Origin of the sequence: Bradyrhizobium sp. SZCCHNR1098, assembly GCF_032489375.1 — a bacterium.
Lineage (GTDB): Bacteria > Pseudomonadota > Alphaproteobacteria > Rhizobiales > Xanthobacteraceae > Bradyrhizobium.
Window position 1 is genome coordinate 1 of record NZ_JAUEXY010000022.1, and the last position, 57200, is coordinate 57200.

General features: G+C 65.2%; 49 protein-coding genes, 2 tRNA genes and 3 pseudogenes (1 of these 54 running past the window's edge). 29 read left to right on the forward strand and 25 right to left on the reverse strand.

Going from position 1 to position 57200, the window contains the following annotated elements:
* The 3 genes and pseudogenes from QX135_RS31730 to QX135_RS31740 all read right to left on the reverse strand — a co-directional run.
* A pseudogene (locus tag QX135_RS31730) lies at positions 1-713 on the reverse strand (hypothetical protein); the annotation flags it as partial.
* A gap of 488 nt (positions 714-1201) precedes the next feature.
* Positions 1202-2560, reverse strand: coding sequence for a cytochrome c3 family protein (locus QX135_RS31735; RefSeq protein WP_316182617.1), 1359 nt, complete (start codon positions 2558-2560; stop codon positions 1202-1204).
* 12 nt (positions 2561-2572) lie between these two features.
* Entirely contained in the window at positions 2573-3478 is a 906-nt protein-coding gene (locus tag QX135_RS31740; protein ID WP_316182615.1) for a pyridine nucleotide-disulfide oxidoreductase, read from the reverse strand.
* 368 nt (positions 3479-3846) lie between these two features.
* On the opposite strand from QX135_RS31740, the gene QX135_RS31745 reads away from it, so the two are divergent.
* The 8 genes from QX135_RS31745 (at position 3847) to QX135_RS31780 (ending at position 13378) form a co-directional block, all read left to right on the forward strand.
* Positions 3847-5112, forward strand: coding sequence for an NAD(P)-binding domain-containing protein (locus QX135_RS31745; protein WP_316234472.1), 1266 nt, complete (start codon positions 3847-3849; stop codon positions 5110-5112).
* On the forward strand, positions 5099-6622 hold the full coding sequence (locus QX135_RS31750) for an ankyrin repeat domain-containing protein (RefSeq protein WP_316163178.1): 1524 nt from the start codon (positions 5099-5101) through the stop codon (positions 6620-6622). Before QX135_RS31745 ends, QX135_RS31750 begins: the two co-directional genes overlap by 14 nt.
* 298 nt (positions 6623-6920) lie before the next feature.
* Positions 6921-8909, forward strand: a complete 1989-nt coding sequence (locus tag QX135_RS31755; RefSeq protein WP_316163179.1) for a heme lyase CcmF/NrfE family subunit — start codon at positions 6921-6923, stop codon at positions 8907-8909.
* 8 nt (positions 8910-8917) lie between these two features.
* Positions 8918-9454 carry a DsbE family thiol:disulfide interchange protein gene (locus QX135_RS31760; RefSeq protein ID WP_315737696.1) on the forward strand — a complete coding sequence of 179 codons (537 nt, stop codon included), beginning with the start codon at positions 8918-8920 and terminating at the stop codon, positions 9452-9454.
* On the forward strand, positions 9451-9963 hold the full coding sequence (locus QX135_RS31765; protein WP_316163180.1) for a cytochrome c-type biogenesis protein: 513 nt from the start codon (positions 9451-9453) through the stop codon (positions 9961-9963). Before QX135_RS31760 ends, QX135_RS31765 begins: the two co-directional genes overlap by 4 nt.
* Positions 9960-11279 carry a c-type cytochrome biogenesis protein CcmI gene (gene ccmI / locus QX135_RS31770; protein ID WP_315780969.1) on the forward strand — a complete coding sequence of 440 codons (1320 nt, stop codon included), beginning with the start codon at positions 9960-9962 and terminating at the stop codon, positions 11277-11279. The genes QX135_RS31765 and ccmI overlap by 4 nt, the downstream gene beginning before the upstream one ends.
* A gap of 64 nt (positions 11280-11343) precedes the next feature.
* Positions 11344-11997, forward strand: a complete 654-nt coding sequence (locus tag QX135_RS31775; protein ID WP_315737693.1) for a response regulator transcription factor — start codon at positions 11344-11346, stop codon at positions 11995-11997.
* 4 nt (positions 11998-12001) lie between these two features.
* Positions 12002-13378 carry a HAMP domain-containing sensor histidine kinase gene (locus tag QX135_RS31780; RefSeq protein WP_315737692.1) on the forward strand — a complete coding sequence of 459 codons (1377 nt, stop codon included), beginning with the start codon at positions 12002-12004 and terminating at the stop codon, positions 13376-13378.
* Here the strand turns inward: QX135_RS31780 and QX135_RS32495 are convergent.
* A pseudogene (locus QX135_RS32495) lies at positions 13285-13518 on the reverse strand (hypothetical protein); the annotation flags it as partial. The gene QX135_RS31780 and the pseudogene QX135_RS32495 overlap by 94 nt on opposite strands.
* Positions 13519-13562: 44 nt before the next feature.
* Here QX135_RS32495 and QX135_RS31785 point away from each other — a divergent pair.
* Positions 13563-13766, forward strand: a complete 204-nt coding sequence (locus tag QX135_RS31785) for a hypothetical protein (protein ID WP_315776561.1) — start codon at positions 13563-13565, stop codon at positions 13764-13766.
* An 11-nt stretch (positions 13767-13777) separates the two neighbouring features.
* On the opposite strand, the gene QX135_RS31790 is transcribed toward QX135_RS31785, so the two are convergent.
* Both QX135_RS31790 and QX135_RS31795 read right to left on the reverse strand, forming a co-directional pair.
* Positions 13778-13862, reverse strand: a tRNA-Leu gene (locus QX135_RS31790).
* A gap of 135 nt (positions 13863-13997) precedes the next feature.
* Positions 13998-14246 (reverse strand): FliM/FliN family flagellar motor switch protein, encoded by a 249-nt coding sequence (locus QX135_RS31795; RefSeq protein ID WP_315717718.1) that lies wholly within the window; start codon positions 14244-14246, stop codon positions 13998-14000.
* Between the two features lie 65 nt (positions 14247-14311).
* Here QX135_RS31795 and lipB point away from each other — a divergent pair, with 65 nt between their 5' ends.
* Positions 14312-15034 (forward strand): lipoyl(octanoyl) transferase LipB, encoded by a 723-nt coding sequence (lipB, locus tag QX135_RS31800; RefSeq protein ID WP_316182610.1) that lies wholly within the window; start codon positions 14312-14314, stop codon positions 15032-15034.
* Positions 15035-15036: 2 nt separating this feature from the next.
* Here lipB and QX135_RS31805 read toward each other — a convergent pair whose 3' ends face one another.
* Positions 15037-15465, reverse strand: a complete 429-nt coding sequence (locus tag QX135_RS31805; protein ID WP_315776563.1) for a 4-oxalocrotonate tautomerase family protein — start codon at positions 15463-15465, stop codon at positions 15037-15039.
* 108 nt (positions 15466-15573) lie between these two features.
* On the opposite strand from QX135_RS31805, the gene QX135_RS31810 reads away from it, so the two are divergent.
* Together QX135_RS31810 and QX135_RS31815 are read left to right on the forward strand one after the other, a co-directional pair.
* Positions 15574-16431, forward strand: coding sequence for a LysR family transcriptional regulator (locus QX135_RS31810; protein WP_316163183.1), 858 nt, complete (start codon positions 15574-15576; stop codon positions 16429-16431).
* Between the two features lie 59 nt (positions 16432-16490).
* Positions 16491-17528, forward strand: coding sequence for an AraC family transcriptional regulator (locus tag QX135_RS31815; RefSeq protein WP_315774007.1), 1038 nt, complete (start codon positions 16491-16493; stop codon positions 17526-17528).
* Positions 17529-17542: 14 nt separating this feature from the next.
* Here the strand turns inward: QX135_RS31815 and QX135_RS31820 are convergent, their stop codons facing one another.
* The 3 genes from QX135_RS31820 to QX135_RS31830 are packed head-to-tail and all read right to left on the reverse strand — an operon-like array spanning position 17543 to position 20222.
* A complete protein-coding gene (locus tag QX135_RS31820; protein WP_315774005.1) occupies positions 17543-18979 on the reverse strand; it encodes a TIGR01777 family oxidoreductase in 1437 nt (478 codons plus the stop codon).
* Positions 18976-19635, reverse strand: coding sequence for a DUF4166 domain-containing protein (locus QX135_RS31825; RefSeq protein ID WP_315811433.1), 660 nt, complete (start codon positions 19633-19635; stop codon positions 18976-18978). The genes QX135_RS31820 and QX135_RS31825 overlap by 4 nt, the downstream gene beginning before the upstream one ends.
* 17 nt (positions 19636-19652) lie before the next feature.
* On the reverse strand, positions 19653-20222 hold the full coding sequence (locus tag QX135_RS31830; protein WP_316182606.1) for a GbsR/MarR family transcriptional regulator: 570 nt from the start codon (positions 20220-20222) through the stop codon (positions 19653-19655).
* Between the two features lie 149 nt (positions 20223-20371).
* Here QX135_RS31830 and QX135_RS31835 point away from each other — a divergent pair, with 149 nt between their 5' ends.
* A complete protein-coding gene (locus QX135_RS31835) occupies positions 20372-21181 on the forward strand; it encodes a class I SAM-dependent methyltransferase (RefSeq protein WP_316182604.1) in 810 nt (269 codons plus the stop codon).
* A gap of 117 nt (positions 21182-21298) precedes the next feature.
* Here the strand turns inward: QX135_RS31835 and QX135_RS31840 are convergent, their stop codons facing one another.
* The 5 genes from QX135_RS31840 to QX135_RS31860 form a co-directional block, all read right to left on the reverse strand.
* The gene (locus tag QX135_RS31840) at positions 21299-21601 is read right to left on the reverse strand and encodes an acylphosphatase (protein ID WP_315737684.1); all 303 of its coding nucleotides are present in this window, start codon (positions 21599-21601) and stop codon (positions 21299-21301) included.
* Entirely contained in the window at positions 21598-22464 is an 867-nt protein-coding gene (locus QX135_RS31845) for an isocitrate lyase/PEP mutase family protein (protein WP_315811434.1), read from the reverse strand. The genes QX135_RS31840 and QX135_RS31845 overlap by 4 nt, the downstream gene beginning before the upstream one ends.
* Positions 22465-22574: 110 nt before the next feature.
* The gene (locus tag QX135_RS31850; protein WP_316182602.1) at positions 22575-24590 is read right to left on the reverse strand and encodes an acetyl/propionyl/methylcrotonyl-CoA carboxylase subunit alpha; all 2016 of its coding nucleotides are present in this window, start codon (positions 24588-24590) and stop codon (positions 22575-22577) included.
* Between the two features lie 156 nt (positions 24591-24746).
* A complete protein-coding gene (locus tag QX135_RS31855) occupies positions 24747-24965 on the reverse strand; it encodes a hypothetical protein (protein ID WP_315737681.1) in 219 nt (72 codons plus the stop codon).
* A gap of 68 nt (positions 24966-25033) precedes the next feature.
* Complete coding sequence (locus QX135_RS31860) at positions 25034-26161, reverse strand: putative zinc-binding peptidase (RefSeq protein ID WP_316182601.1); 1128 nt, start codon at positions 26159-26161, stop codon at positions 25034-25036.
* 226 nt (positions 26162-26387) lie between these two features.
* On the opposite strand from QX135_RS31860, the gene QX135_RS31865 reads away from it, so the two are divergent.
* The 3 genes and pseudogenes from QX135_RS31865 to QX135_RS31875 all read left to right on the forward strand — a co-directional run bounded on the left by QX135_RS31865 (position 26388) and on the right by QX135_RS31875 (position 30450).
* Positions 26388-28853 (forward strand): PAS domain-containing protein, encoded by a 2466-nt coding sequence (locus QX135_RS31865; RefSeq protein ID WP_316182600.1) that lies wholly within the window; start codon positions 26388-26390, stop codon positions 28851-28853.
* Positions 28854-28880: 27 nt separating this feature from the next.
* Positions 28881-29177 (forward strand): annotated as a pseudogene (locus QX135_RS31870) (MFS transporter); the annotation flags it as partial.
* 22 nt (positions 29178-29199) lie between these two features.
* Positions 29200-30450 (forward strand): arsenic transporter, encoded by a 1251-nt coding sequence (locus QX135_RS31875; protein ID WP_316182599.1) that lies wholly within the window; start codon positions 29200-29202, stop codon positions 30448-30450.
* A 47-nt stretch (positions 30451-30497) separates the two neighbouring features.
* Here the strand turns inward: QX135_RS31875 and QX135_RS31880 are convergent, their stop codons facing one another.
* Positions 30498-31622 (reverse strand): NAD(P)/FAD-dependent oxidoreductase, encoded by a 1125-nt coding sequence (locus QX135_RS31880; protein WP_316182620.1) that lies wholly within the window; start codon positions 31620-31622, stop codon positions 30498-30500.
* Positions 31623-31667: 45 nt separating this feature from the next.
* Between QX135_RS31880 and QX135_RS31885 the strand changes: the two genes are divergently transcribed.
* A complete protein-coding gene (locus tag QX135_RS31885) occupies positions 31668-32372 on the forward strand; it encodes a TetR/AcrR family transcriptional regulator (protein ID WP_316182598.1) in 705 nt (234 codons plus the stop codon).
* 179 nt (positions 32373-32551) lie between these two features.
* On the opposite strand, the gene QX135_RS31890 is transcribed toward QX135_RS31885, so the two are convergent.
* Positions 32552-33046 (reverse strand): ferritin-like domain-containing protein, encoded by a 495-nt coding sequence (locus tag QX135_RS31890; protein WP_315737676.1) that lies wholly within the window; start codon positions 33044-33046, stop codon positions 32552-32554.
* 203 nt (positions 33047-33249) lie between these two features.
* On the opposite strand from QX135_RS31890, the gene QX135_RS31895 reads away from it, so the two are divergent.
* Entirely contained in the window at positions 33250-35106 is a 1857-nt protein-coding gene (locus QX135_RS31895; RefSeq protein ID WP_316182596.1) for an alkaline phosphatase family protein, read from the forward strand.
* A 259-nt stretch (positions 35107-35365) separates the two neighbouring features.
* On the opposite strand, the gene QX135_RS31900 is transcribed toward QX135_RS31895, so the two are convergent.
* Positions 35366-35935 (reverse strand): hypothetical protein, encoded by a 570-nt coding sequence (locus QX135_RS31900; protein WP_316182594.1) that lies wholly within the window; start codon positions 35933-35935, stop codon positions 35366-35368.
* Between the two features lie 363 nt (positions 35936-36298).
* On the opposite strand from QX135_RS31900, the gene QX135_RS31905 reads away from it, so the two are divergent.
* Positions 36299-36958, forward strand: coding sequence for a peroxiredoxin (locus QX135_RS31905; protein WP_316182592.1), 660 nt, complete (start codon positions 36299-36301; stop codon positions 36956-36958).
* A 108-nt stretch (positions 36959-37066) separates the two neighbouring features.
* On the opposite strand, the gene QX135_RS31910 is transcribed toward QX135_RS31905, so the two are convergent.
* The 3 genes from QX135_RS31910 to QX135_RS31920 form a co-directional block, all read right to left on the reverse strand.
* Complete coding sequence (locus QX135_RS31910) at positions 37067-37468, reverse strand: DUF2177 family protein (protein WP_315717693.1); 402 nt, start codon at positions 37466-37468, stop codon at positions 37067-37069.
* A gap of 72 nt (positions 37469-37540) precedes the next feature.
* Complete coding sequence (locus tag QX135_RS31915; RefSeq protein WP_316182589.1) at positions 37541-39508, reverse strand: DEAD/DEAH box helicase; 1968 nt, start codon at positions 39506-39508, stop codon at positions 37541-37543.
* Positions 39509-39690: 182 nt separating this feature from the next.
* Positions 39691-40197: a Spy/CpxP family protein refolding chaperone gene (locus tag QX135_RS31920; RefSeq protein ID WP_315737670.1), complete on the reverse strand. Its 507-nt coding sequence runs from the start codon at positions 40195-40197 to the stop codon at positions 39691-39693.
* 112 nt (positions 40198-40309) lie between these two features.
* Between QX135_RS31920 and QX135_RS31925 the strand changes: the two genes are divergently transcribed.
* The 6 genes from QX135_RS31925 to QX135_RS31950 all read left to right on the forward strand — a co-directional run bounded on the left by QX135_RS31925 (position 40310) and on the right by QX135_RS31950 (position 48732).
* A complete protein-coding gene (locus tag QX135_RS31925) occupies positions 40310-40822 on the forward strand; it encodes a DUF6789 family protein (RefSeq protein WP_315776578.1) in 513 nt (170 codons plus the stop codon).
* 897 nt (positions 40823-41719) lie between these two features.
* Positions 41720-43804 (forward strand): hydantoinase/oxoprolinase family protein, encoded by a 2085-nt coding sequence (locus tag QX135_RS31930; RefSeq protein ID WP_316182586.1) that lies wholly within the window; start codon positions 41720-41722, stop codon positions 43802-43804.
* Between the two features lies 1 nt (position 43805).
* Complete coding sequence (locus QX135_RS31935; protein WP_316234473.1) at positions 43806-45464, forward strand: hydantoinase B/oxoprolinase family protein; 1659 nt, start codon at positions 43806-43808, stop codon at positions 45462-45464.
* Between the two features lie 275 nt (positions 45465-45739).
* A complete protein-coding gene (locus QX135_RS31940; RefSeq protein ID WP_316182582.1) occupies positions 45740-46741 on the forward strand; it encodes a TRAP transporter substrate-binding protein in 1002 nt (333 codons plus the stop codon).
* A complete protein-coding gene (locus tag QX135_RS31945) occupies positions 46734-47339 on the forward strand; it encodes a TRAP transporter small permease (RefSeq protein ID WP_315776582.1) in 606 nt (201 codons plus the stop codon). Before QX135_RS31940 ends, QX135_RS31945 begins: the two co-directional genes overlap by 8 nt.
* Positions 47340-47427: 88 nt before the next feature.
* A complete protein-coding gene (locus QX135_RS31950; protein WP_316182580.1) occupies positions 47428-48732 on the forward strand; it encodes a TRAP transporter large permease subunit in 1305 nt (434 codons plus the stop codon).
* A gap of 6 nt (positions 48733-48738) precedes the next feature.
* Here QX135_RS31950 and QX135_RS31955 read toward each other — a convergent pair whose 3' ends face one another.
* Positions 48739-50442, reverse strand: coding sequence for a methyl-accepting chemotaxis protein (locus QX135_RS31955; protein ID WP_315798634.1), 1704 nt, complete (start codon positions 50440-50442; stop codon positions 48739-48741).
* A 126-nt stretch (positions 50443-50568) separates the two neighbouring features.
* On the opposite strand from QX135_RS31955, the gene QX135_RS31960 reads away from it, so the two are divergent.
* A complete protein-coding gene (locus QX135_RS31960) occupies positions 50569-52014 on the forward strand; it encodes a deoxyribodipyrimidine photo-lyase (protein WP_316182578.1) in 1446 nt (481 codons plus the stop codon).
* A 72-nt stretch (positions 52015-52086) separates the two neighbouring features.
* On the forward strand, positions 52087-52392 hold the full coding sequence (locus QX135_RS31965; protein WP_316182576.1) for a histone: 306 nt from the start codon (positions 52087-52089) through the stop codon (positions 52390-52392).
* A 236-nt stretch (positions 52393-52628) separates the two neighbouring features.
* Here QX135_RS31965 and QX135_RS31970 read toward each other — a convergent pair whose 3' ends face one another.
* Positions 52629-53072 carry a hypothetical protein gene (locus tag QX135_RS31970; protein ID WP_315776587.1) on the reverse strand — a complete coding sequence of 148 codons (444 nt, stop codon included), beginning with the start codon at positions 53070-53072 and terminating at the stop codon, positions 52629-52631.
* Between the two features lie 221 nt (positions 53073-53293).
* On the opposite strand from QX135_RS31970, the gene QX135_RS31975 reads away from it, so the two are divergent.
* On the forward strand, positions 53294-53554 hold the full coding sequence (locus QX135_RS31975; RefSeq protein WP_315737659.1) for a hypothetical protein: 261 nt from the start codon (positions 53294-53296) through the stop codon (positions 53552-53554).
* Between the two features lie 116 nt (positions 53555-53670).
* Positions 53671-53747: transfer RNA gene (locus QX135_RS31980), tRNA-Arg, on the forward strand.
* A 641-nt stretch (positions 53748-54388) separates the two neighbouring features.
* On the opposite strand, the gene QX135_RS31985 is transcribed toward QX135_RS31980, so the two are convergent.
* Both QX135_RS31985 and QX135_RS31990 read right to left on the reverse strand, forming a co-directional pair.
* Positions 54389-56317: an HAD-IIIC family phosphatase gene (locus tag QX135_RS31985; RefSeq protein ID WP_316234474.1), complete on the reverse strand. Its 1929-nt coding sequence runs from the start codon at positions 56315-56317 to the stop codon at positions 54389-54391.
* 192 nt (positions 56318-56509) lie between these two features.
* Positions 56510-57200 carry the end of a radical SAM protein gene (locus tag QX135_RS31990; RefSeq protein ID WP_315780920.1) on the reverse strand. The gene runs 980 nt beyond the window's last position, so 691 of the gene's 1671 nt are visible here — the last part of the coding sequence; its start codon lies off the right edge, out of view; the stop codon is at positions 56510-56512.

Below are 57200 nucleotides of genomic sequence, written 5' to 3' on the forward strand. Positions count from 1 at the left end.
GTCGGGATGTGCGGCGGCGTCGTCATGCCCATCGCGGTCTTGCCGTTGTGGCAGGTCGCGCAGTTGGTGTCGGTCGCCGCATGCTTGAACGCCGCGCCACCGAAGCTGGCCGTGCTGGTGTGACAGGACTCGCACGGCAGATTGGTCTGGAGATGATTGCTGGACTTGCCGCGCGCCGTCGTCCCGTTGTGGCAGTTGGCGCAACCGGCGACGATGCCGGCGTGGTCCATCTTCATTCTGATGCGGAAACTCGCCGTCGACCTGTGGCACACATCGCATGGCGCCGCCGTCGTGATGTGGTTCTTCGACTTGCCCCGTGCCATCACGCCGTTGTGGCAGGTCGTACACGACGCTTTCGCCTGGGTATGATCGATCGCCCGAACGTCCTTCCATGTCGAAGTCTGATGGCAGCTCTCACAGCGCCTCGTGGTCATCGGATGGTTGACCGACATGCCGGCCGTCTGAGCGCCGTTGTGGCAACTGGCGCACTGCGTCTGCGTGCCCTTGAACCGCCCACCGACGTGGCAGGACGAGCACTCCACTCCAACATGGCTTCCGGTCAGCGGAAACCCGGTCGAGACATGATCGAATGAACTCTGCGCAGCAGCGTGCCCTGCCAGCGCCAGAGCGAGCAGCATACCGGCAAGCAACCACCGCGCCACATAGTGCGATGCTTGCGCCAACAGCCCCCGCTTGCTGTAGCAGCTGCTCAACTCAAACTCCCGATCTTTACTCTCGACTCGATCGCCATCCGAATATTCAACGGAGACCGGTCACCCCGAATCCAGCCGAAACCCTTGAGCGGCCCGCTGCTCGCCGGTCGCCCCAACAAACCCAAGACACTCCTGCGGATTTCCTCCCCAAACGGCCCAGCAGCATGCCTTCCCAGCTACCGAACACTCGGAACGCCCCCGGTCCCTTCAATCGAGCGCTACGTTGATCGGCGGCGACCAAGTCATCAGCCGGATCACGCAGCGTCACGCCCAACACAGGGCTTCATAGACCGGCAAAGCTGGCCCAAAACTGGGCCAAGCTGAACTCAAGCTGAATGGGTGGTAATGTTTCTGGTGTCCTTCGCTCACGAGGTTCTCGCAAGCGCATCGCGCAAACCGTTGATCTGCAGGCGAACTGATAACTGTTGCGAGCTGATGTCAGCTCGACACGATGTCGGACGACCGATGCGCCAGCGCAGCCGTCCGAATCAGTTCCTGATCTGAACGTTGCGCCATCCCGTTGCGACATGGCAGCGCTCGCACGTCTGACCGAAAGTGCCATTGTGCACGTCCGAGCTGCGATGACAGCTGAAGCAATCCATCGGCAACTTCAGATCCGGCGGCGACTTGGCCTTGTGGCAGGCCTCGCATGTGATCTTCTGGTGGACACCAACCAGCGGGAATCGTGTCTGCCGCGCGTGATCAAAGCGCCACAGCCGCCACCCATTCGGATTGTGACAACTGGCGCACCGTCCTCCGAGCTTCCCCTGGTGGAAATCCTTGTGGCAGCTCTCACAGGCCATCGGCGTATTCTTGTAGGTCGGCGTCCGGTGGCACTCCTCGCAAGGCACCGACTTGTGCAGACCTATCAACGGAAAACGCGTAATCTCGTGATCGAAGGAGAGCCTCTTCCGCCAGCCCGCATCGCTATGGCAGGTCTCGCAACGTTCGCCGAGCTTACCCTGATGCGGGTCCTGCTTGCGGTGACAGGACACGCATGACGTCGCGAGCTTGTCCCGATAGAGATCACCCGTATGGCAGCTCTCACACTTCACCTTGGCATGCGCATTTCGCAACGGGAAGCGGGTCTTGTCGTGATTGAAGCGGACCGTCTTCCACTTCTCCTGATCGTGACACGTCTCGCACTTGTCGCCGAAGCGGCCGGCATGGACGTCTTGAAGACGGTGGCATGAGCCGCACGACGTCTGCAGATCCTTGTACTGCTGGCCGGAGTGGCACGTTGCACAAGCGACCGACTTGTGGGCGCCCACGAGGGGAAACCTGGTCTTCGTGTGATCGAATTCCTTGGTCGCGCGCCATTTCACCGCCGTGTGGCAGTTCTCGCAGCGCTCACCGAGCCGGCCGCGATGAGGATCGAGCGCCTTGTGACACTCGAAGCAGGTCGAGGGCGTGTTGCGGAACTTCACCTTCGCGACATGACATCCAGCACAAGGAACGTTCTTGTGCGCATCGACCAGCCTGTAGTTCGTCATGTCGTGGTTGAATGTTTCCTTGTCGAGCTGGACGATGTCGGTTCCACGCCCCTTGTGGTCGGTGTGACACTGCCTGCACTCCTGGGTCAGCGCCGCCTGCTCGCGTCCATGCAGGCGCTCATGCTGCCTGCGATCGACTGCAATCTCCTTGTGGCAATCGAGGCAGAGGCCCGACTGCGCCTTCCGCGTGAAGGCTTCGTGGCACTTTCCGCATTCGCTTTCGAGCTTGGCATGCTTCTCGGCCAGCGGGCCCGGCATGACCATTTTTTCAAGCAACGTCTGCGCTCGAAGCCCGGCCGACAGCAGCGCAACACCGACCATGACAGCGACAACCGCCGCTAGGCGCCACCTCATCACGAAACTCCGTCAATAGTGATGGACGGCCCAGACATGAACGAAACCCGCCAGCAGCATGAGAAAAAACAGCGGCAGATGCAGAACGTGCCACAGCGAAAATAGCCGTTCGAAAAATGTCAGTTCTGCGGCCTTCCGCACCGCAGCGGTGTACCTCCGCACGACTTCTTCGATTCGCTTCTCGCGCCGTCGCCGCTCGAACCACGACCATCGCGCACGCTTGGCTTCGGCGCGAATGAGCCGGCGCGCTTCCGCAACCACGTTGGCACGCAGCCGCCTCGTCCGCGCCGCGATGATCGCCCCCGTCCGCAGGCTCCCCAGCGCAGTTCGCGGCACCCTGTTGTCGAGCCCCTTGCTGAAGGCAGCCAACTCCCGCGACACGAATGACGCTGCCTGCATCTCCTGACCGAGCTCCATCCTCATCGCCTCGGCTTCCGCAAGCAGCTCCTTGATGCGCGCCCTTCCACCATGAAGACCGATGTGGATCTTGCCGTAGATATACCGGCCGATCACGCCGCTGATCGCAACGATCAACATGGCAAAGAATGCCACGTTGCTGTTGAGTGCTCCCAGCTTGAAGTTGGCATGAAACAGGATCAGCACGGGGCCAACGACGCCCAGCAGCATGTGCGTTTTGAACCAGAATGGCACCGAGCCGATCCCGCGGAGCGACTTGAAGCGCTTGCGCATCGAATAGGCCAGCAACGATAGCATCGCGACGCTGCCGTATATTCCGAGCCAGTAGCCGGTCCCCGATCCCGGCGTAATATACTCCTCCTCCTTCTGCAGCCATCCGATGCCGATCGCTGCGACAACGAGAAGTGTGACGATGACCGGGATGGTTCCTCGAAGAGGATCGCCGTTCGCGCGAACGACTGCTGTTCTGCTCATGTTCTCGACGCTTCCTGTGAAACCCAAATGCCGGATGGGCGAATGTCCGGCTTGCCTGCGGATCTCCGGATCTCAGTCGAGAGATTCCTTCCTGATAACCACTTGCAAATAACTGTTGCGTCCTCCGGCACTGACATCATTCGTGTGAGATCAGTGCGAGCCATATTTCCGCCGACGGCATCTGTTCAACGAATGAACTACTCCTTGTCCGCAAAACTACAAATCATTCTGGAATTTCTATGTCGGCATCTGTTGAGACGAATTTGCATCTAGCGATGCGGCCGACCTTTCCGGGCGGCCACCACGGCCGGCACCTGCTGCCGCCTACTGTCAGGACTTAAGAAGGGGAAAGAGAGGACATGGCGCTCGATCTCCTGATCGTCTACGCCGCGCCGATGCTCGGCGTCTGGGCCACCTACATGGCCGTGCGCAAGCGTAAAGAAATAAAGAGCGTCGCAAAGCTCTCCGCCGCCAAGGACGCCGGTCTCCTCGAACCGGCATCGCTCCACCCCATCATCGATCCTGCCTTGTGCATCGGCTGTGGCTCATGCGTCAGGGCGTGTCCGGAGGGCGACATTCTCGGCCTGATCGGCGGCAAGGCGGCGCTCGTCGAGCCTTCGCATTGCATTGGACACGGCGCCTGCAAGGCGGTGTGTCCCGTGAATGCCATCACGCTGGTGTTTGGCACCGAAACGCGCGGCATTGACATTCCAAACGTGGACGAGGCGTTTCAGACCAATGTGCCCGGCATCTTCATCGCGGGGGAGCTCGGCGGGATGGGGCTGGTGCGAAACGCCATCGAGCAGGGACGCCAGGCAATCGACTCCGTCCGCAAGATCAAGAACATCGGCAAGTCGGACATGCTCGACGTCGTGATCGTCGGCTGCGGTCCGGCCGGACTCTCCGCCAGTCTCGCCTGCCTGCAGCATCGGCTGCGCTTCGTCACCCTCGAACAGGACTCGCTCGGCGGCACCGTCGCGCACTTCCCCCGCGGCAAGCTGGTGATGACCGCTCCCTTCACGCTGCCGCTCGCAGGTAAATTCAACTTCAGAGAGCTCAGCAAGGAGCAGCTGATCGCCTTCTTCATGAGCATCGTGCACAAGTCCCGCCTCAAGGTGAACGTCGGCGAGCGCGTCGAAGCGGTCGCCCGCGTCGGCGATGGCTTCGACGTCAAGACGAACTGCAGCAGCTACAGAACGCATGCGGTGCTCTTGGCAATCGGACGACGCGGAACACCGCGCAAGCTGGACGTCCCGGGCGAAGAGCAGACCAAGGTCGTCTATCGACTGATCGACCCCGAACAGTATCGCGGCCAGCACGTGCTCGTCGTCGGTGGCGGCGACGCCGCGCTGGAAGCCGCCTGCTCCATCGCCGACGAGCCCGGAACGACGGTGACTCTCTCCCATCGCAGCGACTCGTTCAGTCGCGCCAAACTGAAGAACCGTCAACGGACGGAAGCAGCCGCCCAATCGGGACGGCTCCACGTCATGTACAATTCGTCAGTCAAACGAGTTGGCGGTGACGACGTCGAGATCGATGCCGATGGTAGGACGAGCACGATCCGAAACGATGCCGTCATCGTGTGCGTCGGCGGCATTCTGCCGACGGCGTTCCTGAAGAGCATGGGTATCGAGGTCGAGACGAAGTATGGCACGGCATAAATCCTCTCCTGTCATCCTCCCGCTGATCTGTCTCGTCAGCTTGACCGTACCATCGGTCGCCCTGGCCGGCGACACGGCGGTGCTGGGCGGCAATCCAGCGGGCGCGAGCTCCGAAGTCCCCGGCACGAGCCAGGCTGCGGACGCGGCAATCCGGGCCGGACGTCCCGAGGAAGCACTGAAGCTGCTCGAGCGCGCGGCCGTCGCCGGGGATCCAGAGGCGCAGTACCGCCTTGCATCACTCTACCGCGCCGGCCTCGGCACCAAATCAGACGACGCGCTCGCGTTCAAATGGATGGAGGCAAGTGCAAGGAAAGGACACGTCAAGGCACAGTACAATGTCGCAGCGATGTGGCTCGCAGGACGCGGAACGCCCGCCGATCCCGACCGGGCGCGGGATTGGCTGCGTAAATCGGCTGCGGCCGGTTATCAGCCCGCCGAGCAGTTGCTGGCCGATACGGCCAATCGAAACGCGCGCCCGCGCGCCAGGGAGCCGGAGCGGGAAACTGCGCGCAGGCCCGCGCCGACGCTCGATGCGCAGGCCGCAATGCGAAACGGCCATCCGGCCATCATCGACGCTGCCCTGCGCGGCCAGCTCGATCCGATGCGCCAGCTCATCGCTGCGAAGGCTGACGTCAACGCGGTCAACCAGGACGGCGATACGCCTCTGGCGATCGCCGCGGCCGCCGGGCATCTTCGGCTGGTGGAGCTCCTGCTCGCCTCGGGAGCCAACCCGAACACCGGCAACCGGCGCGGCGACACGCCGTTGATGCTGGCAGCGGACAAGGATCATGGAGACATCATCAAATTGCTGCTGACAAAGGCGGCCGACCCATCTGCAGCGCGTGCGGATGGCGCGACTGCACTACTGATGGCACTCAGCCGCTGCAATGGTGCCGCTATCGCCGCGCTCCTCGACGGCGCTTCCGGCAGCCTGCCTCCGTTGGCAGACGGCCGGACCCCACTCATGATCGCGGTCGCGTCGTGCACCAATGGCCCGCTCGATCGGCAACTCGTTCAGAGATCCGACCTCAACGCCGCCGATGGGCAGGGCCGCACCGCACTTTGGCACGCGGCCGGCAATGGCAATACGCAAGCGATCGGACAACTGATCCGCGCAGGTGCGGACGTCAACCGCGCTGACGCCGACGACAAGACGCCGTTGCTGAATGCAATCGAAGGCCGCAGCGCCGCGGCCTCGCTGCTTCTGTTGGACCACGGCGCCGATCCGAAACGCGCGACAAGAGGCGGAAATACCGCTCTCATCCTCGCTGCGCGCGCCGGCCTTGCCGATGTCGTCGGTGAACTTCTCAGGCGCAAGGCCGATCCGAACGCGCGCAACGGCCAGGGCATGAGCGCGTTGATGATGGCGGCCCATGAGGGAGACATCGGCATTGCGCAGAGCCTTCTCGCCGCCGGCGCCGAAAAGCAATTGAGGAACAAGCGGCGCGAACGTGCCACGGACATCGCCGCCGCCAGCGGTCACAGCGATATTGCCAAGCTTCTGGAATAGCAGCCGATCTCGTTTCACCTTCCTGCCCATCATGCGGTCGACGCAGCGTTCGCTGTTCCATGGCGCCGCAGACGATTCGACCGCTATTTACCAACGAACACAACGCTCCGTGCCGAGACGACCGGTGATACCGATCTCCGGCAGCGAGTGAGAATGAGTTGCAATTTCACGACGATGCGCGTCGATGGATCATCATCATTCCGTACGAATGATGCCTCATTCGGCGCATTGATTGTCGACGCATCACAGACACTTGATAGTTAGCTGCAGGAATATCCGCTGCAGTCGGAGATACTACATGACAGCGGAGGCCGGATCGTTTGCGCTCATTCTCGCGCTCATCGTGTCGCTGGTACAGTCGATCGTTCCGTTCGCAGCGCTGCGTCGCCAATCCGCGATGATCGCCGGCTTCGTTCGTCACGCTGCCCTGACTCAGTTTCTCTTCGTCGCGATCGCATTCGCGTGCCTGACGTCGCTGTTCGTCCACTCCGACTTTTCAGTCCAGGTCGTCGCAGCGAACTCGCACACGCTGAAGCCGCTGCTCTACAAGGTCTCCGGAGTCTGGGGAAACCATGAGGGATCCATGCTGCTGTGGGTCCTGATCCTCTCCTTGTTCGGCGCGGCAGTAGCATTGTTCGGAACGAACCTTCCCGAGCGGCTGCAGAGCAACGTTCTCGGCGTGCACGGCATGATCGGTCTCGGCTTTCTGGCGTTCATCGTCTCGACCTCGAATCCGTTCGCGCGGCTGGTCGATGCTCCCCTCGAAGGCAACGGACTGAATCCGATTCTGCAGGATCCCGGCCTCGCCTTTCATCCACCATTTCTGTACCTGGGTTACGTCGGCTTCTCGATGGCGTTCTCGTTCTCGGTCGCCGCGTTGATCGAGGGAAAGGTCGATGCCAGCTGGGCCCGCTGGGTTCGACCGTGGGTGCTCGCCGCCTGGTGCTTTCTCACGATTGGAATCACGCTGGGCAGCGCATGGGCGTACTACACGCTCGGCTGGGGCGGCTGGTGGTTCTGGGACCCCGTCGAGAACGCCTCCTTCATGCCGTGGCTTGCGGGGACTGCGCTGCTGCATTCCGCCCTTGTGGTCGAGCGTCGGAGCGCCCTCCAGAGCTGGACGATCCTGCTGGGGATCGTGACCTTCTCATTGAGCCTGATCGGGACTTTCCTGGTGAGGTCCGGCGTGCTCACCAGCGTTCATGCCTTCGCACAGGACCCGTCGCGTGGCGCATTCATCCTGGCGCTGATCCTGGTGGCGACCGGCGGGGCATTGACGCTGTATGCGATCCGGGCGCCAAGCCTGAAGCACGGCGCGCTGTTTGCAGCGGTCAGCCGCGAGAGCGGCCTCGTCCTCAACAATGTGCTGCTCACCGCAGCCGTGGCCACCGTGTTTCTCGGCACGTTCTACCCGCTCCTCGTCGACATGCTCGGGAACGACAAGATCTCGGTCGGCCCTCCCTACTACAACTTGACGTTCGTTCCGATCATGGTTCCGCTGCTGCTTGCCATGGTGATCGGCCCGGTTCTGAAATGGAAGCGCGATCTCCTCGTTGCGGCGCTGCAACGGCTCCGCCTGGCCGGGGGGCTTGCAGCATTCGTCACCGTCGCAATCCTCGTCGCGACGTTCGGACAGCGTTTCCTGGTCGCATTCTTCTTCGGCATCGCCGTCTGGCTCGTGATCGGCTCGTTGATGGTGCTGGCTCATCGCGTCCGCCTCGGCACGACGACTCCCTTGGCGACCTCGCTCAACCTCGCGCGCACCACCCCGCTCGCGGTCTACGGCCTGGTGCTGGCCCATGCGGGAATGGGCGTCACCGTCGCAGGCATTACCGGAATGACCGCGTGGGCCTCCGAGAAGGTGCAGATGCTGCGGCCGGGCCAGAGCCTGCAGCTCGCGGGCTATGACATCAAGTTGCGCTCGATCGGAAAATTTCCGGGCCCCAACTACGAAGCCGAGCGTGGCTCCTTCGACATCACGCGGAACGGAAAGCCGTTCACGCAGCTTTCCAGCGAGCGCCGCTTCTATCCCGTCAGACAGCAGCAGACGACCGCCGCCGGCATTCGAACCAACCTGATCTGGAACGTCTATGTGACGCTCGGCGACCCCGACGACAAAGGCGCGTGGGCGGTGCGCTGCTACTATCACCCTCTGGTGCCGCTGGTCTGGATCGGCGCACTGATGATGGCTTGCGGCGGCTTCATCTCGCTGGCCGACCGGAGATTTCGTGTCGGTGCTCCACGACGGGCGATGCTGGCCGTACCGACTGCCGTTCCTGCTGAATAGGACGAGATATGCCGCGCCTACCCTATCTCATACCTCTCGTGGCCTTCGCCGCACTGGCCGCTGGATTGGCTTTCAGCCTGACCAACGATCCGCGGCGAATGCCCTCGACCCTGATCGACAAGCCGACGCCGCGCTTCCAGCTCGCGTCGCTCGACGGCAAGGGCGGCGGTCTTGCCAGTACCGATCTGCAGGGCGATGTGGTCCTGCTCAACGTGTTCGCATCCTGGTGTCCCGGATGCCGCGTCGAGCACCCGATGCTGCTCAAGCTCGCGGAGAGCTCCGCCATCCCGATCTACGGACTGAACTGGAAGGACGATCGGAACGACGGCAAACGCTGGCTTGCCAAGCATGGCAGTCCCTATGCCCGTGTCGGCTCCGATGAGTCCGGCCGGGCCGGCATCGACCTCGGCGTGACCGGCGTTCCCGAAACCTTCGTGATCGATCGGGCCGGCCGCATCCGCTACCGCTATCCCGGCCCGCTGACCGAAGATGTATGGCGTGACGATTTCGAACCTCTGCTGAAGGCACTCAGGAGCGAGTCATGAGCTGCCGGCGGATGAAGGGATTAACCGGAGCGCTGCTCGTCAGCTCGCTCGTGCTGACGGCGACCTTGTCGCCGTCCCGTGCGGTGCTTCCGGACGAAATGCTACGGGATGAGGGGCTGGAGGCCCGTGCGCGCGCGCTGGGCCAGGAGTTGCGCTGCGTCGTTTGTCAGAATCAAAGCATCGACGATTCGAACGCTCCATTGGCGCATGATCTGAGGGTTCTGTTGCGCGACCGCCTGCAGGCCGGCGACAGCGACCGGCAGGCGGTGGACTTCCTGGTCGCACGCTACGGCAACTTCGTCCTGCTCAAGCCTCCCTTGCAGTGGAATACGATCCCGCTGTGGATCGGCCCGCTCCTGGCGCTGCTGGCGGCCATCGTCGGCTTCGGCCGCTACGTGCGCCGCGCGGCAGCCAATGCGACCGCGCTCGGAGCGGAGCACGTCGCTCCGCTCAGCGCCGACGAACTCAAAGCCATCGAGGCGATCCTCGATCGACGGAGCCCTTCATGATGCTATGGCTGATCCTGACGGCGATGATTTCCGTGGCCGCCGTGCTGATATCGACGCCCTTCATCCGCAACTACGAGCGGAGACGGTTGGCTTCGGCCCAGGGACTCGCCGTCCACCACGATCAGCTCCGCGAGATCGAGAACGAAACCGCACGGGGCTTGATCGACAAGTCGGATGGCGAGAACGCGGCCAGCGAGATCAAGCGGCGCATTCTCGCCGCAGCCGCCGCCGAACAGCCGCCGGCACCCTCCCTCACCAGCTCCGAACGAAAATTTGCGCTCGCCGTCGTCACGATGACGGTGGTGTTCGGCTCCGTCATCCTGTACGCGGTCATCGGAAATCCGGATGTCCCCGCAGCCGCGCCGGGCCAGACCGCCAGCAGCACGACGGCGAGGTCGGTTGGCGAGGCGCGATCCGACGCCGGCACCCGGGCCATTGCCTCGCTGGAGCAGATGACCAGCCAGGACGGTCGCGACCGACCGCAGCAGGGCAGCGGACTGCCGCCGGTCGAAGAGATGATCCAGCGTGTGCAGACCAGACTGGAGCGGAATCCCAAGGACGCCGACGGATGGCGGCTGCTGGGCTGGTCGCTGTTCAACATCGAGCGCTTTGCCGAGGCGGCACAGGCCTATGCGCGCGCAATGGAGCTGCGGCCGGGCTCGGCCGAATACCGCAGCGCACGCGGCGAAGCGCTGGTGCGGGCCGCGGACGGCACCGTCACGTCCGAAGCCCGCGCGGATTTCGACGAAGCACTCAAACTGGATCCCAAGGACGCGCGCGCCCGCTTCTTCATCGGCGTCGTGAAAGAGCAGGAGGGCGACAAACGGGGTGCGATGGCCGACTGGACGGCGATCGTATCGGAGGCCGATCCGAACGAGCCGTGGCTGCCCGATCTCAAGCAGCGGCTCGGCGCGCTTCGTCGCGAGCTCGGGGAGGATGACGGCTCGCCATCGCCTGCCCGACCGAACCTGTCCGCCGAGCGCATGCAGGAGCTCCTGCGCTCCGGCAAGACCGCCGCGACCGAGCCGGCGGAGCCGCGCGGCCCCCGCGCCGAGGACATCCGCAAGGCCGAAAGCATGTCCACACAGGACCGCAACCTCATGATCCGCGGCATGGTGGATGGCCTTGCAAGCCGCCTCGAACAATCACCGCGCGATGTAGAAGGCTGGATCAAGTTGATCCGCTCGCGGGTCGTGCTGGGCGAGGTCGAAGCGGCGAAACAGTCGCTGCAACGCGCACTGTCGGTCTTCGCGGAGGACGTCCCGGAGCGCACGCGCATAGCTGACGCAGCCAGAGAGCTCGGAATCAATCCATAACGTTCGAGGGCCCGATCCGCGTGTCATCATCGTCGGAACCCGTTCGGCAACCGGAGGAATGGCAATGCGCATTCTGCTCATAGAGGACGAGCCCGTCTACGCGGAGCGCATCAGGGAAAGCTTGGCCGATGCCGGTTTCGAGGCGGATCTCGCCACCGATGGCAAGCAGGGCTGGATGCTGGGCAACAGCCAGCCCTATGATGCCGCGGTCCTCGACCTCGGCCTGCCGTGCATTTCGGGCCTCGACGTGCTGCAACGCTGGCGTCATACCGGGCACACGCTGCCGGTGCTGATCCTGTCGGCCCGCAGCGGCTGGGCCGAGCGTGTCAACGGCCTGAACGCTGGCGCGGACGACTATCTCGAAAAGCCCTTCAAGGCGCAGGAGCTGGTCGCGCGGGTCAAATCGCTGCTCCGTCGGGTCTCCAGCAGACCGGAGGCCGTGCTCCGCCTCCGGCAGATCGAATTCAACGCGGCGGCTGGCCTGGTCAAGAAGGACGGGCAGATCGTCGACCTGACTGCACTCGAGTTGCGCGTCCTCGAGCTCCTCATGCGCCGCGCCGATCATATCGTGTCGCAGACCGAGCTACTGGAGCACATCTATCCGAGCAGCGACCATCGCGACTCCAATACGGTCGAAGTCTACATTGCCCGGCTCAGGAGAAAGCTGGGGCGTGATTGCATTCGCACCGTCAGAGGCATGGGATATCGCTTCGGATAGAGCAATGTTCAGCCGCAACTTCCGAGCCCGCATGATCGTGGTCGCCGCGATCTGGATTTCCATCGTCTTGTTCGCCAGCGGGCTCGGACTCTCGATCGTCATTCGCCGTGTCGTCGTGGCCCACTTCGATCATGACCTCCTGGATCACGCCCGCGAGCTCGCCGACCTCGTGGAAATCGACGCAACGCAGCGGCTATTCATCGCCCGCAATCTGAGCGATCCGCGTTTCTCCCCTGCCAGGTCCGGAATGTATTGGCAGGTCATCCTGCAGAACGGCGAAACCGCGCGTTCGCCGTCGCTACAGGATGACCTTTCTCTTTCATTCACGCCCGATCAGACTCGCGAGGGTTCCCTGCCTCCCTCCACGGCGCTTACGAATGTGGAGGGACCGACTGGGCCGATGCGCATGGTCCGAAACATCAGCGAGCCGTCTCGGCTCGGGCAACCCGTCGAAATCCGTGTCGGTGCCGACGAGCGACTGATCAGTGACGAGATGCAGCACCTCAATCTGACGCTGATCGCGACGCTGGGTATCATGGCCCTCGCCATGGTTGGCACCGCCTACGCTCAAGTCGTTTACGGCCTGCGGCCACTCCAGCGCATGAGTCGCGCCATCGTGGACGTGCGCAGCGGCAAGACCACGCGGCTGCCCGAGGACCTGCCGGAGGAAATCATGCCGCTCGTCACCGAGTTGAACGGAATGATTGCGGCAAATCTCATTATGGTCGATCGCGCTCGCGTGCTCGCAGGAAGTTTTGCACACGCGCTGAAGACGCCTCTGGCAATTCTCGACGAGGAGGCAGCACGGCTGAAAGCATCCGGCCAGGAGAGCCACGCTCAGATTCTGTCGGAGCAGTGCTCGCGAATGGCGCTGCTCATCAACTACCAGACGGCGCGCGCAAAGGCCTCCACGATCGCGAATGCAGGTGCGTTTGCGGTCGTCGCAGACGTCTTGAGGAGCGTCATCAATACCTACTCGCGATTCAGCCCGGGGCACGACCGGCGGTTCGAAGTCGAAGGAGCAGCCGACGTCGTCGTTGCCTGCGATACGAACGATCTGACCGAACTCATCGGCAACCTGCTCGACAATGCGGCAAAATGGGCACATGACCGCGTCGTGATTTCGATCGAGGATCTCGACAGCACCGTCTTGATCACGGTGGAGGACGACGGGCCCGGCATTCCAGTCGAAGAGCGAATGCGCGTATTCGACGTGGGCACGAGACTTGACGACGCGAAGCCGGGCACTGGGCTCGGTCTGGCGATTGCCCGCGACCTGACCAGTCTCTATGATGGCCGACTATGGATCGAGGATTCGAGAATTGGGGGCGTCGCCCTGAAGCTCGCACTTCGAAAGAAGGGTGATCCAAGCTCATCGTGACATGACTTGTGCCCGCAGCGCCACACGAAGCCGCCCTGGTCGATGCGTTTGGTGAACAGACGCCCCCCATTGCCGTCACAGAACCGGACCTTCAGCACCAACGCCTTCTTGCCGCGGAAAGCAAACGGGTAGCCGAAGAACGGCCCTTCGTCGGCGCGTCGTGTACCAGCATCGAGACCCCGAAATGCCGGCTCACGACATCGCCCAAGCCAACCGTGAGAAGCCTGGCATCAGCGGAATGGACGAGGTGGTCGCGTTCGACCAGAGCCTGTCATCGGAGGATTTTCTCAAGCCCGTCGCAGAAAACAGGACAGCAACGCCCCGCGGGAACGATCGGCAACATTCCCGAGCAACAGACAGAAAAAAGTTCAAGGATTTCAAGGATTAAACGAGGATTTATGGTGCGCTCGGAGGGACTCGAACCCCCACGGTGTTACCCACTGCCACCTCAAGGCAGCGCGTCTACCAATTCCGCCACGAGCGCGAAGAAGAAGCCGGGGCCAGAGGAAGGGCGGCACCGGATCAGTGGCGCCCGTGTATCAAATCGATGTCGGGGGGACAAGGCCCGCCCTGCCCTAAAATACCGGATTGTGGATGGTTTTCGCGCCGCCCGGGGCTGCTATCGCGACGTCGGCGTCGGCGAGCGCGGCAGCATCTGCTTGACCTCGACCGCGATGCGGTTGCGGTCGACCAGCACGACCCCGTTGGCGATCGGCAGGTTGTTGGCGAGCACCTTGACGTCGTCGGCCTCGGTGGCGTCCAGCTCGATGATGGCGCCGCGGGACAGGCGCAGAACCTGGTGGATGGGCATGGAGCAGGTGCCGAGAACGACCATCAGGTCGACTGTCACTTTATCGAGGGTTGACACTGCAGGACCACCGAAGTCACGACTGGATTTTCGTTGCCCAGACATCACCATGTTGTGGTTAGCCAATGGTTAACAGCCGCCAAACACTCGACCTGACCACCTTTGCGGGCCCCCCCGGCAACGCCGTGGCGTGGTGCATCTCCGATTCGCTGGTCGACTACGCCCAGGCCACCGAATTCATGGAGGCGCGGGCGGCGGCGATCGCCGCCAACGAGGCCGCGGAGATGGTCTGGCTGCTCGAACACCCGCCGGTCTACACCTCCGGTACGTCGGGCAAGGCGGAAGACCTGCGCGATCCGCGCTTTCCGCTGGTGCCGACCGGCCGTGGCGGCCAGGTCACCTATCATGGGCCCGGCCAGCGGGTGGCCTATGTCATGCTCGACCTGAAGCGGCGGCGCCCCGACGTACGCGCCTATGTCGCCGCGCTCGAGGAGACGATCATCCGCACCCTCGACGCCTTCAACGTGCGCGGCGAGCGGCGCGAGGATCGCGTCGGCGTCTGGGTCAAACGGCCCGACAAGGGCGAGGGCCATGAGGACAAGATCGCCGCGATCGGCGTGCGGCTGAAGCGCTGGGTCACCTTTCACGGCGTCGCCATCAATGTCGAGCCGGACCTGTCGCACTTTCAGGCCATCGTGCCCTGCGGCGTGACCGATCCGCGCTACGGCGTCACCAGCCTGGTCGATCTCGGCCTGCCGGTGACGCTCGCCGATGTCGACATCGCGTTCCGGCAGGCGTTCGAGAGCGTGTTCGGCGCCGTCAGCGTCGCCCAGCCGGAGACGGCATGAGCTCACGCAGCGCCCTGCTGCGGCGGCACCCCGAGCTTCGCCGCGACATAGCGGCGCTCCTGGCTCAAGCCACCGAAGCCGTAGGCATCCGCCTTGACCTCGTCGACATGAAGGTAGGTCTCGTGATGCAGCGGTCCGATCAGCTCGGCCATGCGCGCGAACACCGCGGCGAGATAGGCGGCCTTCTCGTCCTTGGTATTGGTGCCCTCGCTGACGTGAACGTCGATCCAATAGCTTGAAAGCCCCTGCTCCGCCAGCGCGGCGCCGCCGGCGAACCAGTCCGCGGCATCCGCTTCCGAGACGATGACGGCGGTGACCTTGGGATCCTTGCGCAGGATGCGTGCGGTCAGTTCGGTGACGGCGTCCGCAATGTCCTTCTTCAGCGCGGGCGAGCGACGCTGGCTGGCATAGATGATGTTGATCAATGGCATTTTTGGCTCCCGGTCTCGAGCGCGTGACTGCGCTTCGAGAGCAAAGCTAGCCCCACGCCGCCCATTTTTGTACGTTATCGATATGGATATCAATGATAACAGACGCATATGACCGCCACGCTCGACATCGCGACCGTCCGCGCCTTTCTGCTGGTGAGCGAGCTGCACAGCTTCACGCGGGCGGCCGAGACGCTCGGCACCACCCAGGCCGCGGTCAGCCTGAAGCTGCAGCGACTGGAAGCGCTGCTCGGAAAGCGGCTGGTCGAGCGTTCGCCGCGCGCGGTCCGGCTCACCGCCGACGGCGCGGCTTTCGCCGAAAACGCCCGCGCGCTGGTTGCCGCTCATGACCTTGCGCTCACCGGAGCCCCCAGCATCCGGCCGCTGCTGTCGTTGGGGATCAGCGATCACGTCGCCGGCCCCGAGCTGGTGCCGATGCTCGAGCAGCTCCATGCTGCCACGGCGGACCTCGTCCTGTCGGTCAGCATCGGCTTCTCGCGCGACCTGCTCGACCGCTACGATGCCGGCAAGCTCGACGCCGTGATCGTCCGCCAGGAGGCGAGCCGCCGCGGTGGCGAGGCGTTGATCACGGACGAGTTCGGCTGGTTCGCAGCTCCCAGATTTCGTCTGCCGGCGGGCGGCACGCTGCCGCTCGCCACGCTCGCGCCGCCCTGCGGCGTGCGCAGCATCGCGGTCCGCGCTCTCGAGCGCGCCCGAATCAGCTTCAGCGAGACGTTCGTCGGCGGCGGGGTGACGGCCGTTGCGGCGGCCGCGCGCGCCGGTCTTGCGGTTGCGCCGCTGGCCCGCCGGATCGCGCCGAGCGGACTGATCGATGTCGGACCGGATCTCGGCCTGCCCAAGCTCGGCCGTTCCAAGGTGATGCTGCATGCAAAGGCAGGAGACGCGGCCAAGCGCGCGGCCTTGCGCACGCTGGCCGCGGCCTTCCGAAGCGCCGCGATGTCGAAGTAATTGACGCCCGCGGAGCCTGATGTAGCATGGGTTGATGATCGGAGCTCAGGAGCAGCGGCTTGAACCGTCTCTTGACCGCAGCTGACCTCGTCAGCGCCCCAGCAAAGCCGAGCCCGGCCTCGACCGGCCTTGAACCGTTACATCGCCACGCGCTGATCCGAACCTCCAACGCCGACGTACTGCGCGACCTCGCGGGGCGCCGGCTCGGCGCCGAGCGCGTCGACTTCAGGAACGCCGAGCGCTTCGAGGCGATCGTCAACCTGATCGAACTCGAGACCATCGGCCTCGCCTTTGGCACCACGACCTGCGACATGGTCTGCGACCATCGTGCGGCCGACTTCATCAGGGTGCAGATCGCCCTGAAGGGACGCGCGGTCAGTTGCGCCCGCGGCGAGGCGACCGACGTCAACGAGCATCAGTTCGCAGTCGCGCCGGCCGGCGTGCCATGGCAGATGGCGTGCCAGGGTGGCCATCGACGCCTCACTTTGCGGCTCGATCCGCAAGCGCTGCGGCGGCGCCTGACGGCGCTGGTCGGCGTGCAGCCGCGCGCCGACTTTGCGGTCGCCCCCGCCATTCCGGCCGCCGATCCGCAGGCCCGCAGCCTGATGCGGCTGCTCGATTTCCTGACGACCCAGCTGAACGAGCAGGATGCGGCGTTCCCCGCTGCGGTCTATCGCGAGCTGGAGGATGCGGTGCATGTCGCCTTCCTCTGCGCGAGCCGTCATCGTTTCCGCGACACGCTCCTGGATCCCTCTCCGATGCCGGATTTCGGCCTGGTCAAGCGGCTCGAAGATTACATCGAGGCCAACTGGCGCGAGCCGATCACGATCGAGCGCCTTGCGCGCGAAGCCGGCGTCAGCGCCCGCTCGATCTTCCGTCTGTTCGAGCGCGTGCGCGGCTATTCGCCGATGGCCTTTGCCAAGTCGGTGCGCCTGCGGCGCGCCCACGAGATGCTGCGGTCCGGCGATCCGGCCGTCACGGTTGCGGCGGCGGCCGCCGCCTGCAACTTTGCCAATGCCGGACACTTCGCCCGCTACTATCGCGCCACGTTCGGCGAGTTGCCATCGGCGACGATGACGCGCGCCGAGCAATCGTGACGGCTTTCGGCCGCTCACAGGATGGCTTCGAGCGCGCTGCGCAGGCTCTGATGGCGGAACACGAAACCGCTCGACAACGCCTTGTTCGGCACCACGCGCTGGCCGCCGAGCAAAAGCTCCTCGGCGAGGTCGCCGCCGATCCGGCGCAGTAGGCCGGCGGGAACGCGCAGCAGCGCCGGTCGCCGCAGGCAGCGCGCGAGCTCGGCGGTGAAGGCGAGATTGCGCACCGGTAGCGGCGCTGTCGCATTGACCGGCCCGGTGATGGTCTCGGTCGCAATCACGTGCGCGATCAGCCGGACGAGATCGTCGCGCTCGATCCAGGACATCCATTGCAGGCCGGAGCCGAATGGCCCGCCCAGGCCGAATTCGAACGGCGTCAGCATCCGCGCCAGGAAGCCGCCGTCGCGGCCGACGACGAGACCGATCCGCAGCAATGCGACGCGGACGCCATGTGCTTCGGCACCGCGAGCCGCCTGCTCCCAGGCGTCGCAGAGGTCATGACTGAAGCAGGCATGCGACCCGGCGGATTCGGTCAGCGGCTGGTCCTGCCACAGGCCGTACCAGCCGATCGCCGAGCCGTTGACCAATACACTCGGCTTGCGGTCGAGCCGAGCAATCAGAGAGACGACGGCTTCCGTCGTAGCCAGCCGCGACTGCAGGATCGTGGCGCGCTTGGCCGCGGTCCATGGCGCGTTGCCGATCGGCTCGCCGGCGAGATTGACGATCGCGTCGATGCGGGTGTCGGAGGCGAGCTGATCGAGACCGGTGATCAAGGTCAGTGGCGCCGGCAACGCGGCGGCCTTGGCCGGGTCGCGCACCAAAGCGACGACGTGATGGCCGGCCGCGGTGAGACTCGCCGCCAGCCGCGTGCCGATGAAGCCGGTCGCACCGGTGACGAGAATGGTCTGCGCCGGCGGCAGCGCCGCGACCAGCGCGGCGGCATCGGGCTGTGACATCCGCGCCAGGCGCCGTGCCGCGGCGAAGTCGCGCAGACCGCACAGGCCAGCGCCAACCGCGGCCGCGGCAGCAATCCAGCTCAGCACGCCCGCATAGGCCGGCACGATCGCAGAAGGCCGCGTCGCCCAGCCGATCAGCAGCGGCACCAGCAGCATCAGGATCGCGCCGTAGTTGATGGCGAGCAGAGTGTGATTGATACGCTCGCTCGGTGGCAGCCTGCGCGTCAGATCCTCCTCGACGAAATCGGTCAAGGTGATGGCGATCTCGGCCACGAGCACCGCGAGCAGGAGGATTGCGAACAGGCCATGCACCTCGCACCAGCCGAGGACGGCGAACAGCAGCGCATAGAGCACGTTGCGGATACCGTGCAGCTTGAGCTCGCCCTGCTGCGACGGCCGCCACGCCAGGCGCTCGGTGAACTCATGGTGATAGAAGGTGTCGAACACGCCCATCACGATCTGCAGCGCGATCAGGGACCAGAGCAGCGGCGTCATGGTGTGGACTCCCGGAACACGGCGCTCTGGCGGATGATGCGCCCGAAGCGCGGGTGGGTGATCTCGAGCGAGAAGCGAAAGACGCCGCTGCCGAGATCGGAATGGGTGACGGTGAGGTCGCCGGGCGCGAGCCATGCCGGCAACGCCCAGCGCCGGCCGGCGAAGTCGAACGTGTAGCCGGCGCCATGGAAATGAAGCGCGCCATCGGCGACGCCGACGCGCAGGCTCATGCTGAGGCCCCAGCCGAGATACTCCTCGAGTCCCGTCGGACCGGCGAAGCGCTTGGCGGAATGGATCACCTGCGGGAAGCCATGCGGGCGCCCGCAAATGCGTGTCCAGATCTGACCGCCTCTCGCCGCGTCCTCCGTCACCGCGACGATCATCGGCACACCGATGTCCGCGCGCGTCGGCAGCGGCCCGCCGATCAGCCGTGCCAGATGCGCGAACCAGAATCCGGCACGGCTGATCTCGGCCTGATCGACCTCGCCGACATAGACGACGGTGGCGCCGTCGGCGAGTTTCTTGGAGAAGCGGCGCCAGATCGACACCGGCAGTCGTCCCCAGTCTTCGGCGGACAGCAGCGCACGGAACCTGTGATCATCATGGAGCCGGGCGCTGGAGGGCGTTGAAAGTCCGAGATGTCGCATGGTGACCATGACGCCCTCCACTCTCCTCAAGCGCTGCCGGACCTGGACCTTCCCGACGGCAACAGATTTGCAATCTTCTCGCCGAGCTTGATCAGCGCGACGAGACGCGGCCGCGGCACCTTCAGCATCTGCACGTACCAGCGGTCGATCAGCTCGGTGAACGCCAGCATGTCTTTCAGACGCTTGGCTGCGACCGCGCTGATCGTGGGATCGCCGGTCGCTTCCGCGACGCAGGCGCGCAGCGCCGCGATGGCCGGATCGATCTCGCGTTCCTTGCGGCCGGCCGCGATCCGCTGCGCCACCTCCCAGATGTCGGTCTCGGCCTCGAAATGATCGCGGCGGTCGCCGAGGATCGGCACGCGCCGGATCAAGCCCCAGGCGAGCAGCTCCTTCAGCGAGTTCGAGACATTGGAGCGGGCCATGCCGAGCGTGTCGGCGATGTCCTCCGCCGTCACCGGCTTCTCGGCGAGATACAGCAGCCCGTGGATCTGGCTCACCGAGCGGTTCACGCCCCACTGGTCGCCCATGTCGCCCCAGTTGAGAATGAAGCGCTCGACGGCGGGCGGAAGCTTCCGATTGCCTGGTGTTTCTGTCATGACAGAAATATCTGACCATAGAGAGTGAATGTCAAGAGCGTCTTATTTGAACCGGGCGGGTGGCCGGCAAGACGGATGTTACAGCGCCCCTCTTGCGCGCGCCGAGACCGCCTGATCCCCGCCTGCCCCATCTGCAACAGGAGCAAGCCATGACGGCATCCGACAAGGCTTTCACCGGATCGATCCCGCAGATCTACGATCAACTGCTGGTGCCCTTGATCTTCGTGCCCTACGCGCAGGATCTTGCGCGGCGCATCGCGGCCTGCCTGCCGCGCGACGTGCTCGAGACGGCGGCGGGCACCGGCGTGGTCACGAGGGCGCTGCACGCGCAACTGCCGCCGGAGGTCCGGATCACCGCCACCGACCTCAACGAGCCGATGCTCGCACAGGCGAAGACGCATCTCGCCACCGAGAGCCGCATCGCATTTCGTCAAGCGGATGCGCTGGCCCTGCCCTTTGCCGACGCGAGCTTCGATGCCGTCGCATGTCAGTTCGGCGCGATGTTCTTCCCCGATCGCGTCAAGGGTTATGCTGAGGCCCGCCGCGTGCTCAGGCCCGGAGGACGTTTCGTCTTCAATGTCTGGGACCGGATCGAGGAGAACGAAATCCCTCACGTCGTTCACGAGACGTTGCAGCAGGTGTTCCCCGAAAACCCGCCGCAGTTCTTCACCCGGACTCCGCACGGCTATTTCGATTCCAGTCGGATCAAGGCCGATCTGACAGCAGCTGGCTTCACCGATATCGTGATCGAGACGGTTGCACATCGCAGCCGCGCCGCCTCGCCACATCAGTCGGCAATGGCGTTCTGCCAGGGCACGCCGATGCGCGGCGAGATCGAAGCGCGCGGCACGCCCGGCCTCGCAGCCGTCACGCAGGCGGCCGCGAACGCGCTGGCGCGCCGGTTCGGCGACGGACCGATCGAGGGCCGCATACAGGCGCTGGTGATCTCGGCTGGGTGAGCGACAGCGGCCGCTCTACGGTGCACCGCGGGTGAAATGCACCTGCAGCAGGACCAAAGCCGTCCAGAACAGAAAGCCGACAAATGTGCACGATCGGTAGTCGGCAACGGAAGACAACTACGCCGTCTGCAGCACCGAGAACGATTCGCCGGGCCGACGCAATGCGAGCTGATCGACCGTCCCGGCGACGTCGATCACGTCGTCGACACGCGCAGCCGGCGGCCCTTTGCGGCAGGCCGTGACCATCGCCGCGACGTCATCGGCGGGACCGGCGAAGACCGCCTCGACGCTGCGGTCGCTGCGGTTGCGGACCCAGCCTTCGAGCCCGTTGAGGATGGCCTGGTCCTCGACCCAGGCGCGGTAGCCGACGCCCTGGACGCGGCCGCGGACCGTGACGTGGACGATGGCGCGACCGATCATGAACCAAGCCCCAGGAACTCGCGAAGTCTCTTCTTCACGTCGCCATCGCGCATGACGCGCGCGGTCAGTTCGGCCGACGGCAGCCCCTTGAGCTGCTTCGGCGAGGCGCCCTCGCGCAGCGCCTTCAGCGTCTCATACACCGCCTGCGTCGCGGCCGCGATCGGCGCATGGCCCTGCAGCGCGACGCGGACGCGGCGCGAGGCGAGATAGCCGAGATCGGACATCTCCTCCGGCGCGCCACCGAGCACGATCGGCAATGTGGCGACTGCCGCAATTGCATCGAGCTGATGGCGCGAGGTGATGCCGGTGAAGAACAGGCCGTCGACGCCGCAGGCCTCGTAGGCCTTGGCGCGCGCGATGGCGTCGTCGAGCGAGGCGATGGAGACGGCCCCCGTTCGTCCCAGAATGACCAGCGCGGGATCGCCTCGGCCGTCGAGCGCCGCCTTCACCTTGCCGACCCCTTCGGCAAGCGAGATCAACTGCGGCTTCGCCTCGCCAAAAGCCTGCGGCAGCAGCGTATCCTCGATGGTGAGACCCGCGGCACCGGCCGCCTCCAGCTCCTGCACCGTGCGGCGCACGTTCATCGCATTGCCATAGCCGTGATCGGCATCGACCAGCACCGGCAGCGCGGCGGCGCGCGACATCCGCCGCATCTGCTCCGCCAACTCGGTCAACGTGATCAGCGCGATGTCGGGATCGCCGAGGACGGCGAGCGAGGCAGCCGAACCGCCGAACATGCCGAGCTCAAAGCCGAGATCTTCGGCGATGCGGATCGAGATCGCGTCGTACACCGAGCCCGGGTGGATGCAGCGATCGCCGGCGAGGATCGCACGGAGCGCCTCTCTGCGTGCACGGAAGGTCATCCTCGCCTCCTCTCTCCCGTCATTGCGAGGAGCGCAGCGACGAAGCAATCCAGAGCTATCTGTCGAGCTCTGGATTGCGTCGCTGCGCTCGCAATGACGATGACTGCTGCTTACGCAAACTCCAAGATCAGCGCGTCCACCGCAAGCGTAGCGCCGGCTGTCGCATGGATCTTCTTCACCGTACCGTCCTGCTCGGCGCGCAGCACGTTCTGCATCTTCATGGCTTCGACCACGGCGAGCGTCTCGCCTGCCTTGACCTCCTGCCCTTCGGTCACGGCGATCGAGACCACGAGGCCGGGCATCGGGCACAACAGCTTCTTGCCGCTGTCGCCGGCGGCGACGACCGGCATCAGCCGCGCCGCGGTCGCCTCGGCTTCCGTGTAGACGTAGACCGGCGCTTCAACGCCCTGATGCGCGAGCCGCACGCCGTTCGCAATGAGGCGCGTCTGCACCGCGATGGCCGCGCCATCGATGGTGCCGTGCCAGACCGCATCGCCCGGTTTCCAGTCCGACACCAACTGATGCGCCGGGCCGACCTTGCCGTCGGCCCCGACGAAGCGAACCGTGATCGCGCCGTTCTCCCTGGTGATGTCGAGCAGGATCTCGTCGCGTCCGAGCCACACCGCGCGGCGGCCCTGCCGCCTCACGGGCCGGCCGATCATCTGCTGCGAGATCTGCCGCTTGCGCTCGCCGAGCACGTGGTCGATCGCGGCGCCCACCGCCGCAAGCCGGCGCGCGATCTCGCCTTCCGGCGCACGCGCGGCGAAGCCCTTGGGAAACTCTTCGGCGATGAAACCGGTCGACAGCCTTCCCTCGCGCCAGCGCGGATGGTTCATCAGCGCCGACAGGAACGGGATGTTGTGGCGGATGCCGTCAACATAGAACGCATCGAGCGCGGTCGACTGCGCCTCGATCGCGGCAGCCCGCGACGGCGCATGGGTGACCAGCTTGGCGATCATCGGATCGTAGTAGATCGAGATCTCGCCGCCCTCCTGCACGCCGGTGTCGTTGCGCACGGTGATGCCGTCCGCCTTGCTCTCGGCCGGCGGGCGATACTTCACGAGGCGCCCGATCGAGGGCAGGAAGCTGCGGAACGGATCTTCCGCATAGACGCGCGACTCCACCGCCCAGCCGGTCAGCGCGACGTCCTTCTGCGCAAGCGCGAGCTTCTCGCCGGCGGCGACGCGGATCATCTGCTCGACGAGATCGATGCCGGTGACGAGCTCGGTGACGGGATGCTCGACCTGCAGGCGGGTGTTCATCTCCAGGAAGTAGAAGCTCTTGTCCTGGCCGGCGACGAACTCCACGGTGCCGGCGGAGTCGTAGTTCACGGCCTTGGCGAGCGCGACCGCCTGCTCGCCCATCTTGCGCCTTGTCTCCTCGTCGAGCAGCGGCGACGGCGCCTCCTCGATGACCTTCTGGTTGCGGCGCTGGATCGAGCATTCGCGCTCGCCGAGATAGATCACGTTGCCATGCTTGTCACCGAGCACCTGGATCTCGATGTGGCGGGGATCGACGATGAACTTCTCGATGAAGACGCGGTCGTCGCCGAACGAGGCCTTGGCCTCGGCCTTGGCGAGGTTGAAGCCCTCGGCCACCTCGGCGGTCGAATGCGCGATGCGCATGCCCTTGCCGCCGCCGCCGGCGGAGGCCTTGATCATGACGGGATAGCCGATCTCGTCGGCGATGCGCACGGCATGCTTGTCGTCCTCGATGACGCCGAGGAAGCCTGGCACGGTCGAGACCTTGGCCTTGGCGGCCGCCTTCTTCGATTCGATCTTGTCGCCCATCGCGGCGATGGCGCCGGGGTTGGGGCCGATGAAGACGATGCCAGCCTCGGCCAGCGCCCGCGGAAACGCCTCGCGCTCGGACAGGAAGCCGTAGCCCGGATGCACCGCCTCGGCGCCGGTCTTGCGGCAGGCCTCGACGATGCGGTCGATCAGGAGATAGCTCTCGGCGGCGGCGGGCGGGCCGATCAGCACGGCATCATCGGCCATCTCGACATGAAGCGCATCGCGGTCGGCTTCCGAATAGACCGCAACGGTCCGGATTCCCATGCGGCGGGCGGTCTTGATGACCCGGCAGGCGATCTCGCCGCGGTTCGCGATCAGAATGGTTTTGAACATTTCTTGCTTGATACCTTTGGGCGGGCTCCCCGCTCGTGGCACAGGCGTAACACCGCGAGCTTGACCGGTTCGTCTATACCAAAATCGCCCGCGCGCAACCCGCCTCTCGTTCCGCCCCTGCCGTCCGGCGAGGCATGCCAGCTGCGTCCCTTGCCGTCAGCCGGAATAGCTGTGGAAACGTCCGCGGGCATAGGCGTGCGACACCGCCTTCATCAGTTCGCCGACCTCGGTCTCGAGAAAATCGTTCGCAACGATCAGGGCACGAATGGCCGCCCGCGGATCGCCCCCGCAGGCAGCAATGGCCTGGTCCACGGCGGCGTCCAGCGCGAGGTCTTCGGTGTCCGCGGCATCGGTCTTGGATTGCGATCTGGGCATGCGCGATGACGGTCCTCGCTCCGGTCACGCCGCCATGTTCACTTTATGTTCGAAGGAGTCAAGGCGGATCACGCCGCCCCGATCTCTTCCTGCTGCGGCTCGGCCTGTGGCTTTTCGGGCGCCAGAGCGACAGACTCTTGCTGTGCGCCCTGCCGCACCAGATGGTGGACGAAGCCGAGCTTGCCGATCACCGGCGGCGTCAGGATGAACGGATAGAGATCGCGCGCGCCCATCGCCCGTGCGACGCTGTTCATGGCGAAGGTGAATGGCAGCCAGGCGTTGACGATGGTGTCGAAATCCTCCGCGACATACGGATCGAAGGTGACACGCGCCGTCAGCCCGCCGATCTGGTCCGCGGGCGGATCGATCTCGATGCCGAACTCGGAGGCCATCTCCAGCGTGTCGACGATGTGGAGGTAGTGCGCCCAGGTCTCGGCAAAATCCTCCCACGGATGCGTGGTGGCGTAGGCCGAAACGAAATTGTCCTGCCAGTCCACCGGAGGCCCCTGATCGTAATGCCGCCTCAGCGCCTCGCCGTAGTCCTGGGTATCGTCGCCGAACACGGCCCGGCATTCCTCGAGCCTGCCGGCATCGCGCACCAGCACGTCCCAGAAATAGTGCCCGACCTCGTGGCGGAAATGACCGAGCAAGGTCCGGTACGGCTCGTCCATTTCGAGCCGCCGTCGCTCGCGCTCGAAATCGTCGGCCTCGGCCAGCGCGATGGTGACGAGGCCGTTGTCGTGGCCCGTCATGACCTTCTGCTGGCCGACGGGGTCATCGGCGAGGAAGTTGAAGATCAGCCCGTGCTCGGGGTCCTCGATCCGCGTCTTCACAGGGAGTTTCCATCGGATCAGCGAGTAGAACAGTCGGTGCTTGGCCACCTCCAGCTCGCGCCATCCCGCAAGCTGCGCGGGATCGGACAGATTGGGAATGGTGCCGTTGTGCCGGCAGGCTCGGCAGAAGCCTGCGGTCTCGCCGGTCTCGAGCAGCCAGTTGCAGGCGTCGTGCTCGGCATTGGCGCAGAAGAAGCGCCCCGTCCCGTGGTCGGTGAGCGTCCGAAAGCCCTCCTCCGTCGGCTCGATCGCCGACAGGATCTGGCGCTCCGGCATGAAGGCGAGCTGATGGCCACAGCGCCCGCAGCTCCGATTCTCGAAGTACAGGATGTTCGTGCAGACCTGACAGACGAAGAGCTTCACGGCGTGGACCTACGTGTTGCGGTGTTCAGGGCCTGACGACGCACGACAGTAACAGTCCGTTCCGGGAGCGCGGAACTTTTTGTCTGCCCCGACGTTCTCGTCATGCCGGCGTTTGCCCGCCTTAATCTCTGGTCAGTTTGCTTTCCTTGGTCCCAATGTCGCCAAGCTTCCGAACACCCGCGATGGAATTCTCGGGCGACTGCTCGCCACATCAGTGCAGGTCAGCATGAACAGCGCGGATGCGCCCAGAGACGACGTGAGGCCGGAGGCTGCCGCCGACGCGCTGCGCCAGCATATCGAGGAGATTGCGCGCGATCGCGATGAGGCCTATCGCGCGCTGCAGGAACGCGAGGCGGAGCTCGCGCGCATCCAGCGGATCGCCCGGGTCGGCGGCGTCGAGGTCGACCTGCGCGAAGGCTACCGCAACCGCCGCTCCCCCGAATACCTGATCATTCACGGCCTGCCGCCGGAAGCCGTTCACGAGACTCACGAAGACTGGGTCAGGCGCGTCCATCCCGACGACCGCGTCAAGGCCGAGCAGGAGTTCATCGCCGCGGTCAAGAGCAAGCAGGAGGACTACACCACCGAATACCGCATCATCCGTCCCAGCGATGGCGAGATCCGGTGGGTCCGCGTCATCGCCCGCATCGAGCGCGACTGGAACGGCCGCGCCATCCGCCTGGTCGGCGCGCATATCGATGTCACCGACCAGATGCTGGCGCAGGCCAAGCTGCGCGAGAGCGAGGAGCGCTTCCGGCTGATCGCCGACAGCGCCCCGGTGCCGATCTGGGTGACGAAGCTCGACCGCACCCGCTCCTTCGTCAATCGCGCCTATGTCGATTTCCTCGGCCTGCCCCATGACGAGACGCTGGCCTTCGACTGGCGCAAGGTGCTGCATCCCGAGGATCTTCCGCGCATCCTGGAGCAGCAGCAATCGGGAGAGCGCTCGCTGAAGCCGTTCTTCCTCGAGGCGCGCTACCGCCGCGCCGACGGCGAATGGCGCTGGCTGCGCTCGGAATCGCAGCCGCGCTGGGACGCGAACGGCAAACATGTCGGATTCATCGGCGTCGCTCACGACGTCACGGCCGCCAAGCAGGCCGAGATCGAGCTGCGCCGCATCAACGAGACCCTCGAAGAGCGGATCAAGGAGCGCACCGCCCAACTCGAGGCCAATGAAGCGCGCATGCGCGCGATCTTCGACACCAGCAATCAGTATCAGGCCATCCTCGACGTCGAGGGCCGCGTGCTGCATGCCAACCGCATCGCGGTCGCCGGCATGCGCGCCGGTGAAGTGAACGTCATCGGCCAGCCGCTCTGGGATGCGCCCTGGTTCACCCATACGCCGGGCGTGACCGAGATGCTGCGCAAGGCGTTCGCCCGCGTTCTCGCCGGCGAGAGCTTTCGGACCGAGATGCGGCTCGATTTCGCCAGCGGCCAGCGACATTTCGAGCTTTCGATGCGACCTCTGTTCGACCAGCATGATGTGGTCACCGGCGCGGTCGCCGAGGCGGTCGACGTCACCGAACGCATCCAGGGCGAGGAGCTGTTGCGGCAGTCGCAGAAGATGGAGGCGATCGGCCAGCTCACCGGCGGCGTCGCGCACGATTTCAACAACCTGCTCACCATCATCCGCTCGGCCACCGACTTCCTGCGCCGCCGCGATCTCCCCGAGGAGCGGCGCAGGCGCTATGTCGATGCGATCTCCGAGACGGTGGAGCGCGCCTCGAAGCTGACCGCGCAACTGCTGGCCTTCGCGCGGCGGCAACCCTTGACGCCGCAGGTGTTCAATGTTGGCGAGCAGGTCGAGAACGTCGTGCAGCTGATCCGTCCTCTCGTCGGCGGCCGCATCCAGATCGAGCTCGCGGTCACGAACAGCGGACTGTTCACCCTCGCCGACGTCGCGCAATTCCAGACCGCGCTGATCAACCTCGCCGTCAATGCGCGCGACGCCATGAACGGTGAAGGACATCTGAAAATCGGCGTGCAGCGGACCGAGAGCATCCCGGCCTTGCGTGGCCAGGGCCCCCGGCCCGGTGCCTTCATCGCGATTTCGGTCGCCGACACCGGGGGCGGCATCGCGCCTCAGCACCTCAACGCCATCTTCGAACCCTTCTTCACCACCAAGGAGGTCGGCAAGGGCACGGGTCTCGGCCTCAGCCAGGCGTTCGGCTTCGCCAAGCAGTCCGAAGGCGACATCGCGGTCGACAGCCGCATCGGCCACGGCGCGACCTTCACGATCTACCTGCCGCAGGCCACGGCACCGCAATCCGGCACGGAAGCCGGCTCCGCGCGCATCGAGCCGGCGACCATCGGGCGCGGCTACCGCGTGCTCGTGGTCGAGGACAATGACGAGGTGGGGCAGTTCTCGACCGAGCTGCTCGAGGACCTCGGCTATGTGACGCGCCGCGTCGCCAATGCCGCCGATGCACTGGCAATCCTGGCGAACGACGAATTCGCGGTCGACCTCGTATTCTCCGACGTCATCATGCCCGGCATCAACGGCCTGGAGCTCGCCGGCATCATCCGCGACCGCTATCCCGGCCTGCCGGTGGTGCTGACATCCGGCTACAGCCACGTGCTCGCGGAGAACGCCCATCACGGCTTCGAGCTGATCAAGAAGCCCTATTCGGTGGAGTCGCTGTCGCGCATCCTGCGCAAGGCGATGGCCGAGAAGGCGCCGCTGCCGCGCTGAGTAGGTAGTGCGCGCTTCGCGCGCCCCGGCGCCGGCATCTTCGGCGCGATCATGCCGGTGATCGTCGCGGACCTGATGCGCGGCACCGGCCGCTTCAACATTGCTCAGGGCGCCGTGATTACAGCGCAGAGCATTGGCGCGGCGCTGTCGACCGCGCTGGCGGGCCCGGTCGTCGTCCATGGCGGCTACATCGCCGCATTCCTGGCCCTCGGCGCGGCCGCCGCGCTCGCCGTGATCGTATGCTGGCGGCTGCTTCCCGAGACCGGTGGAACGGAGGCCGCGCATCCGGATGCGGCGTCCTCGCCCGCTATCCCCGCCGAATGATTTGCTCTATCGATCCCTGATCATGTCCCTGCAAGATACCTGGCTCGCTTACGCCATCATCATTCCCGCCACCGCCGGCGTCATCATCCGCCCGTTTCGGCTGCCCGAGGCCGTGTGGGCCGTCGCCGGCGCGATCCTGTTGGTCGCGCTCGGCCTGCTGCCTGTCGCTGATGCGCTCACCGGCATCCGCAAGGGCGTCGACGTCTATCTGTTCCTGATCGGCATGATGCTGATTGCCGAGCTGGCCCGCCGCGAGGGCTTGTTCGACTATCTCGCGGCGTATGCCGTGGAGCATGCGCGCGGCTCGCCGCAACTCCTGTTCCTGTTGGTCTATGCGGTCGGCACTCTGGTCACCGTGGTGCTCTCCAACGATGCCACTGCGATCGTGCTGACGCCGGCCGTCTATGCTGCCACGCGCGCCGCCGGCGCTTCGCCGCTGCCCTATCTCTACGTCTGCGCCTTCATCGCCAATGCCGCGAGCTTCGTGCTGCCGATCTCCAATCCGGCCAATCTGGTCGTGTTCGGTGAACGCATGCCGCATCTCACCGAATGGCTGCGCCAGTTCACTTTGCCCTCGATGGCCGCGATCGCCCTGACCTATGTCGCGCTGTGGCTGACCCAGCGCCGCGCGCTTCGTGAGGAAACGCTGCGGACCGATGTCGACAAGCCGCATCTGAGCCGCGAGGGCCGGCTCGCCGCGGTCGGAATCATGGCGATTGCCGCCGTGCTGCTGACCGCCTCGGCGCTCGACGTGCAACTGGGCTTGCCGACCTTCGTCTGTGGCGTGGTCACGGCGGCCGCGATCCTGCTGATCAGCCGGCAGTCGCCATGGCCCACGATCAAAGGCGTGTCCTGGGGCGTGCTGCCGCTGGTCGGCGGCCTGTTCGTGATGGTCGAAGGCCTGAACCGGGCCGGCGCGATCGGCCAGCTCAGCGCCTGGCTGCACCAGGGCGTTACCGGCTCACCGGCTGGCGCCGCCTGGGCCGCGGGCCTGATCACGGCGATCGCCGACAACATCGCCAACAATCTTCCCGTCGGACTGGTCGCCGGCTCGGTGGCGGCCAGCGATCACCTGCCGCATGAGGTCATCCGTGCAATTCTGATCGGCGTCGATCTCGGCCCCAACATCTCGGTGACCGGCTCGCTCGCCACCATCCTGTGGCTGACCGCCCTGCGGCGCGAAAAAATCGAGGTGTCCGCCTGGCAGTTTCTCAAGATCGGACTCGTAGCAACGCCGCCAGCGCTGATCGCGGCGCTGGCCGCAGCGATCTGACATCGATGTGATGGCGGTGGGCACGGTGACGAAGGCGGGAGCCCGCCCTACCTCTCCAGGGCACCGTTGAAGAAGTCGACGAGCCCGAATGGTGCGCTGTCGCCGAGGCAGAGCTTGAGGATTTGATGCGCGCCTGCGGCCGCCGACGAGCTGCGCGGGAATAGCGCTGCTTCGTAGATGGCGAGTGCCGCTTCGATGTCGCCGGGGTGGGCAGCGATCGCCTTGCCGAGCTCGGCGCCGTCGAACATCGCCAGGTTCGCGCCCTCGCCGGCCGGCGGCGCCAGGTGCGCGGCATCACCGAGAAGCGTCACCCCAGGCACACGGTCCCACCGATGGTCGTTCGGAAGCGTGTGGATCATGCGCGGGACCGGCGGGGTTTCGCCGTCGGTGATCAGCGCGGTGAGCGCAGGCGCCCATCCGTCGAACTCGGCCGCAATTCGCGCCGTCGCGGCGGCAGCGTCCATGAAGTCGATGCCGGCGATCCACTCGGCGGAGCGGTTCAGCGCGACGTAGGCGTGAAGAACCTGTCCTGCCTCACGGTGCGCGCAGATCCCCTGTCCCGGAGCGAGCGCGAACAATGCGCCGCCGCCGACTGCTTCGGCCGCCGCGGTGTGCCGCTCGTCGGCGTCATGCAGGTAGGTCTCAACGAACGTCGTGCCGACATATTCCGGCTTGGCGGCCGACAGCAGGGGCCGGACCTTCGACCAGGCGCCGTCGGCGCCGACCAGCAGGCTCGTGACCACGCTCGCCCCGTCCGCGAATCTCAGCTCGTGCCTGTGGTCGCCGAGGCGCACGACGCCGGTCAGCTTCTTGCCCCACTGGATCGTCTCAGCTGGCAGGGACTCGAGAAGAATCCGCCGCAGATCACCCCGCAGCACCTCGGGGCGTCGGCCGTCATCGGGCTGCGCGAGCAGCACCGTGCCATGCCGGTCAAGCACGCGCGACGCCGCGCCGCCCTCATGGATGATCGCACGGAACGCATCGATGAGGCCGGCGTCTGCGAGGGCACGTTGCCCGTCGTGCTCGTGAATATCGAGCTGGCCGCCTTGCGCCCGGGTTTCGGCGGATGGCTCCGCCTCATAGATCGTCGCCGGGATACCGTGGACATGGAGGACGCGTGCGAGCGTAAGGCCACCGAGGCCCGCACCGACGATCGTGACGGGTGTCGTCATCATCTGCCTTTCAAATTGACTGGAACGTCGTTCCATGAAAGTTGATTGGAACAACGTTCCAATCATGTCAAGATGGTCATGGCGAGCAGAACACAACGGACGGAACGGCGCGCGGATGCGCTCTCGAAGGAGAGAATCGTCGAGGCCGCGATCGAGATCCTCGACACCGAGGGCGAAAGCGCTCTGACCTTCCGCGCGCTCGCAGCTCGCCTGGCGACCGGCAGCGGGGCGATCTACTGGCACGTCGCCAACAAGAGCGATTTGCTCGCAGCGGCCACCGATGACGTCATTGCCCGTGTCATGACCGGGGTCGTGGGCGATGCAGAGCCGCGACAGGCGATCCGTGCCGTTGCCCTCGGGCTGTTCGACGCAATCGACGCCCACCCCTGGGTGGGTGCCCAGCTTTTCCGTGAACCGTGGCGGTCCGCGATGCTGCAGATCGTCGAAAGCGTCGGCGGACGGCTCCAGACGCTCGGTGTCCCCGAAAGCGCCCTGTTCGATTCCGCGTCCGCGCTCTTGAACTACATCCTTGGCGTGGCCGGGCGGAATGCCGCGAACGCCCGCCTGCTGCCACGCGAGACGGACCGCGCGGCGTTCCTCGGAGCGGTCGCCACGCGGTGGACGCAGCTCGATCCCGCGGAGTACCCGTTCGTGCATCGGGTGGCGACGGAGCTGCGCGAGCACGACGACCGCGCGCAATTTCTTGCCGGCATCGACCTCATCCTGGCCGGGATCGGGACCATCCGATAGGCAGCGGCTGACTTGCAGCCCACCTGCCTCCTCCGAACGCAAGGAGATGCGCAACCGGCGGGAGAATATCGAGGTCGGCGCCTTGGCAGGCTCCAACCAGGCCCCGAAGGTGCGACTCGTGACGCCGCCGCCAGCGCTGGTGGCACGCTGGCGGCGTTGTGATCACGATCGGCCGATGGTCATGCCGCGGCTTCGTAGTTGACCGCAGTCTCAGCGATCTTGGTCAGCGTCTCGTCGGTCTTCCGCTCTTCATTCAGCGTCTGGTCGAGCAGCTTGGCGGCCTTCGGCAGGTTGAGCTTGAGCGCCCAGGCCTTCAGGGTGCCATAGCGCGACATCTCATAGTGCTCGACCGCCTGCGCTGCCGCAAGAAGGCCGGCGTCGAGCGCCTGTGTACCCTTGTACTCGTCCATGATCTCCTTGCCCTCGTCGATGATGCCCTCGATCGCATCGCACTTCTTGCCGCGGGCGGGCTTGCCGATCAGCTCGAAGATCTGCTCGAGCCGCTCGATCTGGCCTTCGGTCTCGTCGTGGTGCTTCTCGAACGCCGCCGCCAGCTTCTCCGACTGCGCCGCCTTGGCCATTTTCGGCAGCGTCTTCAGGATCTGCTTCTCGGCGTAGTAGATGTCCTTGAGGGTATCGAGGAAGAGCTCGTTGAGGTCTTTGTCGGCAGGCATGGTGTGCTCCTGTTGATTGTGAGCCGACAACCAGAAAGCCATACCCTAGTTCCTGCCACCGATGAGCCCGCCGCAAGAAAATCCTGCCGGAGCGCTGTCGGCGGCCTCCGAGCCTCTTGTAACAAAACTGTCACCCGGCAAAACTACAGCTCTTCCCTGCGGCGAGACGCCGCGATTCCGCCGATTGCCTTCAGGAGTTTTCAATGCGCCGCCCGCTCGTGCTGCTGTGCGCCGGACTGACCTTGCTGTCGTCCGGAGCCGCATTTGCGCAGAACGCCACCCCCCATAACCTCATCCTGTTCATTCCCGACGGCCTGCGTGCGCTCAAGGTGACGCCGGAGACCGCCCCGGCCATGGCCGCCGTCCGCGACAAGGGCGTCAACTTCAAGAATTCGCACTCGCTGTTTCCGACCTTCACGATGGCCAACGGCTCGGCCATGGCGACGGGCCACTATCTCGGCGACACCGGCACGTTCTCGAACACGATCTTCACGGGCTACACCTCGGCGCCGGCCGGCGGCACCGTCGTGCCCTTCATCGAGAACGACGCCGTGCTCGGCGATATCGACGAGCATTTCAACGGCGACTACCTCAACGAGGACACCATCCTGAAGCTCGCCCGCAAGGCCGGCTATTCGACCGCCGCGATCGGCAAAGTCGGCCCGACCTACCTGTTCGACCACACCGGCTGCCCTTGCAAGCCCGGCGCGACCTCCTCGATCGTGATCGACGATTCCACGGGCAACAAGAACGGCGTGCCTGTCACCGACGAGGTCAAGGATGCCATGACCAAGGCCGGCCTGCCGCTGGCGACGCCGTCGCGCGGCGACAACGGAAAGGCGGGCGACGCCAAGACGCCGGGCACGACCTCGGCCAACGTCGCGCAGCAGGCCTACATGGTCGACGTCGCCACCAAGGCGGTGCTGCCGATGTTCAAGGCCCGCAACAAGCCGTTCGTTCTGGTGTTCTGGTCGCGCGATCCGGACGGCAGCCAGCACAATCACGGCGACAGCCTCAACACCATCACGCCGGGCATCAATGGCCCGACGTCGATGGCCGGCATCAGGAATGCCGACGACAATCTGGTGGCGTTGCGCAAGGCGCTCGACGATCTCGGGCTTGCCGCCTCGACCAACATCATGGTCCAGGCCGACCACGGCTTCTCGACCATCTCCAAGGAGAGCAAGACCAGCCCATCGGCCAAGGTCAGCTACGACGACACGCCGAAGGACTTCCTGCCGATGGGCTTCCTGGCGATCGACCTCGCCAAGGCGCTCGACCTGCCGCTGTTCGATCCGAACGACAAGAACGCGGCGGTGCCCGACGGCAAGCACCCGAAGGCCGGCAACGGCGTGCTCGGCAAGGATCCAACCAAGCCCGATCTCGTCGTCGCCACCAATGGCGGCTCCGACCTGATCTATCTGCCCAACAACGACAGGAAGCTCGCCCGCCGCACCGTCAAGGCGCTGCTGGCGCAGGACTACGTCTCCGGCATCTTCGTCGACGACAAGCTTGGCGAGATTCCCGGCACGCTGCCGCTGTCGCGGATCAACCTGCAGGGCAAGGCGGTGACGCCGCATCCGGCGATCGTGGTCAACTTCCGCTCCTATGTCGCGCCGGGCTGCGATCAGCCGAGCAACTGCCAGGTCGAGGTCGCCGACACCGTGCTGCGCCAGGGCCAGGGCATGCACGGCTCGTTCGGCCGCGGCGACACCTACAGCTTCATGGCGGCCATCGGACCCGACTTCAAGGCGGGCTTCGTCGATCCCCTGCCCGTCAGCAATGCCGATGTCGGCATCACCGCGGCGAAGCTGCTCGACCTCAAGGTCGCTCCGAAGGGCAGACTGATCGGCCGCATCATGACCGAGGCGATGCCGAACGGCACCACGCCGAAGGCGACGTCGGACGTCATCAAGTCGGATCCGGCCGCCGGAGGACTGCGCACCGTGCTGAAGCTGCAGCGCGTCGGCACCCAGCGCTACTTCGACGCCGCCGGCTTCCCCGGCCGCACCGTGGGACTCGACGACGAGGCGCCGAAGAAAACGGCGGCGGCGAAGTAGTCAGTCCGCCACCTCTACGCGATCAGCAGAGTGCCCCGCGAAAGTGGGGCATTTCTGTTTCGACTAGACGTGGTGCCGTAGCCCGGGTGAGCGCAGCGATACCCGGGGAGACCGTTCCCGCATGTCGCACCGCCGATTGATTCACCGGCCGGGCGGCGCCATCAAGAGCCGTCATGCGATCGCCGCCGGTCAAAACGAAAAGAGCGCGATGAGGTCATCGCGCTCGTCGAACTCGTGCCTTTGGATGAACGCGACGCGCTTACATGCCGATGTCGATCATCGACGGCAGTTGCGCCAGCGGCAGCACGGTGACGCCGACCAGCGTGGCCACCATCGCCATCAGCGCACGGTTGCCCTGGCGCTTGCCGCGCATCTGCCTGGCGACCCATTCCAGCGCATCGGTGCGGAGGCCCCGCGCATTGACCGGAGCCCAGCTCTCGATCGCCGTCTCCGGCGACAACGCCACGCTGCGCGGCGGCACCGGCAGGCCGGAGGCGGCCGCGGCATGATGCGCCACCGCCTTGGCGAGCAGATCCTCGAACCGGCCGTCGTCCTTGCGCTCGGTCGCGGCGGCATCGATCGCGAACAGCGCTTCGGCCTCGGCGCGGCTGACGGGCACGTCGTTGATCGCGGCAGCGCTCAGAATGCGCGCGCACCAGGCGGCGTCATCGGCATCGAGCACGCGGGAGAAATGCACGCGTCCCGCGGTGGTCGGACCCTCGCCGGTGATCACGCCGTCGCGCACGATGCCGAGCGCGAAAGCAGCGGTCTCACAGGAGGACGGTTCGAGACCATCGATGCCGATGGTTTTTGGTGCAGAGGTAGCCATGTTCTCTTCTCAGTTGCTGTGTTGACCCACCTTGTCGGCCCGCGTCTGAACGAGTGGTTAACGGTTCGAAACGGTGCTGTGGGTTTTTGTATCGGTTGCCGATTTGCCGCAGTGACCTCGATCACGGTTCAAAGCCAAGGGGCGTCAGGGGGCGGCGTGTTGCGACCAACAGATGGCGAAATCTGGGCAACCGGTCGTCTCACGGATGTTTCGCCGCAGCCCGGAAACTCAAAAGAAGTTGTTGGCCGCGTGAGCTTTGGAGCAATTATCTTCTCTTTTCCGTCAGCCAGTTCCCTTCCGCGGCGGCATTTCCTATAGTGTTTAGAAGATTTATTCCCGCCACCTGTACTGAAAGGGACTGCCATGGCTCTCCAGATCGGCTCCACTGCCCCGGACTTCGAGGCAGACACCACCGAAGGCAAGATCAAATTCCACGACTGGATCGGCGACAGCTGGGCCCTCTTGTTCTCGCATCCGAAGGATTTCACCCCGGTGTGCACCACCGAGCTCGGCGCGCTGGCGCGGCTGAAGCCGGAGTTCGACAAGCGCGGTGTCAAGCTGATGGGCCTGTCGGTCGACCCGGTGGACAACCACGCCAAATGGTCGGAGGACATCCGCGAGACGCAGGGCGCGGCGCCGAACTATCCGATGATCGGCGACACCGACTACAACGTCTCCAAGCTCTACGACATGCTGCCGGCGGCGATCTCCGGTGATCCGTCCAAGCGCACCGCGGCCGACAATCAGACCGTCCGCAACGTCTTCATCATCGGGCCCGACAGGAAGATCAAGCTGATCCTGGTCTACCCGATGACCACCGGCCGCAACTTCCAGGAAATACTGCGCGTCATCGACTCGCTGCAGCTCACGTCAAAGCACCGCGTCGCCACCCCCGCCGACTGGAAGCAGGGGGAGGACGTCATCATCGCCGGCTCGGTGTCCGACGACGAGGCCAAGACGATCTATCCGAACGGCTGGAAGGCGCCCAAGCCCTATCTGCGCGTGGTGCCGCAGCCGAAGTGACGGCGGCAAACGACGTTTAATGACGTCATCCCGGGACGCCTCGCAGAGGCGGACCCGGGATCTCGATAGACTGGGCTCGAACTCTGAGCGCTTCGGGCCGACGCCACTTCAGCCCCGTGGCGTCGCCCAGTCCGCGATCAGCAGCCCGAGTGTCGCCGACACCGCCGTCACGAATACACCCCAGCTGATGTCGACCGCCACCACCGCCCAGGTCCACTGCTTGAGCATCGCCAGCGACGTCAGCTCGAAGGTGGCGTAGCAGAACAGCCCGAACAGCGCGCCGTAGAGCAAGGTCGAGCGCCATGTCGCGTCGGCCGTCCCGCTGACGAAGATCAGCACGCCCACGACATAGAGCAGATAGAACAGCACCGCCGGCACGGGGCGGATCTCGCCCAGCATCTCGCCGACCTGCGACTGGAAGAAGCCCCTGGCGACGACACTCAGGAACGGGATGTCGAAGCCGAGCAGCACGGCCAGCGTCGCGAAATACAGAACGGCGTACCGGCTCATGCGCGGCTCCTCCCTGGTGGCTCAGCTGCCGATAACGCGGAGCGACGGCAGCCCCCGCCTGGGCCGGGCCAATCAGCCGCGGCGTTTGGCCTTGGCCTTCTTTCCACCCGGCGCCTTCGACCGCGAGGGTCTGTCTGAATACGTCTGTCCGCCGTGGCTGGACTTGTCGCGATGCTGCTTTTTGTTCGCGAACGCCGGCTGTTGGCCGGGTTTCGCCGGCCCCTCGCGATGCGGCTTGGCGCGCGGCTTGGCGTCCCTGCCCCCACGCGGCTCATCGCGCTGCAGCGGATGGTAGGCCGTCTCGTCCGCCTCGCGCCGCGGCGGCCGCTTGTCGGCGCGCGGCTTGTCCGGCGACGCCTGCCCCGAGGGCGCGCCCGCCAGCGGCTCGATCCGGATATTGTCCTCCTTGTCGGGACGGCGGATGTTCGCAGCAAATGCGTCGGCGACGCGCGCGGCGATCTCGAACTCGGTCGTCGTGTCCTGGATCTTGATGGCGCCGATGTCGTGCTTTTCGATGCCGCCGCGGCGGCAGATCATCGGCAGCAGCCAGCGCGCCTCGGCGTTCTTCCTGCGTCCGATCGCCGCCCGGAACCAGATGCTCGGCTCGCCCATGCCGTGGCGCGCCGACGGCTTCCCCGTCTTCGTTCGGGGCGCCGGTGGCCGCTCCTCGCCGCGCGCCGGCCTGACGGTATCGCGACCGCGATCCTCGCGCGCACGGCCACGATCCTGGCCTGGATCGAGAATGTCCTCGGGCGACGGCAGCCGCGCGCGATAGAGCCGTGCCAATGCGGCGGCGATGTCCTCGGCCGACCGCTCCGCCAGCAGCGCCTGCGCGAGCGCCAGATCCTCCGCCGTCGTCTCCTCGGTGAACACCTGGTCGTGGAGCATGCGCTCCTGATCGAGCTTGCGGATCTCATCCGCCTGCGGCGCGGCGCCCCACGCGGCCTCGATGCCGGCGAGGTTCAGCAGCGTTTCCGCGCGCCGTCGGCGGGCCGGCGGCACCAGGAGCACGCTGACGCCCTTGCGGCCGGCGCGGCCGGTGCGACCCGAGCGATGCTGCATCACCTCGGGATCATTCGGCAGCTCGGCGTGGACGACGAGGTCGAGCTTCGCGAGATCGATGCCGCGTGCTGCGACGTCGGTTGCCACGCACACCCGCGCGCGCCCGTCGCGCAGCGACTGCAGCGCCGTGGTCCGCTCGTTCTGGGTCAGCTCACCCGACAGCGCGACGACGGAAAAGCCGCGCTCCAGCAGCGCCGCCTGCAGATGGCGCACCTTCTCGCGGGTGTTGCAGAACACGATCGCGCTCGGCGACTCGTAGAAGCGCAGCACGTTGACGACCGCATGCTCGACATCGTCGGCGGCGATGCGGATGGCACGGTACTCGATGTCGGCATGCCCGCCTTCGTCGCCCTCGACCTCGATCCGGAAGGCGTCGTCCTGATACTGTTTGGCCAGCGCGACGATGCCGCGCGGGAAAGTCGCCGAGAACAGCAGCGTCCGGCGCGTTTCCGGCGTGGTCTCGAGGATGAACTCGAGGTCCTCGCGAAAGCCGAGATTGAGCATCTCGTCGGCCTCGTCGAGCACCACGGCCTTCAGTTCCGAGATATCGAGACGCCCGCGTCGCAGATGATCGCACAGCCGCCCGGGCGTGCCGACGACGATATGGGCCCCGGCCTCCAGCTCGCGCTGCTCGCGGCGCGGATCCATGCCGCCGACGCAGGAGACGACGCGCGCGCCCGCGTGCTGATAAAGCCATGCGAGCTCGCGCTGGACCTGCAAGGCAAGCTCGCGCGTCGGCGCCACGATCAGCGCCAGCGGCGCGGTGGCCCGCTCGAACCGCTCGGCCTCGCCCAGCAGGTTGTTCGCGAGCGCCAGCCCATAGGCCACGGTCTTGCCCGAGCCGGTCTGCGCCGAAACCAGGAGGTCACGGTCGACGGCGTCATGCGCAAGCACGGCGAGCTGTACGGGCGTCGGAGTCTCATAATTGCGCTCGGCCAGAGCGCGGGCGAGCGGCGGATTCGTCGTGGGAAAGGACAAGTGACCGGAAACCTCGTTTCGATCCGGCTGCTTTACGCCATGCCGCGCCGGAACACGAGGGCCGTGAACGGTCAAATCCTGTCCTGCTCAGTGCGCCCAGCCGGGCCGGGCGATACCGATGGTCGACGGCCGCGCGGCCCGGAAGATGCGAGACGCATGGCCACCGCTGCGCCAGATCTCGGCTACTCGTCGCTCCACGGCCAATGCCAGTGACGCCAGCCCCAGTTGCGCGGACCGCTGGCGTCCATGGCCGCCTTCTGCTTGTCATCGAGCGAGTCGTAGAGCGCCTGAAACGCCGGCCGGACGATCTTGATCGCCTGCTGCATCGTGTCGAGGCGCTGCTCCGCCAATGCGAGGCGGTCGGTCGCCTTGACCGGCGGCGTCGCCGGGCAGTCCTTCGTGATCAGCTCCGCCGCCTTGGCCGATGCCGCTTTGAGATCATCGAGCCGCGCCCGCTGCGCGTCGTTCGGCTTGATGGCGGCCTCGATCTGCGACATCCGCCATTCGGCAAATCCGGCCATGCGGGGATTGCAGAGGAAGCCGAAGCCCCGGCCGCCCATCATCCCGGGCCCCATCATCATGCCCGGGCCCCACCCTGGCCCGCCCGCGCCCGGCTGGGCAAAGCCCGGTGCGGCGGTGACGGTGACGATTGCGGCCGCGAAGACCAGCGCGCGTGGATCTAATCGCATAGCAGAACTCCTTGACGTCGTACCAATGAGTTTGCGCAAACTAAGCGAGCGGCGAGATCGCATGCTTGAGCGAGATCAACGAGCCACGGACGAGCCATGGCGAATAGAGGAGATGACAACGATCCGCAGCTATCGCTGGATATGGACGTCGGCGGTCGCATCGGGCTGCGGGACGCTGGCGCATATCGGCCTGATGGAGCTCAAGAGCCGGCTTCACCTATTGCCGCAGTTCGATCCCGCCTCGGCGCTTCTCGACACGCTCTCGCCCCTGTTCGCCCGAGCGATGCACGATGGGGCGCCGCTATGGTTGCTGTCGCAGCTCAACGGAGCCTTCCTGATCGGCCTGCTGTTCGGCCGCTTCTTCCACCGCCTGCCCGGCGGCAGCGGCGTCGCCAAAGGCTTCCTGCTCGGGCTCGCCGGCTGGGTGTTGCTCGGAATCGGTTTGTTTCCCGCCATCGGCCTTGGACCGTTCGCAACGTCGCTCGGGCTGGGCGCCGGCCCGGCGCTGTTTTCGCTGGCGATGGTCGAGGCGTACAGCGTCGTGCTGGGCGCCGTGTATGCGGCCCTGCAGAGACCGGATCCGAAGGCCGAGCTTCGCCGAGTCGGAGAAAGCGATCACGTCTGAGCGCCGCCGTCTCGTCTACTTCGAAAAGACCGAAATTTTTCGCTTTCGTTTTCTCGTAAATCATGTATGATCCGCGTCGTCCTGCCCCATGCAGAGGGACGTACGCGTCGTCACGAACGTCGGGTGCGGGATGCGGTGGCCGCAGTCATGCCGGACGCGCCTTCGGCGCAGACGACCGGCATGATTACGGACGCGAAGTCGCAGCGTCCTGACACCCCGATGCTGGTGTTACGTTCGCGACGGCGCTCGAGGCGCCGCGCGGATCATGGTGGCCAACACGCTCGGCGCACCAGGGAGACTGCGTATAAGCGTGAAGACATCGCGCAGGGAATGCCGGTTGATCGGCTTTGCCTGTGGTACCTGCCGCCTGCATTTTTTTTCGCAGGCGGGCCATGGGTGAGGCCTTCACCCGGCATTCCCTGCACCCTCTCGTTTTGCAGAGGGTAAACAGGCCGCAGAACTCGGGCTGCTCATGCCGCGGGAATGCGAACGCACGTCTTCGAGATGCTCCCCACGCGCTCCGATCTCCGCTGTCGTCCCGGACAAGCCACGGCGCGCGTCAGCGCGACGCGGCGCCGATCCGGGACCCATACTCCGCGGCGGATATGATGTGGAGGGTGTCAAACGATCGGCCTGCCCCAAACCGCTCCCTGGGGTTATGGGTGCCGGCTTTCGCCGGGACGACAGCGGAGCATGTGAGCAGCACTGAACGCGGCGTCGTATTCAATGCTGCTAGCAAACAACCGCCCCACGATCAGCAAGGTTGCGCGCCCATCGCACCGCGACCTCAAATCCGCACCGCACCAAACGCAGAGCAGCAAGCTGCATCTCCGCTGGCGCAATGGCATAGGAATTGCTGAACTCGCACATCAATTCGTCGCTTGCGGAGACCATCGAATGCTTGAAGGAGCCGAAGTCCGGCTGGCCGTCGATATCGGAGGCACGTTCACCGATATCGTTCTCGACATCGGCTGTCAGCGCCGGACACGCAAGCTGCTGACCACGCCGGCGCAGCCCGAGCAGGCCGTGCTCGACGGCGTCAGCCTCATTCTCGCCGACGCGAAGGCGCGCATCAGCGACATCGACGTCTTCATTCACGGCACCACGCTCGCGACCAACGCCATCATCGAGCGCCGCGGCGCCAAGACCGCGCTGATCGCCACTTCCGGCTTTCGCGATGTTCTGGATATTGGAACCGAGAGCCGCTACGACCAGTACGATCTCTCGATCGACAAGCCGAAACCGCTGGTGCCGCGCTCCCTGCGCTTCACCGTGCCCGAGCGCGTCGATGCCCACGGAGACGTCAGGCTGCCGCTCGACGAAGCGGCGGTGCGTGCGCTGGTGCCGCAACTGCGCACGCTCGATGTCGCCAGCATCGCCATCGCCTTCCTCCACGCCTATGCCAATCCCGCGCATGAGCGCCGCGCCGCGGAGATCCTGGCCGAGGAAATGCCGGACATGTCGATCACCTTGTCCTCGGCGGTCTGTCCCGAAATCCGGGAGTACGAACGCACCTCGACCGCCGTCGCCAACGCCTATGTGCAGCCGCTGATGGACAGCTATCTCGCGCGCATGGAGCAGGCGCTAAGGATCGAGCAGTTCCGCGGCGCGATCTATCTCGTCACGTCGGGCGGCGGCGTGACCTCGATCGCGACGGCGCGGCGCTTCCCGGTGCGCCTCGTCGAATCCGGTCCCGCAGGCGGCGCCATCTTCGCCGGCCAGATTGCGGCGCGGCTCGGCGAGCGCAAGGTGCTGTCGTTCGACATGGGCGGCACCACCGCCAAGATCTGTCTGATCGAGAACTTCGAGCCGGAGAGCTCGCGCGTGTTCGAGGTCGATCGCGCCGCGCGCTTCCTGAAAGGCTCTGGCCTGCCGGTGCGCATCCCCGTCATCGAGATGGTCGAGATCGGCGCCGGCGGCGGCTCGATCGCGCGGATCGACGCAATGAAGCGCGTCACCGTCGGCCCGGAGAGCGCCTCCTCCGAGCCCGGTCCTGCGTGCTACGGCCGCGGCGGCCAGCGTCCTGCCGTGACCGATTCCGACGTCGCACTCGGCATGATCGATCCCGATGCGTTCGCCGGCGGCACCATCAAGCTCGATCCCGAGCTGTCGAGACAGGCCCTGCTCTGCGACGTCGGCGCGCCGCTCGGCCTCGATGCCGAGACCGCGGCTTATGCGGTGCATGAAGTCGTTTGCGAGAACATGGCGAGCGCGGCGCGCGTCCACGCCGTCGAGCGCGGCGCCGTGATTGGTCAGCACACGCTGATCGCGTTCGGCGGCGCCGCGCCGCTGCACGCCGCCCGCGTCGCCGAGAAGATCGGCGTCGCCAGGGTGATCGTGCCGTCCAACGCCGGCGTCGGCTCGGCGGTCGGTTTCCTCGCGGCACCCATCGCCTACGAGCTGGTGCGCAGCCGCCATGCCCGGCTCGATGATTTCGATACGGCGCTCGTCTCCAGCCTGCTGCAGGAGATGGCGGACGAGGCGCGTGCGCTGGTCGAGCCGGGTGCGGCTGGAGCTGCGGTGCGCGAGCGCCGCGCCGCCTTCATGCGCTATGTCGGCCAAGGTCACGAGATCAATGTCGAGCTGCCGAACCGCCCGCTCACCGCGCACGACCTGCCAGCACTGCGCGCCTCGTTCGAGGCGGGCTATGCCGCTTTGTTCGAGCGCCCGATCCCCGGTGCAGCGATCGAGGTGCTGAGCTGGTCTGTGCTCGCGACCACGGATGCGCACCAACCGCCCGCCGTCGCCGAGGTGCAGCGCAAGCCCGCGGGGCAAGCCGCCGGCCACCGCAAATTCTTCGACGGCCGCGCCGGACGCTTCGTCGAGATCCCACTGTATCGCCGCGAGCAGATGGCGCCGGGCGCCGTCGTCGCCGGCCCCGCCGTGATCGCCGAGGACGAGACCTCGACCTTCATCTCCAACAGTTTTGACGCACATATCGACGGTGCCGGCAGCATCGTCATGGAACGGAAGGCGGCCTGAGATGAGCGAGTCCCAAGCGACGAGCCTGATCGACCTGCAGATCATGTGGCACCGGCTCATCGCCGTGGTCGAGGAGCAGGCCCAGGTGCTGCTGCGCACCGCCTTCAGCCCGATCGTGCGCGAATGCGGTGACCTCTCCGCCGGCGTGTTCGACCTGAAGGGCCGCATGCTGGCGCAGGCCGTCACCGGCACGCCCGGCCACGTCAACTCGATGGCCGAGTCGGTGAAGCACTTCATCACGCATTTCCCGATTGCGACGATGAAGCCGGGCGATGCCTACATCACCAACGATCCCTGGATGGGCACCGGCCATCTCAACGACTTCGTCGTCACCACGCCCTGCTTCAAGGACGGCGAGCCGGTCGCGCTGTTCTCCTGCACCAGCCATCTGATGGACATCGGCGGCATCGGCTTCGGCCCCGATGGCACCGACGTATTCATGGAAGGACTGTACATCCCGATGCTGAAGCTGATCGACCAGGGCGTCGTCAACGAGACGCTGATGGCGATGATCAGAGCGAATACACGCCTGCCGGTGGACACCGAGGGCGACACCTACTCGCTCGCCGCCTGCAACGATGTCGGCTGCCAGCGCCTGGTCGAGATGATGACCGAGTTCGGAATTGCCTCGCTCGATGAGCTCGGCGACTACATCTGCGACCGCTCGCGCGAGGCCGTCCTGGCCGAGATTGCCAAGCTGCCCAAGGGCACCTGGCGCAACGAGATGGTCGTCGACGGCTACGACGCGCCGGTGACTTTGAAGGCAGCGCTGACGATCTCGGACGACGGCATCCACGTCGATTTCGACGGCACGTCGAAGGCCTCGAAGTTCGGCATTAACGTGCCGCTGTCCTACACCACGGCCTACACCGTGTTCGGGCTCGGCTGCGTCGTGGCCTCCGCGATCCCCAACAATGCCGGCTCGCTGTCGCCGCTCACAGTGTCGGCGCCATCGGGCGCGATCCTCAATGCGCCGAAGCCCGCGCCGGTCGCCTCGCGCCATGTCATCGGCCAGATGCTGCCCGACGTGGTGTTCGGCTGCCTGCGCCAGATCATCCCGGAGCGCGTACCTGCCGAAGGCACCTCCTGCCTGTGGAATCTCAATGTGCGCGGCCAGACCCGCTCCGGCGCCGGCGGCAATTACGGATTCTCGATGGCGGTGACCTCGAACGGCGGCACCGGTGCCCGCTTCGACAAGGACGGGCTGTCGGCGACCGCCTATCCCTCGGGCGTCCGCGGCACGCCGGTCGAAATTGCCGAGACGCAGACGCCGCTGATCTTCTGGCGCAAGGAGCTGCGGCCGGATTCCGGCGGCGCCGGCCGCACCCGCGGCGGCCTCGGCCAGATCATCGAGGTCGGCAGCGGCGTCGACGCGCCGTTCGACATCCTCGCCGCCTTCGACCGCATCGATCACCCGCCGCGCGGCCGTGACGGCGGCCACAACGGCCAGGCCGGCTATGTCGGGCTCAAGTCGGGAAAGAAGCTGCGCGGCAAGGGTTTCCAGACCGTGCCGCCGGACGACCGGCTGGTGGTGCTGACACCCGGCGGTGCCGGCATCGGCGATCCCATGGAGCGGGCCGCAGAGCTGGTGCGGAGCGATGTCGAGAGCGGACTGGTATCGGCGGACAATGCTGCAAAGCTCTACGGACAGGCGCGGTGAGATCTCATGCCCGCCGGAACATTTGTGGCCTCATGGTTCGAGACGCGTCGCAAGGGCGACGCTCCTCACCATGAGGGTTTAGTACCGCGATCGATGCTGCACATTGACCATGAGAAAAGTCCTCATGGAGAGGATCAGCATCTTGCCGCGCAACGTACCCTCATCCTGAGGAGCCCGCCGCAGGCGGGCGTCTCGAAGGATGGCCGCGAGCATAGTGCTCGCCCAACCTTTTTCGATCTCATGCAAATAGCTCAGCAACGAACCCGGAGACACTCATGATCACGCGACGGACGTTCACGGCAGGTGCAGCTACCCTGCTCGCAGCCAGCCATGTCTCAACGAGGGCACGCGCCGCAACGACGACCTGGGACATGTCCACGGTCTGGCCCGACGGCAACTTCCACACCCAGAATGCGATGGCCTTTGCCGAGGAGGTGAAGAAGCAGACGGGCGGTGCGGTCAACATCACCGTGAAGGCCGGCGGTCAGCTTGGCTTCAAAGGGCCTGAGCATTTGCGCGCCGTGCGCGACGGCCTGGTGCCGCTGGCGGACGTGCTCAACATCCAGCAGGTCGGCGACGAGCCGTTCATGGGTGTCGAGAGCATCCCGTTCCTCGCCGGCTCGATGGACGAGCTCAAGGTGCTGCACAAATATGTGCGACCCGAATACGACAAGATCGCCGCGCGCAACAACCAGAAGATCCTCTACATCGTGCCGTGGCCGACGCAGTATCTGCATCTCAAGGTCAAGACGAACGACGTCGCCGGGCTGAAGAACATCAAGATCCGCGTGCCCGACAAGAACGCGGTCGACATGCTCAACGCCATCGGCATGGCCGCTGTCATGATCCCCTGGGGCGAGACGATCCCGGCGCTGGCCTCGGGCGCCGTCGCCGGCGTCTCGACCTCGTCGGTATCGGGTGTCGACGGCAAGTTCTGGGAGTTCCTCAAATACGTCTACCCGACCAACCATGTGTGGTCGTCGCAGATGCTCAACGTGAACCTGGATTCCTGGAAGGCGCTGGCGCCCGAGCAGCAGACAATCATCACCGACATCGCCGCGAAGATGGAGCCGACCTTCTGGGCCAACTCGGTCAAGGCCGACGTCGACAGCCTCAACCGCCTCAAGGAAGGCGGCATGGAAGTCGTTGCGGTCTCCGACGCCATGATGACGGAAATCCGGACCAAGACCGCGCCGCTGATGGACGCCTTCCTCAAGCGCGTGCCCGCCGCCGAAGCGCCGGTGAAGGCCTATCTCGCCGAGATGAAGCGTGGCTGAGGGTCTCGTCACGCCGTCGCCGCGCGAACAGGTGAGCCTCAACGCAGCGGCGCCGGCGCCGCTGCGCATTCTGCTCGACGTCATCGACCGGCTCGGCCGGCTCGATGGCTGGATCGGCGGCGGTTGCCTGCTGACGCTGACGTTGCTGATGCTTGCCGAGGTCACGACGCGGGCGCTGTCGAACGTGCTGCCGTTCTTCCCGCCGACGATCTCGATCGCCTGGGAATACTCGTCCTACCTGATGGCGGCCTCGTTCACCTTCGGCGCCGCCATGACCCTGCGGGTCGGCGGCCACATCCGCGTCGTGCTGCTCCTGAAGAACGTGCCGGCGCCGCTGCAGCGCGCGATGGAGGTGCTGGCGGCGGCCGCCGGCTTCGCCTTCATGGCGTTCCTGACCTGGGCGATGACGAAGTTCGCCTTTGGCTCGTTCATGCGCGGCCAGGTCTCGACCTCGAGCGACACACCGCTGTGGTTTCCGCAGGCCGTCGTCACCTTCGGCATGCTGCTGCTGACCCTGCAATTCCTCGCGCGTGCAATCCAGGCCGCGCTGGGGCTGCCCGTGGAGGATCACCGGATGAAGGCCTCGCCGGTCGAATGAAAACATCCTCCCTCCGTCATGCCCGGGCTTGTCCCGGGCAGCCACGTCCCTTCCCGCCCGCCCCACTCACCGCGGACTCCGTCGCCTCATGACCATCGAAGTCATCGCCCTGTTCGCCATCCTGTTCGCGCTGCTGGCCGGCGGCCTGTGGATCGGGCTGACGCTTGCCTTCACCGCAACCCTGCTGCTGGCGATGTTCCGGTCGATCCCGCTGGACAAGCTGCTTCCGCAATATGCCTGGAACATCCTGACCACCCAGGAGCTGCTGGCGCTGCCGCTGTTCATCCTGATGGGCGAGCTGCTATTCCGCACCCGGCTGTCGCGCTCGCTGTTCCAGGGCCTGGCGCCGTGGGCCGGCCTGCTGCCGGGCCGCCTGCTCCACGTCAATGTCATCGGCTGCACCATCTTCGCCGCGATCTCCGGCTCGTCGGCGGCGACGACGCAGGTGATCGGCCGGATGTCGCTCAACGAGCTGCTGCGCCGCGGCTATTCGCGCGACATCGCGATCGGCTCGCTGGCCGGCGCCGGCACGCTCGGCTTCCTGATCCCGCCGTCGAACATCATGATCATCTATGGCGTGCTCGGCGACGTCTCGATCTTAAAACTGTTCACCGCCGGCGTGCTGCCGGGGCTGCTGCTGGCCGGCACCTTCATGGGCTGGGTGATGCTGCACACCACGCTGAAGCCGGCGATGGTGCCGAAGGCGGAGGCGCTGCTGTCGCAGGTCCCCTGGGCCGAGCGCTTCGCGGCGCTGAAGGACCTGGCGCCGGCCCTGTTCCTGATCGCTTGCGTGCTCGGCTCGATGTATGGCGGCCTCGCCACGCCGTCGGAGGCCGCCGCCGTCGGCGTGCTCGGCGCGGCGCTGGTCGCCTATTTTCAGGGGTCGATGTCGCAGCAGGTGGTGCGCGACGTGATGATCGGCTCGGTCATCACCTGCTCGATGATCGCGCTGATCGTGCTCGGCGCGTCGATCCTCGGCAATGCCGCAGCCTTTCTCGGCATCCCGCAGGCCGTGGCCGCCTTCGTGAAGGGGCTCGGCCTGTCGCCGTTCATGCTGATCGCCGTGCTGATCGTGTTCTACCTGATCCTCGGCTGCTTTCTCGACGGCTTCTCGATGATCGTGATGACGCTCCCGATCGTGCTGCCGATCGTGAAGGGCGCCGGCTTCGACGAGGTCTGGTTCGGGATCTTCCTGGTGCTTGCCGTCGAGATGGCCCAGATCACGCCGCCGGTCGGCTTCAACCTGTTCGTGATTCAGGGACTGACGGAGGACGGTCTCGGCTACATCGCCCGCGTGACCGCCCCCTACCTCGTCATCATGATCGCCTTCGTGCTTCTGCTCACGCTGTTCCCGGGCATCGTGACGATCCTGCCACGATTGCTCTACGGGTAGCGCTTGTCAGGCCGCGCGCATCCCGTCGAGGAACTTCTGCACCTCGGCCTTCAGCCGCAGGCTCTCGCTGGACAGCGCCTGGGCGGACGCGAACATCCGGTTGGAGCTTTCGCCGGTCTCGCCTGCCCCACGTGCCGCGCTGCGGATGTTCTCGACGACCTCTGCGGTGCCGGTCGCGGCCGAGCGGACGCTCTGGGTGATGTTCTGCGTGGCGGCGCGCTGCTGTTCGACGGCGGCCGAGATCGAGGCGGCGATCCCGTTGATGCGCTCGATGGTCGAGCCGATCGCCTTGATGGCGTCGACCGACTCCTGGGTCACGGTCTGCATGTTGGCGATCTGGCTGGAGATCTCCTCCGTCGCCTTGGCGGTCTGCCCGGCCAGGGTCTTGACCTCCTGAGCGACCACCGCGAATCCGCGGCCGGCATCGCCGGCCCGGGCTGCCTCGATGGTGGCGTTGAGCGCCAGCAGGTTGGTCTGCTCGGCGATCGAGGTGATCAGCTTGACGACGTCGCCGATGCGGTTGCCGGCGTCGGACAGCTCCTTGATGCGCTGGTCGGTCGCGGTCGCCTGGTTGACCGCCTCGGCGGCGATGGCGTTGGACTCCTGCACGCGACGGATGATCTCGGCGATCGAGCCGGACAGCTCGTCCGAGGCAGCAGCCGCGGTGCGGACGTGCTCGGAGGCGGTTTCCGAAGCGCCGGCCGAATGACCGGACAGGTCGGCGGTGGTCCGCGCGGTCTGGGTGAGCTGGCGCGCCTCGCGCTCGAACTCGCCCGACGAGGTCAAGACGTTCTCGATGATGCCGCCGATGCTGGCCTGGAACGAATCGACGAAACGCTGCAGCTCGGCCTTGCGCTGCTCGACGGCCGCGGCGGCCGCAGCCGTCTGCTCCTCGCGCATCCGGCGCCGCTCGCTCGCGGCACTGCGGAACACGACCAGGCTGCGGGCGATCTCACCGATCTCGTCGCTGCGGTCATCGGACTTGATCGCAACGTCCTCGCGGCCCTCGGCGATGGCGGTGAGCGCGTCGGTCACCGCGGCGAGAGGCTTGGTGACGCGGCGTACCGCCAGCATGGTCAAGCCGAGCACCAGCAGCGCGGCGATCGCAGCCGCGACGACCATGGTCCGCATCGCCTGCGACAGCATGGCGTCGAGCTCGGCCATGGGCACGCCGACATACAGAATGCCGATCACCTTTCCAGCCGGATTGGTGACGGGAAAATAAGCGGTCATGAACGACTTGCCGAACAGCGTCGCGGGGCCCTTGTAAGCCTCGCCGCGGCGCAGCAGCGCCTGCGCCGGATGATCCGCGGCAAGCTGGGTGCCCACGGCGCGGTCGCCATTCTCCTTCTTCACGTTGGTCGAGCGGCGGACGAACTGGCCGCTGTCATCGACCACGAACAGCGTGGCGCTGCCGCCGACATAGGACACCGCGCGATCGACGATCGCGTGATCCTTGATCTCGGGAATCGCCGTAATCTCGATGCGCGTAACGACGCCGTTCTGCACGCTGACTTTCGCGTCCTTGAACGTTTCGGTGAACGTCAGCGCAAAGGTGCGAAGATTGCCTTCGATGTCGCGCTTGGCGCGGTCGGCGAAGTCAGAGGACAGCGACCAGTACGCTGCGCCGACGACCAGGGCGGTATTCAGGGCGATCACGACAACGGCACCGATCAGCGCCTTGGTGCCGAGCTTCAATTTGACGGACACGTCATAAACCTTCCAGGGGAACTGCAACTGAATCTCAAAGTGCCCGTAGTTCGTTTCAAAGCAGTTATTTTCCGGAGCGTAGAATACCGGAACTCTCTATAAAAACGGCAGTAAGATACCCTGATCATGTCCTCCTCCCCCATCATCGTGTGGTTTCGCGAGAGCCTGCGGCTCTCTGACCACCCCGCGTTGTATGAAGCAGCAAGGTCGGGCACTCGGATCGTTTGTAGTTACGTCCACGATCAGGAAAGCCCTGGGTTGCGTCCGCTCGGCGGCGCGACGCGCTGGTGGCTCGCGCAATCGTTGCGTGCACTCCAGGCCGAACTACATGCGCTCGGCGCCGGGCTCGTGATCCGCCGTGGAGCCGCGGCCGAGGTGCTCTGCGAACTGGCGCGTGAGACCAAGGCCGGCGCGGTGTACTGGAACGATGTCGCGCAGGCCGCCCCCCGCGCCGTGGCTGCCGATGTCGAAGCAGCACTCGCCGAGATCGGCGTCTCTTCACGCGTGTTTCCCGATGACCTTCTGGTCGATCCGGCCGAGTTGCGCGGCAAGGATGGACGCGGGCCGCGCGTGTTCACGCCGTTCTGGAAGCGCGTGCTCGCTCTGGGTGATCCGCCGAAGCCGCTGCCGCGGCCGGCCCGGCTGTCGCACGCCCCCGGCGGCGCGAGCTTGCCGATCGACGAGCTCGCGCTCGAGCCGCTCAAGCCCGACTGGGCGGGCGGCCTGCGCGCGTCATGGCAAGCCGGCGAGCGCGCGGCACAGGCGCGCCTCGCCAGCTTTCTCGAAACGGCCGTTCAGACCTATGCCGCCGATCGCGACCGGCCCGACATCGAGGCGACCTCCCGGCTGTCGCCGCATCTGCGCTTCGGCGAGATCAGCCCGCGCCAGGTCTGGCATGCGGCGCGATTTGCCGCCGCCGAGCGTCCGGCTTCCGCCGCCGGCATCGACAAGTTCCTGAGCGAGCTCGGCTGGCGCGAGTTCAGCCGCCACCTGCTCTACAACAATCCCGACCTCGCAACCCGCAACCTGCAGCCGTCATTCGACGCCTTTCCCTGGGCTCAGGATGATGCAGCGCTGCAGGCCTGGCAGCGCGGGCGAACCGGATATCCGATCGTCGACGCCGGCATGCGCGAGCTCTGGCATACCGGAAGCATGCACAACCGCGTCCGTATGGTGGTCGCCTCGCTGCTCGTGAAGCACCTTCTGATCGACTGGCGGCTCGGCGAACAGTGGTTCTGGGACACGCTGGTCGACGCCGACCCGGGCAGCAATCCGGCAAGTTGGCAATGGGTTGCAGGATCGGGCGCCGACGCCGCGCCGTACTTCCGCGTCTTCAATCCCGTGCTGCAGGGCGAGAAGTTCGATTCTCACGGGACCTATGTCCGCCGCTGGGTGCCGGAGCTGGCGCGCCTGCCGGCCGCGCTGGTCCACCAGCCCTGGGCGGCAAAGCCGCTCGAGCTCGCGGAGGCCGGGGTTGCACTCGGCCGCTCCTACCCGGCGCCGTTCGTGGATCACAAGTATGGGCGGGAGCGCGCGCTGGCAGCCTACGCGAGCTTGCGCACAAGTGATTAGTTGGGGTGCGCTTTGACAGCACGGAGAATCCAGCTATCGTCGCAAGGTTTCCAACAAATCGGGGGACCCGATATGGACGACACTCCACTCTCTGACCCGACCGTGACCGAGACCAGCATGCCCGCCGAGGCGCCGAAGGATCCGGTGATCACGACGGCACCTAAGGCCCGGCGAGCGGCCAAGAAGACCGCGAAGAAGACCTCCAAGAAGGCTGCACCCAAGCGGGCCGCCGCCAAGGCCAAGAAGGTCGCGACCAAGAAGTCCGCCAAGAAGGCTGTGAAGAAGACCGTGAAGAAGGCGGCCAAGAAAGCTGCGAAGAAGACGGCCAAGAAGGCCACCAAGAAAGCGGCCAAGAAGACGAAGAAGGCCAAGCGCTGATTCTGCTCGGCCCGGCCTGAAGGCAGGCGATCGGCTTGCCCCGGCCGACTCGGCGAAACAATCCAGTGCCCGGTCGTGGGGACAATCTGGCGCTGGATTGTTTCGTGTGGTGTGGTCCGGATGCCGGCCCGGAACCACGATCCGGTGTCCAGGGCATAACGCAGCAAACATGCTGCAACCCGGCGCGACGATCGGAGCCGTCGGAGAGGCCAGCGTCTCGAGGAGGAACGTCGTCCTCACCAGACGTCAGGACAGGGGTCGACGATCTTCCAGAGCTCGATGCCGTTCTTGATCCGCTTCATCTCGGTGGTGAGCCCGCCGTTGCGCCGGATCCAGTCCTTCACCGAATCGGGGTAATAGGACATCAGCTCGGACGTCCCCTCCACGCTGGTGACCTTGATGCCGAACGTGAACGCCTTGTCGTAATAGGCCTGGTGGAAGCCGAGGCTGGCCCTGGGCGTGACGCAGATCCTGTTGAGCGGCACCAAGCCGAAGACGAGCGTACAGGCCGAATTGCAGATGCCGTCGATGATGACGCGCTGATGCGTTTCCCGGATGTGCTTGTACTTGGCCTTGTACTCTTCGATGTAGCCACCATGATCGCGCGTAATGTGCAAATCCGCACGCGCCGGGCTAGCGGCGACCAGCAGGAGCACGACGCTTGGGATCAGGCGATTCATGGATCGGACGGCAAACCCGGTCTTTTCTGGCGCTGTCGCGACAACGCCTCGAGCCCAATGCACGACGGCACTGCCGGACCTTGTCATGGCTCCTTAAGCATGCGGAAAAGGCCAAAATTTTGACGAACTATCGCCTTTTGCGCACCCTTTCCGCCACTTCCGCGTTAGGCTACCGGCCAGACGGCCGGCCTTGACGTCGTTTTCCGGAGAAGAGAAAAGTCATGAGCAAGCTCGCATCCCTCGCCGCCGCCTTGATCGTGTCAACTGCCGCCCTGGTGCCCGCCACGTCCGAGGCACGCAGCCATCATCGGCATCATCGCCACCACTACGGGCTGCCCTACGCCATCAGCTTCCTGCACAATTATGGCCCCGGCCCGCTGCCCGGCACCTTTGCGTTCTATGACGGTCCTTCCACCAACCACTGCTACCAGAGCTCGGCCGCCTATATCGGCCAGGACCGACGCCGGCATCCCTGCTTCTGATGCCATCCGGGGACGCTGAGCCAGCTTCGGCGAACGACCATTCATGCGCGGCGGAGGCTGGCCTTGCCCATCCAAGTCTGGTATCCCGGTGACGCGGGAGATTTGGCCCGCACCGCGCGCTCGTAGCTCAGCTGGATAGAGCATCGGATTTCGATTCCGAGGGTCGGGAGTTCGAATCTCTCCGAGCGCGCCAGGGCTGTCTTCGCAGACCATTGCCCCTCATCGCCGACAATCATCAGAAATCCGAATAAGCGCTGATAAGTCAACACATTAACGCTTCGTTCATCATCGCCCGCCATCGCCGTTCATTGCTGACCATCATTCGCCCTACCGCCCCCTCAGCTGTCCCTCGATTTGAGTTGAGACCCTGAGTTTGATGCGGCCACTGCTCGGCGGCGACACCTGCTCTACGTGGCCAATGAGGGTTATGTTCTCCTGATGCGCAGCCTGCTGGCGGCGCGAACGGGCGGTTACCGAGGGTTCGACCGTCCGGAGGACAGAGCCGAGGTCACCCGGGCTCTTCGTGGCCTTATCGAGCGTATCGTGCTGCGCCCAGCGCCAAGCGTGGCCCAATCGACGCCACGCTTCATGAGGACTAGGGTACCGTGCTGAGCCCGACAACGGCACAAAACGGCGAAAAGGAAGCGTGAACCGAAACTCCCGGACCCCTTTGGCATTAGTGGTCGCGGCGGGCGAGCAACCATCTCAATCGAACCGTCTGCTGAGTGGCTCGGTTATCCAGCTAGCCGCGAATGAGTTCACGCCGCCTAGAGTCCGCGACCTGTGCTCGCGTGGATACAAGTGAGCATTCAGGTGTCTCGACATCGCAGCCAGCTACCGATCGAGCTTCTGCGCAAAATGCACTGCCTGCAAACAACTATCGGCCTTCACATCTGCGACCCGCTTGATCGTTGTCTCGAGATAGATTGGCGGATTGGCCGAACGAACCCAATCAGTCGCGCCCTCCACGTCGCCAACCTTCTCGAAACCGAGTCGCTGGTAGAGTTGCGCCACGAGTCTGTTCTTCTTGCTCGGCACGTAACGCCCGCGGATCACCTCGCAGCCACGCGCGAGGGCGACGCGCGCGATCTCGTTGGCAATGAACTCTTCCATCGCCCGGCCCAGCACGCGGCAGCTCATGACCCATGTATCAATGACGAGCGCAAGGCCGTCTTGTCGCATCAGCACCACCGAGATCAGGCCATTGTCACCGAAACGATCGCGCAGGGTGAAATGACGGCAGATCCAGTTGCCGTCGGCCTGAAACGCCCTCACCTCGGCTTCGCTGTAGCGCGTGCCGGTCAGATGGAACTGGTTGCTCTTGTTGATCAATTGCGTCGAGCGTGCGAGATACATTCCGTCAGCGCAGCCGACTTCGGCCTCCATCAGCAGGCTCTTCTGGAATTGGGCCTGGTCGGTAAACGATCCCTGAAGTTCGCGACGTTGCGCGTTGGCGCGATAATAGTCGGTGCGCACCGCGTCTTCTTGCGAATAGGCGACCGTCTCGAAATAGCGTTGCCGATGCACGAGCCCGACATATTCCGCGGGATCGTCCGACAATTCGGGGACGGTGACCATCGGCAGATACTGGCGCACCAGGTCACGCTCCACCGGATTATCGTCCACGAACACCATCGAATCGAGGCCTATATTCAAGTTCTCGGCGATCGTGCGGATATTGTCAGCCTTGTTGCTCCAGTTGGCCATGAACTCCGCGACGTCGTCGAGCCTAAGGCGCATATCCGGATGTTGCTCGAACGGCTCCCTTGCATTGGCGACATCGTTCTTGCTACAGACGGCGAGGATGACACCGCGCTGCTTGAGGCTCTTGAAGTAGTTCTGAATTTGGCTGAACGCCTCGCCGGTCGCGCCGTTGCCAAGTTTGATCCCCGCCAGCCCGTCGTCCCCAATCACCCCGCCCCACAACGTGTTATCGAGGTCTAGCACGACGCATTTCTTGGCTTGGCCCTTGATCGCCGCGACCAACCGCGCAAAGGTAAAGCCGACCAGACCCATCGCATCGAACGTCATCGGCTGCTTGGAATGATGCCAGTGCCGATATTCGAACCAACGCGCTTGGCCGTAAAGTGCTGACAGGTGATCATAATCGAAAATGACGACGCCACCCGAGGCGCGGTCGGCGAGCCGGCTGTTGAACTTGCGAATGACCGAGCGCCGGCTCCAGCCGACGGATCCCTCGAAATTGCCGAAAATGTCGATCGCGGGCGTGTCCGCGTTGTTCTGGATGACGAGGGCCGAACAATTCTTACGCACCTCTGCCCAAAGGCCTTCCGCCATGTCTACCTCCGCGGCGACCGCGTCCTCGACGAGGTCGACGGCGCTGCCCGGTGGCATGTCGATCCGCAAATCGCGACCGGTCGTGAAGATCCACACAATCTCCGGCTGAAACGCGTACAGCTCGCCATCTTTGTCAAGAATGGTCGGAACGATGGTATCGAACGGGGCGATGTAGAACTGCGCGGCAAAGCCTTCGCTCGCCAGCCACAAGCGGACCATCTCCGAGACATGATCGACCGTGGCGCTCGACAGAATCGCGATCCTGATCGGCTTCAGGCCGAGCGCATCGCGATCCATCGTGTCGAACACCTTGAGATATTTGCGCAAGGTGACAAAGCTGTCATTTGGATCAATAGCGCTTCGCAAGGTCGCAAAGGCCTCGTGGATATCCCCCCGCCGCGCCTGCGCACAGAAGCTGGCGAAACGGTCGTTCGATCGCGTGCTGTTCATTTCAGATCCGCTCATCGCAAACGTCTGGTCACATGTCCCAGTTCGCCGCCATGTCGCGGTAGCGCTTCCGCGGCAAGCCCGAAACTTGGCAATTCATTGGACCAGTAAGCCGGTTGATCCCAACGCCAAATCTGGCGCCGCTCCCTTAGATCCGGCGCTCCCGCAACGGATCCGCGACCAAGGCCGCTGCACCGTCCGATCCGGTCCTCACGGCCCGAAGACGCTGCTGACGAGTTCGGGGCGGTTGATCACCTGTACCCGTCCCGGCGACCGGTTCTCATGAAGTCGCTTCAGCGAGGCGATGACGTCGTCGTTGTCGCCAAAGTCGCCTGCCAATTGCCTCTTCATAATGGTGTTGATGCCTTCCTGCAATTGCCTGATCTCGCGGAAGTCGTAGCCCTGATCGTACAGATAGGCCATGTACCAGAGGCTGGTGTCGGGATCGACGAAGCAGGCGTTCTTGATCGATTGGAACATTTCGAGCTTGATGCGACCGGCGTCCTCAGAAGACATCGTGTTGTGCTTCCAATTCGCGCCCATACCAGTCAGCCCGAATTCCTCCCGCCTGTTGTGAATATCGGTGTGCTCCATGTAATAGAATTCCTTCAGCGAGTAGAACTGGACGCCGCAATTCTCGATGAAGTCCATGTTGTCACGAATGGTCTCATCGGTCTCGCCGGGGAAGCCAAGTACGAAGGCGGATAGCGAGTTGATGTCGTATTTGTTCAACAGCTCGATCCCACGCCGGAAATCGGCGCGCCGCGCCTTCTTGTTCATGTTTTCGAGCACGGTGTCATTGGCGGATTCGACGCCGAGATAGACCCCCTTGCATCCCGAGTCCTTCATCGCGCGTACGATCTCTTCGTCGACATACTGCACACGCAGGAAGGAAAACCAC

Excerpts from the sequence above, each read along its gene's own strand:
- QX135_RS31735 (WP_316182617.1), bottom strand. The coding sequence starts at position 2,560 with ATGAGGTGGCGCCTAGCGGCGGTTGTCGCTGTCATGGTCGGTGTTGCG.
- QX135_RS31745 (WP_316234472.1), top strand. The coding sequence starts at position 3,847 with ATGCTCGGCGTCTGGGCCACCTACATGGCCGTGCGCAAGCGTAAAGAA.
- QX135_RS31750 (WP_316163178.1), top strand. The coding sequence starts at position 5,099 with ATGGCACGGCATAAATCCTCTCCTGTCATCCTCCCGCTGATCTGTCTC.
- QX135_RS31755 (WP_316163179.1), top strand. The coding sequence starts at position 6,921 with ATGACAGCGGAGGCCGGATCGTTTGCGCTCATTCTCGCGCTCATCGTG.
- QX135_RS31760 (WP_315737696.1), top strand. The coding sequence starts at position 8,918 with ATGCCGCGCCTACCCTATCTCATACCTCTCGTGGCCTTCGCCGCACTG.
- QX135_RS31765 (WP_316163180.1), top strand. The coding sequence starts at position 9,451 with ATGAGCTGCCGGCGGATGAAGGGATTAACCGGAGCGCTGCTCGTCAGC.
- ccmI (WP_315780969.1), top strand. The coding sequence starts at position 9,960 with ATGATGCTATGGCTGATCCTGACGGCGATGATTTCCGTGGCCGCCGTG.
- QX135_RS31775 (WP_315737693.1), top strand. The coding sequence starts at position 11,344 with ATGCGCATTCTGCTCATAGAGGACGAGCCCGTCTACGCGGAGCGCATC.
- QX135_RS31780 (WP_315737692.1), top strand. The coding sequence starts at position 12,002 with ATGTTCAGCCGCAACTTCCGAGCCCGCATGATCGTGGTCGCCGCGATC.
- QX135_RS31785 (WP_315776561.1), top strand. The coding sequence starts at position 13,563 with ATGCCGGCTCACGACATCGCCCAAGCCAACCGTGAGAAGCCTGGCATC.
- lipB (WP_316182610.1), top strand. The coding sequence starts at position 14,312 with ATGGTTAACAGCCGCCAAACACTCGACCTGACCACCTTTGCGGGCCCC.
- QX135_RS31805 (WP_315776563.1), bottom strand. The coding sequence starts at position 15,465 with ATGCCATTGATCAACATCATCTATGCCAGCCAGCGTCGCTCGCCCGCG.
- QX135_RS31810 (WP_316163183.1), top strand. The coding sequence starts at position 15,574 with ATGACCGCCACGCTCGACATCGCGACCGTCCGCGCCTTTCTGCTGGTG.
- QX135_RS31820 (WP_315774005.1), bottom strand. The coding sequence starts at position 18,979 with ATGACGCCGCTGCTCTGGTCCCTGATCGCGCTGCAGATCGTGATGGGC.
- QX135_RS31825 (WP_315811433.1), bottom strand. The coding sequence starts at position 19,635 with ATGGTCACCATGCGACATCTCGGACTTTCAACGCCCTCCAGCGCCCGG.
- QX135_RS31830 (WP_316182606.1), bottom strand. The coding sequence starts at position 20,222 with ATGACAGAAACACCAGGCAATCGGAAGCTTCCGCCCGCCGTCGAGCGC.
- QX135_RS31835 (WP_316182604.1), top strand. The coding sequence starts at position 20,372 with ATGACGGCATCCGACAAGGCTTTCACCGGATCGATCCCGCAGATCTAC.
- QX135_RS31840 (WP_315737684.1), bottom strand. The coding sequence starts at position 21,601 with ATGATCGGTCGCGCCATCGTCCACGTCACGGTCCGCGGCCGCGTCCAG.
- QX135_RS31845 (WP_315811434.1), bottom strand. The coding sequence starts at position 22,464 with ATGACCTTCCGTGCACGCAGAGAGGCGCTCCGTGCGATCCTCGCCGGC.
- QX135_RS31850 (WP_316182602.1), bottom strand. The coding sequence starts at position 24,590 with ATGTTCAAAACCATTCTGATCGCGAACCGCGGCGAGATCGCCTGCCGG.
- QX135_RS31855 (WP_315737681.1), bottom strand. The coding sequence starts at position 24,965 with ATGCCCAGATCGCAATCCAAGACCGATGCCGCGGACACCGAAGACCTC.
- QX135_RS31865 (WP_316182600.1), top strand. The coding sequence starts at position 26,388 with ATGAACAGCGCGGATGCGCCCAGAGACGACGTGAGGCCGGAGGCTGCC.
- QX135_RS31875 (WP_316182599.1), top strand. The coding sequence starts at position 29,200 with ATGTCCCTGCAAGATACCTGGCTCGCTTACGCCATCATCATTCCCGCC.
- QX135_RS31880 (WP_316182620.1), bottom strand. The coding sequence starts at position 31,622 with ATGACGACACCCGTCACGATCGTCGGTGCGGGCCTCGGTGGCCTTACG.
- QX135_RS31890 (WP_315737676.1), bottom strand. The coding sequence starts at position 33,046 with ATGCCTGCCGACAAAGACCTCAACGAGCTCTTCCTCGATACCCTCAAG.
- QX135_RS31895 (WP_316182596.1), top strand. The coding sequence starts at position 33,250 with ATGCGCCGCCCGCTCGTGCTGCTGTGCGCCGGACTGACCTTGCTGTCG.
- QX135_RS31900 (WP_316182594.1), bottom strand. The coding sequence starts at position 35,935 with ATGGCTACCTCTGCACCAAAAACCATCGGCATCGATGGTCTCGAACCG.
- QX135_RS31905 (WP_316182592.1), top strand. The coding sequence starts at position 36,299 with ATGGCTCTCCAGATCGGCTCCACTGCCCCGGACTTCGAGGCAGACACC.
- QX135_RS31910 (WP_315717693.1), bottom strand. The coding sequence starts at position 37,468 with ATGAGCCGGTACGCCGTTCTGTATTTCGCGACGCTGGCCGTGCTGCTC.
- QX135_RS31920 (WP_315737670.1), bottom strand. The coding sequence starts at position 40,197 with ATGCGATTAGATCCACGCGCGCTGGTCTTCGCGGCCGCAATCGTCACC.
- QX135_RS31925 (WP_315776578.1), top strand. The coding sequence starts at position 40,310 with ATGACAACGATCCGCAGCTATCGCTGGATATGGACGTCGGCGGTCGCA.
- QX135_RS31930 (WP_316182586.1), top strand. The coding sequence starts at position 41,720 with ATGCTTGAAGGAGCCGAAGTCCGGCTGGCCGTCGATATCGGAGGCACG.
- QX135_RS31935 (WP_316234473.1), top strand. The coding sequence starts at position 43,806 with ATGAGCGAGTCCCAAGCGACGAGCCTGATCGACCTGCAGATCATGTGG.
- QX135_RS31940 (WP_316182582.1), top strand. The coding sequence starts at position 45,740 with ATGATCACGCGACGGACGTTCACGGCAGGTGCAGCTACCCTGCTCGCA.
- QX135_RS31950 (WP_316182580.1), top strand. The coding sequence starts at position 47,428 with ATGACCATCGAAGTCATCGCCCTGTTCGCCATCCTGTTCGCGCTGCTG.
- QX135_RS31960 (WP_316182578.1), top strand. The coding sequence starts at position 50,569 with ATGTCCTCCTCCCCCATCATCGTGTGGTTTCGCGAGAGCCTGCGGCTC.
- QX135_RS31965 (WP_316182576.1), top strand. The coding sequence starts at position 52,087 with ATGGACGACACTCCACTCTCTGACCCGACCGTGACCGAGACCAGCATG.
- QX135_RS31970 (WP_315776587.1), bottom strand. The coding sequence starts at position 53,072 with ATGAATCGCCTGATCCCAAGCGTCGTGCTCCTGCTGGTCGCCGCTAGC.
- QX135_RS31975 (WP_315737659.1), top strand. The coding sequence starts at position 53,294 with ATGAGCAAGCTCGCATCCCTCGCCGCCGCCTTGATCGTGTCAACTGCC.
- QX135_RS31985 (WP_316234474.1), bottom strand. The coding sequence starts at position 56,317 with ATGAGCGGATCTGAAATGAACAGCACGCGATCGAACGACCGTTTCGCC.